Source organism: Cellulomonas sp. RIT-PI-Y, from assembly GCF_025642745.1.
In the GTDB taxonomy this organism is placed as follows: Bacteria; Actinomycetota; Actinomycetes; order Actinomycetales; family Cellulomonadaceae; genus Cellulomonas.
The window spans coordinates 1-56,255 of record NZ_JANZKP010000001.1 but is presented as its reverse complement, the minus strand read 5'-3'; the positions used below and the strand labels follow the sequence as shown (position 1 = coordinate 56,255).

General features: G+C 73.2%; 53 protein-coding genes and 1 tRNA gene (1 of these 54 running past the window's edge). 28 read left to right on the top strand and 26 right to left on the bottom strand.

Going from position 1 to position 56,255, the window contains the following annotated elements:
* From OGL89_RS00270 to OGL89_RS00250, 5 genes are all read right to left on the bottom strand, one after another.
* Positions 1–183, bottom strand: partial view of a resuscitation-promoting factor gene (locus OGL89_RS00270; protein WP_263117786.1) — the beginning only. The gene continues 1,053 nt to the left of window position 1, outside the view; only the first 183 of its 1,236 coding nucleotides appear in the window; it begins with the start codon at positions 181–183; the stop codon falls past the left edge of the window.
* A gap of 266 nt (positions 184–449) precedes the next feature.
* Positions 450–1,670 (bottom strand): ubiquitin-like domain-containing protein, encoded by a 1,221-nt coding sequence (locus OGL89_RS00265; RefSeq protein WP_263117785.1) that lies wholly within the window; start codon positions 1,668–1,670, stop codon positions 450–452.
* A gap of 127 nt (positions 1,671–1,797) precedes the next feature.
* Entirely contained in the window at positions 1,798–2,754 is a 957-nt protein-coding gene (locus tag OGL89_RS00260; protein ID WP_263117784.1) for a TatD family hydrolase, read from the bottom strand.
* Positions 2,754–4,547, bottom strand: coding sequence for a methionine--tRNA ligase (gene metG, locus OGL89_RS00255; protein WP_263117783.1), 1,794 nt, complete (start codon positions 4,545–4,547; stop codon positions 2,754–2,756). Before metG ends, OGL89_RS00260 begins: the two co-directional genes overlap by 1 nt.
* Before the next feature lie 83 nt (positions 4,548–4,630).
* A complete protein-coding gene (locus OGL89_RS00250; protein WP_263117782.1) occupies positions 4,631–5,506 on the bottom strand; it encodes an SDR family oxidoreductase in 876 nt (291 codons plus the stop codon).
* Between the two features lie 83 nt (positions 5,507–5,589).
* Here OGL89_RS00250 and OGL89_RS00245 point away from each other — a divergent pair, with 83 nt between their 5' ends.
* The 3 genes from OGL89_RS00245 to OGL89_RS00235 all read left to right on the top strand — a co-directional run bounded on the left by OGL89_RS00245 (position 5,590) and on the right by OGL89_RS00235 (position 6,938).
* Complete coding sequence (locus tag OGL89_RS00245; RefSeq protein ID WP_263117780.1) at positions 5,590–6,153, top strand: TetR/AcrR family transcriptional regulator; 564 nt, start codon at positions 5,590–5,592, stop codon at positions 6,151–6,153.
* A 144-nt stretch (positions 6,154–6,297) separates the two neighbouring features.
* Positions 6,298–6,468 carry a hypothetical protein gene (locus OGL89_RS00240; protein ID WP_263117779.1) on the top strand — a complete coding sequence of 57 codons (171 nt, stop codon included), beginning with the start codon at positions 6,298–6,300 and terminating at the stop codon, positions 6,466–6,468.
* Between the two features lie 140 nt (positions 6,469–6,608).
* On the top strand, positions 6,609–6,938 hold the full coding sequence (locus OGL89_RS00235) for a helix-turn-helix transcriptional regulator (RefSeq protein ID WP_263117778.1): 330 nt from the start codon (positions 6,609–6,611) through the stop codon (positions 6,936–6,938).
* Between the two features lie 4 nt (positions 6,939–6,942).
* Here OGL89_RS00235 and OGL89_RS00230 read toward each other — a convergent pair whose 3' ends face one another.
* The 5 genes from OGL89_RS00230 to OGL89_RS00210 form a co-directional block, all read right to left on the bottom strand.
* On the bottom strand, positions 6,943–7,530 hold the full coding sequence (locus OGL89_RS00230) for an ATP-dependent Clp protease proteolytic subunit (protein WP_263117777.1): 588 nt from the start codon (positions 7,528–7,530) through the stop codon (positions 6,943–6,945).
* Entirely contained in the window at positions 7,527–8,144 is a 618-nt protein-coding gene (locus OGL89_RS00225; protein WP_263117776.1) for an ATP-dependent Clp protease proteolytic subunit, read from the bottom strand. The genes OGL89_RS00230 and OGL89_RS00225 overlap by 4 nt, the downstream gene beginning before the upstream one ends.
* Positions 8,145–8,225: 81 nt before the next feature.
* Positions 8,226–9,986: an oleate hydratase gene (locus tag OGL89_RS00220; RefSeq protein ID WP_263117775.1), complete on the bottom strand. Its 1,761-nt coding sequence runs from the start codon at positions 9,984–9,986 to the stop codon at positions 8,226–8,228.
* 46 nt (positions 9,987–10,032) lie between these two features.
* Positions 10,033–10,650, bottom strand: coding sequence for a TetR/AcrR family transcriptional regulator (locus tag OGL89_RS00215; protein WP_263117774.1), 618 nt, complete (start codon positions 10,648–10,650; stop codon positions 10,033–10,035).
* Between the two features lie 78 nt (positions 10,651–10,728).
* Positions 10,729–12,498: an ABC-F family ATP-binding cassette domain-containing protein gene (locus tag OGL89_RS00210; protein WP_263117773.1), complete on the bottom strand. Its 1,770-nt coding sequence runs from the start codon at positions 12,496–12,498 to the stop codon at positions 10,729–10,731.
* 114 nt (positions 12,499–12,612) lie between these two features.
* On the opposite strand from OGL89_RS00210, the gene OGL89_RS00205 reads away from it, so the two are divergent.
* The 11 genes from OGL89_RS00205 (at position 12,613) to OGL89_RS00155 (ending at position 24,491) form a co-directional block, all read left to right on the top strand.
* Complete coding sequence (locus OGL89_RS00205; RefSeq protein ID WP_263117772.1) at positions 12,613–13,650, top strand: LacI family DNA-binding transcriptional regulator; 1,038 nt, start codon at positions 12,613–12,615, stop codon at positions 13,648–13,650.
* Positions 13,647–14,930 carry an extracellular solute-binding protein gene (locus OGL89_RS00200; protein WP_263117771.1) on the top strand — a complete coding sequence of 428 codons (1,284 nt, stop codon included), beginning with the start codon at positions 13,647–13,649 and terminating at the stop codon, positions 14,928–14,930. The genes OGL89_RS00205 and OGL89_RS00200 overlap by 4 nt, the downstream gene beginning before the upstream one ends.
* A gap of 1 nt (position 14,931) precedes the next feature.
* Positions 14,932–15,873 (top strand): sugar ABC transporter permease, encoded by a 942-nt coding sequence (locus tag OGL89_RS00195; protein ID WP_263117770.1) that lies wholly within the window; start codon positions 14,932–14,934, stop codon positions 15,871–15,873.
* Position 15,874: 1 nt separating this feature from the next.
* Positions 15,875–16,705: a carbohydrate ABC transporter permease gene (locus tag OGL89_RS00190; RefSeq protein WP_263117769.1), complete on the top strand. Its 831-nt coding sequence runs from the start codon at positions 15,875–15,877 to the stop codon at positions 16,703–16,705.
* Between the two features lie 3 nt (positions 16,706–16,708).
* The gene (locus OGL89_RS00185) at positions 16,709–17,695 is read left to right on the top strand and encodes a glycoside hydrolase family 130 protein (RefSeq protein ID WP_263117767.1); all 987 of its coding nucleotides are present in this window, start codon (positions 16,709–16,711) and stop codon (positions 17,693–17,695) included.
* Positions 17,696–17,740: 45 nt separating this feature from the next.
* The gene (locus OGL89_RS17045) at positions 17,741–18,964 is read left to right on the top strand and encodes a histidine kinase (RefSeq protein ID WP_263117764.1); all 1,224 of its coding nucleotides are present in this window, start codon (positions 17,741–17,743) and stop codon (positions 18,962–18,964) included.
* A 73-nt stretch (positions 18,965–19,037) separates the two neighbouring features.
* The gene (locus OGL89_RS00175) at positions 19,038–19,700 is read left to right on the top strand and encodes a response regulator transcription factor (RefSeq protein WP_263117763.1); all 663 of its coding nucleotides are present in this window, start codon (positions 19,038–19,040) and stop codon (positions 19,698–19,700) included.
* 114 nt (positions 19,701–19,814) lie between these two features.
* Entirely contained in the window at positions 19,815–20,558 is a 744-nt protein-coding gene (locus OGL89_RS00170) for an ABC transporter ATP-binding protein (protein WP_263117762.1), read from the top strand.
* Complete coding sequence (locus tag OGL89_RS00165) at positions 20,555–22,420, top strand: ABC transporter permease (protein ID WP_263117761.1); 1,866 nt, start codon at positions 20,555–20,557, stop codon at positions 22,418–22,420. The genes OGL89_RS00170 and OGL89_RS00165 overlap by 4 nt, the downstream gene beginning before the upstream one ends.
* A gap of 80 nt (positions 22,421–22,500) precedes the next feature.
* On the top strand, positions 22,501–23,826 hold the full coding sequence (locus OGL89_RS00160; RefSeq protein ID WP_263117760.1) for a histidine kinase: 1,326 nt from the start codon (positions 22,501–22,503) through the stop codon (positions 23,824–23,826).
* Positions 23,823–24,491: a response regulator transcription factor gene (locus OGL89_RS00155; protein ID WP_263117759.1), complete on the top strand. Its 669-nt coding sequence runs from the start codon at positions 23,823–23,825 to the stop codon at positions 24,489–24,491. Before OGL89_RS00160 ends, OGL89_RS00155 begins: the two co-directional genes overlap by 4 nt.
* Here OGL89_RS00155 and OGL89_RS00150 read toward each other — a convergent pair.
* Positions 24,488–24,841: a HigA family addiction module antitoxin gene (locus tag OGL89_RS00150; protein WP_263117959.1), complete on the bottom strand. Its 354-nt coding sequence runs from the start codon at positions 24,839–24,841 to the stop codon at positions 24,488–24,490. The two genes, OGL89_RS00155 and OGL89_RS00150, sit on opposite strands and share 4 nt — an antisense overlap.
* Positions 24,842–25,031: 190 nt before the next feature.
* Here OGL89_RS00150 and OGL89_RS00145 point away from each other — a divergent pair, with 190 nt between their 5' ends.
* A complete protein-coding gene (locus OGL89_RS00145; protein ID WP_263117758.1) occupies positions 25,032–25,946 on the top strand; it encodes an ATP-binding cassette domain-containing protein in 915 nt (304 codons plus the stop codon).
* Positions 25,943–27,064, top strand: a complete 1,122-nt coding sequence (locus OGL89_RS00140) for an ABC transporter permease (RefSeq protein ID WP_263117757.1) — start codon at positions 25,943–25,945, stop codon at positions 27,062–27,064. The genes OGL89_RS00145 and OGL89_RS00140 overlap by 4 nt, the downstream gene beginning before the upstream one ends.
* 61 nt (positions 27,065–27,125) lie before the next feature.
* Here the strand turns inward: OGL89_RS00140 and OGL89_RS00135 are convergent, their stop codons facing one another.
* Complete coding sequence (locus tag OGL89_RS00135) at positions 27,126–27,629, bottom strand: MarR family transcriptional regulator (protein WP_263117756.1); 504 nt, start codon at positions 27,627–27,629, stop codon at positions 27,126–27,128.
* A gap of 14 nt (positions 27,630–27,643) precedes the next feature.
* Complete coding sequence (locus tag OGL89_RS00130) at positions 27,644–28,264, bottom strand: TetR/AcrR family transcriptional regulator (RefSeq protein WP_263117958.1); 621 nt, start codon at positions 28,262–28,264, stop codon at positions 27,644–27,646.
* Positions 28,265–28,387: 123 nt separating this feature from the next.
* On the opposite strand from OGL89_RS00130, the gene OGL89_RS00125 reads away from it, so the two are divergent.
* Positions 28,388–28,459 (top strand) — tRNA-Gln (locus OGL89_RS00125).
* A 236-nt stretch (positions 28,460–28,695) separates the two neighbouring features.
* Here the strand turns inward: OGL89_RS00125 and OGL89_RS00120 are convergent.
* Together OGL89_RS00120 and OGL89_RS00115 are read right to left on the bottom strand one after the other, a co-directional pair.
* Positions 28,696–29,757 (bottom strand): iron chelate uptake ABC transporter family permease subunit, encoded by a 1,062-nt coding sequence (locus OGL89_RS00120; RefSeq protein WP_263117755.1) that lies wholly within the window; start codon positions 29,755–29,757, stop codon positions 28,696–28,698.
* Positions 29,754–30,734, bottom strand: coding sequence for an iron chelate uptake ABC transporter family permease subunit (locus OGL89_RS00115; protein WP_263117754.1), 981 nt, complete (start codon positions 30,732–30,734; stop codon positions 29,754–29,756). The genes OGL89_RS00120 and OGL89_RS00115 overlap by 4 nt, the downstream gene beginning before the upstream one ends.
* Before the next feature lie 81 nt (positions 30,735–30,815).
* Between OGL89_RS00115 and OGL89_RS00110 the strand changes: the two genes are divergently transcribed.
* The 3 genes from OGL89_RS00110 to OGL89_RS00100 are packed head-to-tail and all read left to right on the top strand — an operon-like array spanning position 30,816 to position 33,643.
* Positions 30,816–31,856: an iron-siderophore ABC transporter substrate-binding protein gene (locus tag OGL89_RS00110; protein WP_263117753.1), complete on the top strand. Its 1,041-nt coding sequence runs from the start codon at positions 30,816–30,818 to the stop codon at positions 31,854–31,856.
* 6 nt (positions 31,857–31,862) lie between these two features.
* Positions 31,863–32,705 carry an ABC transporter ATP-binding protein gene (locus OGL89_RS00105; RefSeq protein WP_263117752.1) on the top strand — a complete coding sequence of 281 codons (843 nt, stop codon included), beginning with the start codon at positions 31,863–31,865 and terminating at the stop codon, positions 32,703–32,705.
* The gene (locus tag OGL89_RS00100; RefSeq protein WP_263117751.1) at positions 32,702–33,643 is read left to right on the top strand and encodes an iron-siderophore ABC transporter substrate-binding protein; all 942 of its coding nucleotides are present in this window, start codon (positions 32,702–32,704) and stop codon (positions 33,641–33,643) included. Before OGL89_RS00105 ends, OGL89_RS00100 begins: the two co-directional genes overlap by 4 nt.
* A 252-nt stretch (positions 33,644–33,895) precedes the next feature.
* Here the strand turns inward: OGL89_RS00100 and OGL89_RS00095 are convergent, their stop codons facing one another.
* The 5 genes from OGL89_RS00095 to OGL89_RS00075 all read right to left on the bottom strand — a co-directional run bounded on the left by OGL89_RS00095 (position 33,896) and on the right by OGL89_RS00075 (position 37,999).
* On the bottom strand, positions 33,896–35,551 hold the full coding sequence (locus OGL89_RS00095) for a SulP family inorganic anion transporter (RefSeq protein WP_263117750.1): 1,656 nt from the start codon (positions 35,549–35,551) through the stop codon (positions 33,896–33,898).
* Positions 35,548–35,916 (bottom strand): metalloregulator ArsR/SmtB family transcription factor, encoded by a 369-nt coding sequence (locus tag OGL89_RS00090; protein WP_263117749.1) that lies wholly within the window; start codon positions 35,914–35,916, stop codon positions 35,548–35,550. Before OGL89_RS00090 ends, OGL89_RS00095 begins: the two co-directional genes overlap by 4 nt.
* 70 nt (positions 35,917–35,986) lie before the next feature.
* On the bottom strand, positions 35,987–36,886 hold the full coding sequence (locus OGL89_RS00085; RefSeq protein WP_276581765.1) for a methyl-accepting chemotaxis protein: 900 nt from the start codon (positions 36,884–36,886) through the stop codon (positions 35,987–35,989).
* Complete coding sequence (locus tag OGL89_RS00080; RefSeq protein WP_263117748.1) at positions 36,883–37,455, bottom strand: PAS domain-containing protein; 573 nt, start codon at positions 37,453–37,455, stop codon at positions 36,883–36,885. Before OGL89_RS00080 ends, OGL89_RS00085 begins: the two co-directional genes overlap by 4 nt.
* A gap of 127 nt (positions 37,456–37,582) precedes the next feature.
* Complete coding sequence (locus OGL89_RS00075; RefSeq protein WP_263117746.1) at positions 37,583–37,999, bottom strand: VOC family protein; 417 nt, start codon at positions 37,997–37,999, stop codon at positions 37,583–37,585.
* A gap of 205 nt (positions 38,000–38,204) precedes the next feature.
* On the opposite strand from OGL89_RS00075, the gene glmU reads away from it, so the two are divergent.
* The 8 genes from glmU (at position 38,205) to OGL89_RS00035 (ending at position 48,295) form a co-directional block, all read left to right on the top strand.
* Complete coding sequence (gene glmU, locus OGL89_RS00070; RefSeq protein ID WP_263117745.1) at positions 38,205–39,842, top strand: bifunctional UDP-N-acetylglucosamine diphosphorylase/glucosamine-1-phosphate N-acetyltransferase GlmU; 1,638 nt, start codon at positions 38,205–38,207, stop codon at positions 39,840–39,842.
* Positions 39,839–40,822 (top strand): ribose-phosphate diphosphokinase, encoded by a 984-nt coding sequence (locus OGL89_RS00065; RefSeq protein ID WP_263117744.1) that lies wholly within the window; start codon positions 39,839–39,841, stop codon positions 40,820–40,822. Before glmU ends, OGL89_RS00065 begins: the two co-directional genes overlap by 4 nt.
* A gap of 237 nt (positions 40,823–41,059) precedes the next feature.
* The gene (locus OGL89_RS00060) at positions 41,060–41,659 is read left to right on the top strand and encodes a 50S ribosomal protein L25/general stress protein Ctc (protein WP_263117743.1); all 600 of its coding nucleotides are present in this window, start codon (positions 41,060–41,062) and stop codon (positions 41,657–41,659) included.
* A gap of 101 nt (positions 41,660–41,760) precedes the next feature.
* Positions 41,761–42,384 (top strand): aminoacyl-tRNA hydrolase, encoded by a 624-nt coding sequence (pth, locus tag OGL89_RS00055; protein ID WP_263117742.1) that lies wholly within the window; start codon positions 41,761–41,763, stop codon positions 42,382–42,384.
* A 110-nt stretch (positions 42,385–42,494) separates the two neighbouring features.
* The gene (locus tag OGL89_RS00050; protein WP_263117741.1) at positions 42,495–44,087 is read left to right on the top strand and encodes a sugar transferase; all 1,593 of its coding nucleotides are present in this window, start codon (positions 42,495–42,497) and stop codon (positions 44,085–44,087) included.
* The gene (locus tag OGL89_RS00045; RefSeq protein WP_263117740.1) at positions 44,074–45,246 is read left to right on the top strand and encodes a glycosyltransferase; all 1,173 of its coding nucleotides are present in this window, start codon (positions 44,074–44,076) and stop codon (positions 45,244–45,246) included. Before OGL89_RS00050 ends, OGL89_RS00045 begins: the two co-directional genes overlap by 14 nt.
* A complete protein-coding gene (locus OGL89_RS00040) occupies positions 45,243–47,069 on the top strand; it encodes a Wzz/FepE/Etk N-terminal domain-containing protein (RefSeq protein WP_263117738.1) in 1,827 nt (608 codons plus the stop codon). Before OGL89_RS00045 ends, OGL89_RS00040 begins: the two co-directional genes overlap by 4 nt.
* Positions 47,066–48,295 (top strand): glycosyltransferase, encoded by a 1,230-nt coding sequence (locus OGL89_RS00035; RefSeq protein ID WP_263117737.1) that lies wholly within the window; start codon positions 47,066–47,068, stop codon positions 48,293–48,295. The genes OGL89_RS00040 and OGL89_RS00035 overlap by 4 nt, the downstream gene beginning before the upstream one ends.
* Here the strand turns inward: OGL89_RS00035 and OGL89_RS00030 are convergent.
* Genes OGL89_RS00030 through OGL89_RS00005 form a run of 6 tightly spaced genes read right to left on the bottom strand, consistent with a single transcriptional unit; the run spans position 48,183 to position 56,141 of the window.
* Positions 48,183–49,352 (bottom strand): glycosyltransferase, encoded by a 1,170-nt coding sequence (locus tag OGL89_RS00030; protein ID WP_263117736.1) that lies wholly within the window; start codon positions 49,350–49,352, stop codon positions 48,183–48,185. The genes OGL89_RS00035 and OGL89_RS00030 overlap by 113 nt on opposite strands.
* A complete protein-coding gene (locus OGL89_RS00025) occupies positions 49,349–50,362 on the bottom strand; it encodes a glycosyltransferase family 4 protein (RefSeq protein WP_263117735.1) in 1,014 nt (337 codons plus the stop codon). The genes OGL89_RS00030 and OGL89_RS00025 overlap by 4 nt, the downstream gene beginning before the upstream one ends.
* On the bottom strand, positions 50,359–51,783 hold the full coding sequence (locus tag OGL89_RS17040) for an O-antigen ligase family protein (RefSeq protein WP_263117734.1): 1,425 nt from the start codon (positions 51,781–51,783) through the stop codon (positions 50,359–50,361). The genes OGL89_RS00025 and OGL89_RS17040 overlap by 4 nt, the downstream gene beginning before the upstream one ends.
* Positions 51,780–54,041, bottom strand: coding sequence for a glycosyltransferase (locus OGL89_RS00015; protein ID WP_263117733.1), 2,262 nt, complete (start codon positions 54,039–54,041; stop codon positions 51,780–51,782). The genes OGL89_RS17040 and OGL89_RS00015 overlap by 4 nt, the downstream gene beginning before the upstream one ends.
* Positions 54,042–54,093: 52 nt before the next feature.
* Positions 54,094–55,251 carry a glycosyltransferase family 4 protein gene (locus tag OGL89_RS00010; protein ID WP_263117731.1) on the bottom strand — a complete coding sequence of 386 codons (1,158 nt, stop codon included), beginning with the start codon at positions 55,249–55,251 and terminating at the stop codon, positions 54,094–54,096.
* On the bottom strand, positions 55,248–56,141 hold the full coding sequence (locus tag OGL89_RS00005) for a glycosyltransferase family 2 protein (protein WP_263117730.1): 894 nt from the start codon (positions 56,139–56,141) through the stop codon (positions 55,248–55,250). Before OGL89_RS00005 ends, OGL89_RS00010 begins: the two co-directional genes overlap by 4 nt.
* Between the last annotated feature and the right edge of the window lie 114 nt (positions 56,142–56,255).

The following is a 56,255-nucleotide window of genomic DNA, read 5'->3' as shown; positions in this document are numbered from 1 at the left end:
GACTCCGCCGGAGGCCAGGACGACCACGGCGGTGGCGGCGGCGATCACCCGGCCACGGTGCCGGCGCGGGCGGATCTGCTCGGGATTCTCGGGATCGGCCTCGGAGGTGTTCTGGACGATCTTGTCGCGGAGGGAGGTGGTGGCGGCGCTCAGGCGCGCACCCATGCTGGGGGCAGAGGTCACGGGGGTCCAGACGACGACGGTCCCGGGCACGGGGTTCGAGTGCGACGGGATGCCCGCCGCCCCACGGCGTCGGGACCGGATCGGTCCTGACGGCGCCGGCAGCCGGAGGGTGCTGCCGATCCCATGGGTCCCGGATCCCCGATCCGGCTGTCCGGCTCCCGGTTCTGGAAGCCGATGTTCGCGGCGCAGCCACGAACGACGTGAAAACGTAACCTATTCGTGATGTGTTGCCAAGCCCGGATCTCAGCTCTGTGAGCTAGGGAACCTCAGTACCAGCCCTTGGACTGGAAGGACGACCAGGCGCCGCAGGGGGTCGAGTACCGCCCGGCGATGTAGTTCAGGCCCCAGGTGATCTGGGTCGCCGGGTTGGTCCGCCAGTCGGCGGCGATGCTGGCCATCTTCGAGCCGGGCAGGGCCTGCGGGATGCCGTAGGCGCCGGAGGAGGTGTTCTCCGCGTCGATCCGCCAGCCGCTCTCCTTGTTCCAGAGCTGGAGCAGGCAGGCGAACTGGTCGTCGCCCCAGCCACGCTCGGCGGCCATCGTCTTGCCGAGCTCCTGGGCGCTGCCCGGGGTGACGGTGACGTCCGCCGAGACCTCCATGGTCCCGACCTTGACGATCTGGGTCACCGGCTCGGTGGTCACCGCGGAGGCGACGACCTGACGCTCCACCACCGCGCCGCCGATCACGGCGGTGCTGTACGTGGTGGTGCGCACGCCGGCCTTGCCCGCGGTGTCGACCTTGCGGGTGCCGTTCGCGAGCGTGGGGTCCTCGACCTCCTGCTCCTCGAACGGGATCGCCTCGGTGACCGTCTCCCCGGAGGTGGCGGCGCGGGTGACCATGACGACCAGGCCGTCGGTGGCGGTCGCGTCCAGCGGCACCGAGACCCGGTCGTCCTCGTTCAGCACCAGGCCGATGTCGCGCAGGGCGTCCCGGACGGTCCCGGCACTGGTCACGCCGTCGATCACCTGACCGTCGACGGCCAGGTGGATGGTCTTCTGGGTGGACACCCGCAGCACCGCGTCCCGCTCCACTGCGGAGGACCGCGAGGCCGAGGTCAGGGTGTCGGAGTCGCGCAGCCCGAGCTCGTCGACCGCCTCGCCGACGGTCAGGGCGGTGGTCCACACGGTCTGCTGCTCGCCGTCCACCTCGACGTCGATCTGCCGCCCGTGCCGGACCACGATCTCCGCACCGTCCCGGACCTGCTCGCCGAGGGCCGGGGCGACGAGGTCGTGCTCGCCGACCGTGATGTCCCCGCTCGCGAGCACCTGGCCCACGGTGCGGCCGAAGGCGTTCACCTCGACCGGCTGTCCGTCGACCTCGACCGTGACCGTCTTGTGCAGGCCGACGAACGCGGTGGTCGTGCCCGCCGCCAGCAGGAGCACCGCCGCCTGCGCGCCCAGCCGCACCAGGCGGGAGGGGCGTTCGGTCCGGTGCGACGTCGCGGGACGGAGCCGGGCGTGTTCGGCGGACTCGGCGGGGGTGGCCACGCGCAGGGCTCCAAGGGGGTCGGGAAGGGTCGACTAGTCGACGACCGTAACCGATTCGTGACCGACGGGGAAGCCCGGTGGGCGCGGCGGGGTGACCCCGCTCGGGTGGAGGGTGCCGGTCACCTGGTCACCAGGTGCCGTAGACCCGCTCGGTGGTGCGGGCGAGGGTGCGGCACAGGGTGTCCAGATCCTGACCCAGCTCGTCCGCGATGCGGCGGACGGTCAACGGGACCAGGTACGGGGAGTTCGGTCGGCCGCGCAGCGGGTGCGGGGTCAGGTACGGCGCGTCGGTCTCCACCAGGACCCGGTCGAGGGGCAGCACCCGCAGGGCGGCCCGCAGGTCGTCGTTCGCGCCGAAGGTCACCGGCCCGGCGAAGGACGCGAACCAGCCCTCCGCGGCGCAGACCTCGGCCAGTGCCGGACCGCCGGAGAAGCAGTGGAAGACGGTGCGCTCCGGGGCGCCGTCCCGGCGCAGCAGGTCCACCACGTCGTCGTGCGCGTCCCGGTCGTGGATCTGCATCGCGAGTCCCAGCTCCTTGGCGAGCGCGATGTGGGCCCGGAACGCCTCCCGCTGCACCGCTCGGCCCCGGGGGCCGGCCCGGAAGTAGTCCAGACCGGTCTCCCCGATCGCCCGGACCCGGTCGTTGTCCCGAGCGGTGCGCTCGACCGTCGCGAGCGCGTCGTCCAGGGAGAGCTCGTGCGCCGGACCGGGGTCGGGGTCGAGCCCGTCCGGGGCGACCTCGTGCACACCGGCGTGCAGCACGGCCTCGTTCGGATGGATCGCGACGGCGCCGAGCAGCGCGCGACGCCCCGCGCGCATCGGCACCGGGGGCACGACGTCCGCACCGGCGTCGGCCCGCAGCACGGCGTCGGTCCAGGCGATCGCGTCCAGGTCGCAGCCGACCTGCACCATCCGGGCGACACCGACCGACGCGGCCAGGTCCAGGTGCTCGTCCAGGGACGCCGGACCGGGCTCCTCCCGGACCCCCAGCACCGACTCCAGGTGGGTGTGGTTGTCCGGGACGGGGCTCGGCAGCGGCTCCGGGGACGCGGGCCAGCCAGGTTCCCGGCGCTTGCGGGCCATCAGCCCTGGCGCAGGCGGTCGAGCTCGGCCTCGACCATGTCGTCGTCCAGCTTGGTGAACACCGGGCTCGGCTTCGCGACCGGGGTGCCGGGGACGACCGCGCGCGGCTCCCAGGCGGGGACCTCGCGGTAGTCGCCGGTGATCACCGGGTACCGGCGGCTCGGGTCGTCCAGGTCGGTGACCTCGTCGATCCGGGGCAGCGGGGAGATCGTGCCGGTGCCGCCCAGCGCCTCGTGCACCTGCTGGGCCGAGTGCGGGAGGAACGGCGACAGCAGGGTGTTCAGGTCGCTGACCGCCTGGGTGGTGGTGTGCAGCACCGTAGCCAGCCGGTCCGGGTCGGTCTTCAGCTTCCACGGCTCAGTCTCGGAGACGTACCGGTTGGCCTCCTGGACCATCCGCATCGCCTCGCCGATCGCGGCCTTGTGCCGGTGGCTGCCGATCAGCTCCCCGACCCGGCCGAACGCGGTGGTGGTCTGGGCCAGCAGCGCCTCGTCGACCGGCTCCCGGCGGCCGGGCTCGGGCACGGCGCCGAAGTTCTTGTGCACCATGCTCGCGGTCCGGTTCACCAGGTTGCCCCAGCCCGCGACCAGCTCGTCGTTGGTGCGGCGCTTGAAGTCCGCCCAGGTGAAGTCGGCGTCCTGGTTCTCCGGCCCGGCGCTGGAGATGTAGTAGCGCAGCGCGTCCGGCTGGTAGCGGGACAGCATGTCGCGGACGTAGATCACCACGCCGCGGCTGGAGCTGAACTGCTTGCCCTCCATGGTGAGGAACTCGCTGGAGACCACCTCGGTGGGCAGGTTCAGCTGTCCGTACGGACCCGGGGCACCGCCCTTCGCCCCGCCCCCGGTGTAGCCGAGCAGCTCGGCCGGCCAGATCTGGGAGTGGAAGGTGATGTTGTCCTTGCCCATGAAGTAGTACGACAGCGCCGCTTCGCCGTCACCGTCTGTCCAGAACTGGCGCCACGCGTCCGGGTCGCCGCTGCGCCGGGCCCACTCGATCGAGGCGGAGAGGTAGCCGATCACCGCGTCGAACCAGACGTACAGCCGCTTGGAGGGGTTCGACTCCCAGCCCTCCAGCGGCACCGGGATGCCCCAGTCGATGTCCCGGGTCATCGCGCGCGGCCGGACGTCGTCCAGCAGGTTCAGCGAGAACTTGAGGACGTTCGGTCGCCAGTTGGTCCGGCTGCGCAGCCAGTCGCCGAGCGCGTCGACGAACGCCGGCAGGTCCAGGAAGAAGTGGTTCGACTCGATGAACTTCGGCGTCTCGCCGTTGATCCGGCTCTTCGGGTTGATCAGGTCGATGGCGTCCAGCTGGTTGCCGCAGTTGTCGCACTGGTCGCCGCGCGCCCCGTCGTAGCCGCAGATCGGGCAGGTGCCCTCGATGTAGCGGTCCGGCAGGGTGCGGCCGGTCGACGGGCTGATCGCGCCCATCGTGGTCTGCTCGACCATGTATCCGTTCTTGTGCACGGTCCGGAACATCTCCTGCACCACGGCGTAGTGGTTGCGGGTGGTGGTCCGGGTGAACAGGTCGTAGGACAGGCCGAGCTGGGTGAGGTCCTCGACGATCACCCGGTTGTACCGGTCGGCGAGCTCCTGCGGGGTGACCCCCTCCTGCTCCGCCTGCACCAGGATCGGCGTCCCGTGCTCGTCGGTGCCGGACACCATCAGCACGTCGTGGCCCGACATCCGCATGTACCGGCTGAACACGTCGGAGGGAACGCCGAATCCGGCGACATGACCGATGTGACGCGGGCCGTTGGCGTAGGGCCAGGCGACAGCGCTGAGGATGTGGGACATGGGGCGATCCTAGTGACGTGCGCGACCGCGTTCGCCCGCCGCTCCACGGACGGACCGTCGCGGCCCGCCCGTGGAGGTGCCGGTCAGCGGTCGTAGTGCCCCGCGGCGATGTCGGCGAGCAGCCCCGGACCGGTCGGATGCCAGTCCAGCAGGGCCTCGGTGCCGGCCCCCGACGCGGGCTGGTCGACCGCCATCATCCCGCCGAGGAAGCCGATCTCCTCCGCGGAGCGAGTGCCGGACGGCAGGCCCAGTCGCTCGCCGAGCGCCGACGCGATCTCCCGGACCTCGATGCCCTGGTCGCCCACCGCGTGCAGCACCGTGCCGGGTGCGGCGACGTCGACGGCCAGCCGGAACAGGCGCGCCGCGTCGGTGACGTGCACCGCCGGCCAGCGTGCGCTGCCGTCGCCCGGGTAGCCGGAGAGTCCGGCCTGTTCGGCGATCTGGGCCAGCCAGGCGATGAACCCGTAGTCGCCCGCGCCGTGCACCGAGCGCGGCAACCGGACGACCACGCCGCGCACGTCCTGCTCGGCCAGGTCGACCACCGCGCGGGCGACCCGGCCGCGAGCGCCGGTGATGCCCTCGGTGACCCAGTCGGACTCGGTCGCCAGGGCACCCGGGACGGCCGGGGTGCCGGAGGCGATCACCAGCGGCTTGCCGGAGCCGGCCAGTGCCTCGCCGAAGGCGGTGACGGCGGCGGCGTCCTGGGCCATCGCCTCGGCGAACCGGCTGAAGTCGTGCCCGTAGGCCAGGTGGAGGACGCCGTCGGAGTCCGTCGCGGCGGTGCGGAGCAGATCGGTGTTGGACAGGTCGCCGGTGAGGGGCTCGACGCCCGCCGCGGTCAGGGCCTGCGCGGAGGCGGTGGAGCGGGCCAGGCCGACGACCTGGTGTCCGGCGGCGTGGAGCTCGGGGACGACGTGCCGGCCGATCCAGCCGGAGGCACCGGTGACGAGGAGACGCATGAGGGGCTTCTTCCACTGTGATGAGACTTGGTCCCATCACTGTAGACCCTGACGGGACCGAGTCGCATCACTAGGATGGCGGGATGGCCAGATGGGAACCCGGCGCGCGCGACCGGCTGCAACGAGCGGCGCTCGAGCTGTTCACCGAGCACGGGTACCCGGAGACCACCGCCGCGGAGATCGCCGAACGGGCCGGGCTGGCCAAGAGCACGTTCTTCCGGCACTTCGCCGACAAGCGCGAGGTGCTGTTCGACCCCCAGCAGACCCTGATCACGGTGGTCACCGCGGCGGTCGAGGCGGCGGAGCCTGCCGCGGCACCGCTGGACGCGGTCGAAGCCGGACTGCGAGCCGCGACCGAGCTGTTCAACCCCGAGCGGCACGGCTGGGCGGCGGCCCGGCAGCTCGTGATCGACGCCCATCCCGAACTCCGGGAGCGTGAGCTGCTCAAGCTGACCCATCTGGCCGAGGCGATCCAGACCGTGCTGCGCGGGCGGGGGGTGCCGGACCGGGCGGCGGCGCTGGCGGCGATGCTCGGCCACCTCGCGGTGCAGCGGGCGTTCCCGCGCTGGACGTCCACCGGTGGTGACTGGGGCGACACGGTCGCGGCCGAGCTGACCGCGCTGCGGGCCGGGATGTCAGGCCTGTGAGGGACTGATCGTGCCCCTCGGGTGACCGAGCACACCCGGGCCGACCCCGACCGCCGGACGCTCCGGTTGTCGGTGGTCCCACCCCGGCCCATGATGTCCAGGGGCTGCCGACGCACCTTCTCCATCGAAGAAGAGGGAGACGACATGTCCCGGGTGACCCTGTACTACGTCGCGGCCGTTGCTTTCGTCATCGCCGCGATCGCGTCCGCGATCGGCTCGCAATGGGTTCTGTGCGCTGCCTTCGCGGCGGTCGGGGCGGCCTTCGTGCCCATCGCGGTGCGCGAGCAGCGGAAGGCGGCTCCGCGCCGACCGTGACGCACCCGGCCCCGTGGCCGCGCCGAGGGCCACCACCGTCGCGGTCAGGGGGGCCGAGCGAGACGACGTCGGCCGGCGGGGACCGCTCTGCTCTGAGCAGAAGACGGCCTACCGCCGGTCGCCCCGGCCTACCGTGAGGCATGACCGTCGCCACCCCGCGTCCCGTGTCCCCGATCCGTCGCGGGCGCGAGCCCCTGTGGCGCGAGCTGCTCGGCCTGCGGCTGCGCCGGCTGCGGCACGAGCGGGGTGAGACGCTGGGCGAGACCGCCGAGCGGGCGGGTGTCTCGCCGCAGTACCTGTCCGAGATGGAGCGCGGGGTCAAGGACCCGTCCAGCGAGATGATCGCGGCGGTGGCCGGGGCGCTGGGCGTGACGCTGCTCGACCTCACGGTCGGGGTGTCCCAGGAGCTGACCGGGGGCGGCCGGCCCTCGGGCGCAGTGCTGTTCGCGCCGTTCGGGCTGGCCGCCTGACCGGTCACCGCCGGTCGATCACCTGGTCGATCAGCCCGTATTCCCGCGCGCCGGTGGCGGTGAACACCCGGTCGTGGTCGGTGTCGGCCCGCAGCCGCTCCACGCTCTGACCGGAGTGCTCGGCCAGGATGCCCTCCATCTCCGACCGGATCCGGACCACCTCGTCGGCGGCCAGGATCAGGTCCGGGATCGCACCTCGGCCCTGCGCGACAGGTTGGTGCAGCACCACCCGGGCGTGGGGGAGGGCGGCGCGCTTGCCCGGGGCGCCCGCGGCCAGCAGCACGGCGCCGACCGCCACCGCCTGGCCGACGCAGCTGGTCGCCACCTGCGGCCTGATGTACCGCATCGTGTCGTAGACCGCGAGCATCGCCGACGGGTCGCCGCCCTCGCAGTTGATGTAGAGCTGGATGTCCCGGTCCGGCGCGTCCGCCTCCAGGTGCAGCAGCTGCGCGATCAGCGCGTTCGCGACCCCGGCGTCCAGGGCGGTGCCCAGGTAGACGATCCGCTCGGTCAGCAGGTGGGAGTAGACGTCCATGATCCGGTCGCCGCGCGGGTGCTGGGCGACCACGCTCGGGATGGTGTAGGTGCTCATGCCACACCCCCGAACCCGGCCAGACCGCGCGGGCGCTGCGGGCGGATCGCCGCGAAGTCGTCCACGATCGTGTCGATGAAGCCGTAGTCGCGTGCCTCGGCGGCGGTGTACCAGCGGTCGTGCAGGCTGTCCTCGAACACCCGGTCACGTGGCTGCCCGGTGTCCTGGGCGATCAGGCCGAGCACGGTGTCCCGGGTGTGGCGCAGGTCGTCCGCCTGGAGCTCGACGTCGACCGCGGTGCCCCCGATCCCGGCGGATCCCTGGTGCATCAGGACCCGGGCGTGCGGCAGGGCGCGCCGCTTGCCGGGTGTGCCGGAGGACAGCAGGAACTGTCCGGCGCTGTACGCGATCCCGAGTGCCAGGGTGGAGACGTCGCAGGGCACCAGGTGCATCAGGTCCCGGATCGCGAGCATGGCCGGGACCGAGCCGCCGGGGGAGTGGATCCACAGGGCGATGTCGGCGGCCGGGTCGATCGCGGCCAGGGCCACCAGCTGACTGGCGAGCAGGGTGCCGTTGTCGTCGTCGAGCGGTCCGTCCAGGACCAGGACGCGCTGGTCGTAGAGGGAGCGGCGGGCGTCCGCGGTGAACCGCGGCGGGGCGGGGGTGTCGGTCATGGGTCCACCGTCGCCCGGGGTGGAGGCGGCGAGAAGGGGCTGCTGCCGGGGGCGGATCCGCTCTCGGCAGCAGCCCGGAGCTCACTGCAGGAGCCGGAACTCGTGCAGCAGCTCGCCGATCTGGTTGTCGTCGATCCGGTGGTCGACCAGGCGCCGGCCGAGACGTCCGCCGGGGACCGCGACCTCCGCGCCGTCCCGCAGGCGGCTGGTCGCCGCGAGCAGGGCACGGACGTCGTAGGTGGAGGCGAAGACCTCCGGGACGCCGCGCTCGATGTCGAGCAGGGTGTAGACCGCCTCCATCGGGGTGCGCACGGAGTACTCGGTGGTGAAGATGCAGTCCCGGCCGGTCTCGGCGAACTGGCCGATGAAGGCGAAGTTGACCGCGCCCTCGGGGACCACGTCCGGTCGGTCGCCGGCGTGACGGGGCATGAAGAACGAGGTGACGTAGGGCATCATCACCGGAACGGTCTTGGCCCCGGTCGCGGCCAGCTCGTCGATCTGGTCGATCGGGACACCGAGGTGGTAGAGCCACTCCCGGGTGATCTCCTCGCCGGTGCAGTCCCGCATCGGCTTGCGCACGTAGTCGCCGGGACGGTCGATGAACAGGCTGTAGACCCACACCACGCACTCGCCGGGCTTCTGCTGCTTGAAGTGCGGCTGGCGGTTGACCGTCCAGGACAGCAGCCAGGCCGAGTCCTTCGCGGTCACGATGCCGCCGGTGACGACCGTCCCGCTGAACGGGTCCCGCCGGGCGATCCTCTGGATATGGGCCGGGATGCGCGGGTCCACGGTGGTGACCGTCGCGGACTCCCAGGCGGTCTCCGGGATGTGCGAGCCGAAGACGTCCGGGCGGCCGAAGGACGGGTCCTTGGCGGCGATCCGGCGCCAGAGGTCCCAGGCGGGTGCGGGGCCGTCATCCAGTCGGGCCGGGGTGTGGTGGTCGCCGTTGTCCGAGTTCTCGGTCAACGAGCCGATGGTCAGGAACAGCAGGTTGTCCGGGCCGAGATCGGTCACGCCGTCCTGTCCGTCCCGGATCCAGTGCACCGCGGTCGCCTGCTTGCGGTCGGCGCTCAGGTCGAAGTCCACGTCGGTGACCTCGGTGCTGAACTCGAAGCGCACGCCCTGGTCGAGCAGCCAGGTGTACAGCGGCAGGACCAGGGACTCGTACTGGTTGTACCGGGTGAACTTCAGCGCGGAGAAGTCCGGGAGCCCGCCGATGTGGTGGATGAACCGGTGCAGGTAGAGCTTCATCTCCAGCGCGGAGTGCCACTCCTCGAACGCGAACATCGTGCGCCAGTACAGCCAGAAGTTGCTGTCCAGGAACTCGCGGCCGAACACCTCGTCGATGCGCTTGCCCTCCATCTCCTCCCGGGTGGCGAGGAAGACCCGGACGACGTCCTTCTGCGCCTTCTCGCTCAGGGTGAAGAGGCCGTCGGTGTGGGCGTCCCGACCGCGGTCCACCGTGGCGCGTTGCAGGGAGAAGTTCGGGTCGTCGCGGTTCAGCCAGTAGAACTCGTCCAGCACGCTGGCGTTCTCGACCTCCAGGGAGGGGATCGAGCGGAACAGGTCCCACAGGCACTCGAAGTGGTCCTCCATCTCCCGCCCGCCACGGATGACGAAGCCCTTCTTCGGCTCCTTGATCCCGTCGAGCGCGCCGCCGGGCAGGTCCAGTCGTTCCAGCACGGTGATCCGGTCGCCGGGCATCTGGCCGTCACGGATCAGGAACGCCGCGCCGGACAGGGACGCGAGTCCGGCTCCGACGAACAGTGCGGTCTTGTGCTCGACGCCGTCCGGCTTGCGTGGCCGGGCGAACGCCTCGTAGTTGCCGTTGGTGTGACGCATGACGTTCCTTCCCTGGTGATGATGGGGGTCCGTCCTCGTCGGTGGGTCAACCGGCGGGGTGTTCCGGGGTGGTGTGGCGATATCCGGCGACGACCTGGGCGACCTGGGCCCGGAGCTCACCGGCCGCGTCGTCGTCGGGGTGCAGGGAGTTGAACGGCTGGACCAGCAGCAGGTTGAGGACGGCGAACACCGTTCGCGCCGCCCGCCGGGCCGCTCGGGTGTCACCGGGGTGCCGGGCCAGCAGCAGCCGGGCGATCCGGTCCTCCAGATCGGCGACGATCGCCAGGCCCTCGGTCCGGTAGCGCTCGGTGGCGTCGCCGAACAACAGCTCGCGCTGGTAGTCGGCGGCGTCGTCCGTGCCGTGCGCCCAGACCAGGACCGGTTCCACCTGGGCGCACACCGCGGCGGTGAGGTCGGTCTCCTGGTCCGCGGCCTGCGATCCGGCCCGGACGGCAGCGGCGAGGCGCTGGTTGAACACCATGAGGAACAGCTCGCCCTTGCTGGCGGCGTAGCGGAACAGAGTGCCCGCGCCGATGTCCGCCTGTTCGGCGATCTGCTGGGTGGTGACCCGGTCGAAGCCGTGCGCGTCGAAGAGCTCGCTGGCGGCGGCGAAGATCCGGCTCTCCTTGTCGAGCCGTGCGCGTTCGCGTCGTCCCACCGTCATGCCCATCGCCTCCGACCGTTGCGGATCGTGCTCAAAAATGAGCGTACTCCGCTTTGCGTCGGACGCAAGGGGGCTCGGTCAGCCCTCGGCCGCCTCCGCCAGCTCAAGCCAGCGCAGCTCCTGCTCGGCCAGCTCGTCCTGCCGGGCCGCGCGGTCCCGGGTGAGCCGGGCCAGCCCCTCGTAGTCCGCGGGATCGTGGGCGTGCATCCGGGTGTCGAGATCCGCGATCTGGTCGTTCAGCTTGGACATCCGGCGCTCGACGGCGGACAGCTCCTTCTTCGCGGCCCGGGTGGCGGCGGCGTCGGAGGGCGCCTTGGCGGTCCGGTCCTGCGCGGCCGGGGCGGGGGCCGCCGACAGCAGGCGCAGGTACTCGTCCACCCCGCCCGGCACGTGCCGGAACCGGCCGTCCAGCACCGCGTACTGCTGGTCGGTGACCCGCTCCAGCAGGTACCGGTCGTGCGAGACGACCAGCAGGGTGCCGGGCCAGGTGTCCAGCAGATCCTCCATCGCGGCCAGCATGTCGGTGTCCAGGTCGTTGGAGGGCTCGTCCAGCACCAGCACGTTCGGCTCGTCCAGCAGGATGAGCAGCAGCTGGAGCCGACGGCGCTGACCACCGGAGAGGTCCTTGACCGGGGTCTGCAACTGGGTGGTGGTGAAGCCGAGCCGCTCCAGCAGCTGGCCGGGGGACATCTCCTTGCCGCCCGCGACGTAGGTGGTGCGGTAGCGGGCGATGACGTCGTTGACCCGCTGATCGGCGACGTCGGCCAGTTCGGCCAGCTCCTGGGTCAGGGTGGCGACCTTGACCGTCTTGCCGCGCTTGACCCGGCCCGTCGTGGGCCGCACCGCGCCGGTGACCAGCCCGAGCAGGGTGGACTTGCCCGCGCCGTTCACCCCCAGGACGCCGGTGCGCTCGCCGGGGGCGATCAGCCAGGTGACGTCGTCCAGCACCCGGTGGTCGCCGTAGCTGACGCTGACGCCCTCGATGTCGACCACGTCCTTGCCCAGGCGCGAGGTGGCCATCCGGGACAGCTCGACGGTGTTGCGGGGCGGGGGCTCGTTGGCGATCAGGGCGTTCGCGGCGTCGATCCGGAACTTCGGCTTGGCGGTCCGGGCCGGGGCGCCGCGCCGCAGCCAGGCCAGCTCCTTGCGCATCAGGTTCTGTCGCTTGGCCTCGGAGGCGGCCGCCATCCGGTCCCGTTCCACCCGCTGCAGGACGTAGGCGGCGTACCCGCCCTCGAACGGCTCGACGATGCCGTCGTGCACCTCCCAGGTGGCGGTGCAGACCTCGTCCAGGAACCAGCGGTCGTGGGTGACGACCAGCAGGCCGCCCGCGTTCGACGACCAGCGGCGGTTCAGGTGCCCGGCCAGCCAGGTCACCGCCTGCACGTCCAGGTGGTTGGTGGGCTCGTCCAGGAACAGCACGTCGTCGTCCCCGGCGAGCAGCGCGGCCAGGGCGGTCCGGCGGCGTTGACCACCGGAGAGCTCACCGATCTTCTTGTCCCAGGGCAGGTCGCCCGCCATGCCGGCGACCACGTCCCGGATCCGGGCGTCCCCGGCCCACTCGTGCTCGGCCCGGTCGCCGACGATCGCCTGGCCGACGGTCAGGGCCGGGTCCAGCGTGTCCTGCTGGTCGAGCACGCCGATCCGGGTGCCGCCGCGCACCGTGACCCGGCCGCCGTGCGGTTCCAGCCGGCCGGAGAGCAGGGCCAGCAGGGAGGACTTGCCGTCGCCGTTGCGGCCGACGATGCCGACCCGGTCGCCCTCGTTCAGGCCGACGGTGATCCCGTCGAAGACGGTCTTGGTCGGGAAGGACAGACGGAGGTTCTCGCCGCCGAGCAGGTGGGCCATTCGGACAAGGGTACGGGCCGGTCCCCGTGGCCCGGGATCGAGATCGTCAAACCGGTTGACCGGTTCGTCAAACCGGTTTTACGTTCGCGTCTCGTCCATCACGAGGGAGTGGTGATGACCCGTCCGACCATCTCCGACGTGGCCCGCGCGGCCGGCGTCACCAAGGCCACGGTCTCGCACGCCTACAGCGGGAACCGGCCGATCAGCGCCGCCACCCGGACCCGGGTGTTCGCGGCGGCGAAGGAGCTGCACTGGGTGCCGAGCTCCAGCGCCCGGGCGCTGGCGATCCGCCGGGCCAACGCGATCGGCATCGTGCTGCGCCGCGATCCGGCGATCCTGGCGTCCGACACGTTCTTCCCCGCGTTCATCGCCGGGGTCGAGCAGACGCTCGCCGAACGCGAGGTCGCGCTGGTGCTCCAGGTGGTCGGCAGCAGGGCCGCGGAGGAGCGGGCCTACCGGGCGATGGTCGCCGGCCGCGCGGACGGCGTGATCGTGCTCGACCTGCACCGTGAGGACTGGCGGGTGCCGTTCCTGAGCCAGCTCCGGCTGCCCGCGGTGCTGCTCGGCGCCTACGACGGGCCGTCCACGCTGTCCTGCGTCCGCACCGACGACGCCGAGCCGGTGCGCGACCTGGTCGAGTACCTGCGCGGCCGGGGGCACCGCCGGATCGCGCACATCGCCGGTCCGCTGGACTACGTGCACTCCTACGCCCGGGCGCGGGCGTACGTCCAGGCCGTCGGGTCCCGGGAGCTGCTGCGGGAGGGCGACTTCACCGCGGGCAGCGGACGCGCGGTGACCGCGGAGCTGCTGAGCCTGCCGGAGCCGCCGACCGCGATCCTGTACGCGAACGACACGATGGCGATCGCGGGATCGTCCTACGCGCAGAGCCGCGGGGTGCGCATCCCCGGCGAGCTCGCGGTGGCCGGCTTCGACGACGACCACCTGTCGGCCCACCTCAGCCCGCCGCTCACCACCGTCTCCACCGATCCGGCCCGTCGTGGCCGGGTCGCCACCTCACGGCTGCTCGCGGACATCGCGGGCGAGCCACCCACCTCCGTGACCGTCGACTGCACGGTCCTGCGACTGCGCGGGAGCACCGACGCCCCCGCGTCCGACCATCCCCGTTCTGAGCTCGAGGAGGAGTTCCGATGAGGTTCATCCGCAGTGCCGCCCTGGTCGCGGCCGTCGCCCTGGGAACCGTGGCCTGTTCCGGCGGCTCCGACGGCGCTGGTGGCGGCGATGCCGCTGCACACGACGCCACCGGCCCGATCACGGTCTGGCTGTCCAACAACGAGCAGGAGGTCGGCTGGGGTCAGGACGTGGTCGACGCCTGGAACGCCGACCACCCGGACGAGCAGGTCACCGCGCAGGAGATCCCGGCCGGTGCTTCCTCCGAGGAGGCGATCACCGCGGCGATCACCGCCGGGACCGCGCCCTGCCTGGTCTACAACATCTCCAGCGCGGCGGTGCCGGGCTGGGTGCGCCAGGGCGGCCTGGTCGACCTCGCCTCGTTCCCGGACGGCGCGGACTACCTGGCCGACCGTGGCGGGGACGGCGTCGACGTCTACCAGACGGACGGCGGCTCCTACCAGCTGCCGTGGAAGTCCAATCCGGTGATGGTGATGTACAACAAGGCGCTGTTCGCCCAGGCCGGACTGGACCCGGACGACCCGGGGATGGAGACCTACGACGCGTTCCTGGACGGCGCCCGGGCGATCGTCGACTCCGGCGCCGCCCCCAGCGCGATCTGGCCGTCGCCGACCAACGACTTCTACCAGCCCTGGTTCGACTTCTACCCGCTCTACCTGGCCGAGACCGACGGCACCCTGCTGGTCGAGGACGGGAAGGCCACCTTCGACGACGAGGCGGGTCACGCGGTGGCGGACTTCTGGGCGACCGTCTACTCCGAGGGGCTGGCACCGAAGGAGGAGTCGACGGACGACGCGATGGCCACCGGTCAGACCGCGATGCAGCTGGCCGGTCCGTGGGCGATCGCCTCCTACGGCGACACCATCGACGTCGGCTTCATGCCGGTCCCGACCTCCGACGGGCGGGCGGACGTGACCACCTTCGCGGACTCGAAGAACGTGTCGATGTTCACCGCCTGCGAGAACCAGGGCACGGCCTGGGAGTTCCTGAAGTTCTCCACCAATGAGGAGAACGACGGTGGTCTGCTGGAGGCCACCGGTCAGATGCCGCTGCGCCAGGACCTGGCCGGGACCTACCCGGACTACTTCGCCGCGAACCCGGCCTACGAGGTCTTCGCGGACCAGGCCGGCCGGACCGGGGACGTGCCGAGCATCCCGAACTCGATCGAGGCCTGGCAGGCGTTCCGGGAGGCGTACTCCTCCGCGGTGATCTTCGGCGGCACCTCGGTCGACGACTTCCTCTCGACTGCGGCCGACAAGGTCGACGCGCTGGTCGGTGGCTGAGATGACCGCCGTCACCACCGGGGCGCGGACGGGTCGCACCCACCCGTCCGCCCCGGCGGGCCGGACCCGGCGCCGGTGGTGGGGCGGGCAGCCGATCGGCACGCTGTTCGCCGCGCCCTACCTGGTGTTCGTGCTCGCGATCTTCGCCTATCCGCTCGGCTTCGCGGCCTACATCTCGGTGCACGACTACTTCTTCACCGCGCCCGGGGTCGAGGTCGACAAGCCGTTCGTGGGGCTGGACAACTTCGTCACGGTGCTCACCGATCCGCAGGTGCTGGCGTCGTTCCGCAACACCGCCGTGTTCCTGGTGATCAACGTGCCGTTGACGGTGGTGCTCGCACTGGTGCTGGCGTCGGCGTTGAACGCCGGTGTCCGCTGGGCCTCGGTCTACCGGGTGGCGTACTACGTGCCCTACCTGACCGCGAGCGTCTCCCTGGTCGGGGTGTGGATGCTGCTGTTCTCCTCCGGCGGTCTGGTCAACGCGGTGCTGGGGCCCCTGGCCCCCGACCCGTCCTGGCTGATCAACAAGGGCCTCGCCATGCCGACGATCGCGCTGTACGTGACCTGGAAGCAGCTCGGCTTCTACGTGCTGCTCTACCTCGCGGCGCTGCAGAACGTGCCCCGGGAGCTGTACGAATCGGCCGAGACCGACGGGGCGAACGGGTTCCAGCGGTTCCTCAACGTGACGGTGCCCGGGGTCCGGTCCGCCACCACGCTGGCGCTGATTCTCGCGATCATCACCGGCACCAACCTGTTCACCGAGCCCTATCTGCTCACCAACGGCGGCGGGCCCGACGGGGCGTCCACGACGCCGGTGCTGCTGATCTACCAGCGCGGCATCCAGCAGCAGAACCCGGACACCGCGGCGGCGATCGGGATGCTGCTCGTCATCGTGGTCGGCCTGCTGTCGCTGGCCGCCAACCGACTGAACCGGGAGAAGTGAGATGCGACGCTGGTCGGGCGCGCTGCGCCACGTGCTGCTCGGGCTGATGGCCCTGGTGTTCGCCTTCCCGTTCTTCTTCATGCTGGTCGGGGCCTTCCAGGAGAACCCGACGAACACCCCGGACCGGCTGCTGCCCACCTCCGGGTGGACCACGGAGAACTTCACCCGGATCGACTCCCGGATCGACCTGGCCGGTTCGCTGCTGAACTCGCTGGTCTTCACCGGGGGCGTGCTGCTCGGCACGGTGGTGTGCGGCACGCTCGCGGGGTACGCGGTCGCCCGGCTGGACTTCCTCGGCCGCCGGCTCACCTGGGTGTTGATGCTGCTGGTCCAGATGGTGCCGTTCCAGCTGCTGATGATCCCGCTGTACGTCCAGATCACCCGGGGTTACGGGCTGGGGGACACCTACCTCGGGATGATCCTGCCGTTCGCGATCAACACCACCGCGGTGTTCATCTTCACCCAGTTCTTCCGGGCGCTGCCCCGGGAGATGTTCGAGGCCGCGCGGATCGACGGGGCCGGTGAGCTGCGGATCCTCCGGTCGATCGCGCTGCCCCTGGTCCGGCCCGCCCTCGCCACCGTGGTGCTGGTGACGTTCATCGGGCCGTGGAACGAGTTCCTCTGGCCGTTCCTGATCACCAAGGACGCCACGATGCAGCCGCTCGCGGTGTCCCTGGCCAACTACATCTCCAACGTGGCCCAGTCCACGGCCAACCCCAACGGGGCGATCCTCGCCGGGGCGGCCGCGCTGGCCTTCCCGGTGGTCGTCCTGTTCTGCCTGTTCCAGCGGTACTTCACCGCGTCCGACCTCGGCTCCGCCGTGAAAGGTTGATCGATGTCCGCCACCAGCATCTTCACCGGAGCGGCCTTCCCGCTCGGCCCGTTCGTCCCCTACGAGCACAACCCCGTGCTGCGGCCGCGTGGCGGGAGCTGGGAGTCCGCCAACCTCTACAACCCGGCCGCGCTGGTCGTCGACGACCAGGTGGTCCTGCTCTACCGCGCGCACGCCGAGGACATCGTGTCGCACATCGGGCTGGCCCGGAGCGACGACGGCCTCACCTTCGAGCGCGAGGCCGAGCCGATCCTGTCGCCGGTCGAGGACTACGAGCGGTACGGCTGCGAGGACCCGCGCGTCGTCTGCATCGACGGCACGTACTACCTGACCTACACCGGCTGGGACCGGCACGCGGCCCGGCTCTGCCTGGCGACCTCGACCGACCTGCGGCACTGGACCCGGCACGGCCCGCTGTTCGACGGCTTCGACACCTTCGCGACCGTCGACCCCCGCGGGCACGACTGGTCCAAGGCCGGGGTGATCGTGCCGTTCCCGATGCAGGGACGCTGGTGGATGTACTTCGGCGAGGGAGCGCTGTACTGGGCGACCAGCGAGGACCTGATCCACTGGACGCCCGGCACCCCCGACACCGAGCCGATGTACGCGCCGACACCGGGGTCCTTCGACGCCGACCTGGTCGAGATCGGGACCTCGCCCGTCCTGACCGACAACGGCCTGCTGGTGATGCTGACCAACGGCGCCACCCGCACCGTCCACGACGACGGCCGGGTCGACGTGGACTACCGCTGCGGGCAGATCGCGATCGACCCGGACGAGCCCACCCGGGTGCTCGCGCGCCTGCAGGAGCCCTGGCTGCGGCCGCAGACCTTCGAGGACCGGAACGGTCTGGTGTCGAACGTGACCTTCGTCGAGGGGCTGGTGCAGTTCCGGGGCCGGTGGTTCGCCTACTACGGGCAGTCCGACACCACGCTGGCGGTGGCGGTGCACGACCCCGCCCGCTCGTGGGGCGCCTCGGTGCGGGGCTGACGCCCCGCGGTCCCCGGGCCTCCGCGGCGTGGCACGATGCCGACCGTGAGTCTCCACGCCGGCCCCGACCGCGCGGTCCCGGACCGCCGCGACGCGCTGGCCGCCGCGATCACCTGGCTCGCCGCGGTGGCCGGGCTGCTGGTCCTGCCCGCGGTGAGCGCGATGGACCCGGCCGAGCCGGTGGAGCTCCCCGCCCTCGGGTCCGGGAGCTGGTGGGCGGTGCTGCTGGCGCTGACCGTGCAGGCGGCACCGGTGCTGTGGGCGCGCACCCGGCCGGTGCCCGCCCTGCTGGTGGTCGCCGCCGTGCCGGTGCTGCTGGCCCTGGCGGGGCCTGCGGGCGCCGCCGGGCTGGTCACCCTGGCACCGGTGGTGGTGGTCTACCGGGCGACGGTCGGCGGGCGACGGATGTGGGGTGTGCTGGCCGCCGTGGTCGCGCTGCTGACGGCGGCCACGGCGCTGGACGCCGGGACGACGCCGCTCCTGCTGCTCGCCGCCGTCGGCCAGGCGTTGCTGCTGGTGGCGATCGGGCTCGTCCCGGCCCAGATCGTCGGATCGCGGCGGGCGGTGCGGGCGGCCCAGGCGGGTGAGCTGCGGGCCCTCGCCCGGGAGCGGGACGCCCTGGTCCGGACCGCGGTGGCGACCGAGCGCACCGCGATGGCCCGGGAGCTGCACGACATCGCCGCGCACCATCTGTCCGGGATCGCGCTGATGGCCTCGGCGATCGACCGGCAGCTCGACACCGATCCGGTGGCGGCGCGGGACGGCCTGCGGCAGGTGCGGGAGCAGAGCCGGGTGGTGCTCACCGATCTGCGTCGTCTGGTCGGGCTGCTCCGGGAGGACGATCCGGCGGAGCTGAGCGCCTGGAGCCTGGCCTCGGTGCCGGAGCTGGTCGGCACGGACGTGACGCTGCAGGTGCTGTCGTCACCGACCGGCGAGCCGCTGGGGTCCGGGATCGGCCCGCTCGGCCAGCTGGCCGCCTACCGGATGGTGCAGGAGTCGCTGTCGAACGCACGCGCGCACGCCCCGGGGTCGGAGCGCGAGGTGACGGTCGACGACCAGGACCCGGAGGTGCTGGTGATCACCGTGCGGAACGGACCGCCGACCGGTGTGCCCGCACCGGCCTCCGAGGGCGGACACGGGCTGCGGGGGATGGCCGAGCGGGCCGCCCTGGTCGGTGCGACGCTGCGGCACGGGGCCACGGTGGAGGGCGGCTGGCAGGTGCGGCTCGCCGTCCCGCGGGACCGGACCGATCCGGCCGGCGACCCGTGACCGGGCCGGCACCGGTCCGGGCGCACGCGCGGGCGACGACCGTCCACGACCACCGATGCCCTGGAGGTGCCCCGTGACCCGGGTGCTGATCGCCGACGACCAACCGCTGGTCCGTGCCGGACTGACCACCCTGCTGGGCGCCGAACCCGACCTGGAGGTGGTCGGTGCCGCCGCCGACGGCGACGAGGCGGTGCGCCTCGCCCGGGAGCGGGTGCCGGACGTGGTCTGCCTCGACGTCCGGATGCCGGGCCGGGACGGGATCAGCGTCGCCCGCGAGCTGGCCGGCGCCGACCCCGCCGTGCCGGTGCTGGTGCTGACCACCTTCGACCTCGACGACTACGTGTTCGGCGCCTTGGAGGCGGGTGCGGCCGGGTTCCTGCTCAAGGACGCCGAGCCGGAGACGATCGTGCACGCGGTCCGCCAGGTGGCCGCCGGCCGGGGCACGCTGGACCAGACGCTCACCCACCGGGTGCTGCGGGAGTTCGCCGAGCGCCGTCGGCTCCAGCCGGTCTCGCTCCAACGGGGGGCGGACCTGCTGACCGGGCGGGAGCGGGACATCCTGCTGCTGCTCGCCCAGGGCATGTCCAACGAGGAGATCGCCGCCCAGCTGGTGGTCGAGGTGTCCACCGTGAAGTCGCACCTGGCCCGGATGATGCCGAAGCTGGGGGTGCGCTCGCGGTTGCAGGCGGTGGTCTGGGCCTACCAGAACCGGGTCGTGACGGTGCCCGAGGACTGACCCCCTCCATCGAAGGATGCAGGTCCGGTAGTTCCGCCGGGGGCGGCTGGAGGGGGAGCACCGCGGATTCCTAGCGTCGAGGGACACGTTTCCCGCCGACCGGAGGAGTCCGCCATGACGACCACCACCCTCGTCGAACCCGCCGTCCGCCTGGTGCAGGTGCGCCGCAGCTACCCGAACGGCACCGGAAGCATCGAGGCGCTGGCCGGGGTCACCCTGAGCCTGGCCCCGGGCTCGTTCACCGCCGTGATGGGCCCCTCGGGCTCCGGCAAGTCCACCCTGCTGAACTGCGCCGCCGGGCTGGACACTCCGTCCAGCGGTCAGGTGCTGATCGGCGACGCCGATCTGGGCGCGCTGTCCCCGGACGCCGTGACCCGGTTGCGCCGGGAGCGGGTCGGCTTCGTGTTCCAGGCCTACAACCTGGTCGGTCACCTGACCGTGGCCGAGAACATCGCCCTGCCGCTGCTGCTCGGCGGCCGGGAGCCCGACCGGGAGCTGCGCGACTGGCTGATGGCCGCGGTCGGGCTGACCGGGATGGCGGACCGGCTGCCCGGCGAGCTGTCCGGCGGCCAGGCGCAGCGGGTGGCGATCGCCCGGGCGCTGATCACCCGGCCCGCGGTGGTGTTCGCGGACGAGCCGACCGGCGCGCTGGACTCGCACACCGGGGCGCAGGTGCTCGGCGTGCTGCGCGACACCGCGTCCGCGCTCCGGCAGACCCTGGTGCTGGTCACCCACGATCCGCAGGTCGCCTCCGCGGCCGACCGCGTGGTGTTCCTGGCGGACGGCCGGCTGGCCGGGCACCTGGACGCCCCCACCGCGGCCCAGGTGACCGCCCGGATGATGGAGCTGGCCCGATGAGCGCGGTGTGGACCTCGGCCCGGTCGGCGGTGCGCGTGCACCGGTCGTCGTTCGCGGGCAGCGCCGTGGTGGTCGCGCTGGCCGCCGCGCTGCTCACCGCGACCGGTGCCTGGCTGACCGGTGGCATCCGCGCGGGTGAGGCGGGATCGATGCTGGTCACCGTGGCCTCGTCCTTCGCCGGGACGGCCGTGCTGATCGCGCTGTTCGTGGTCGCCTCCACCATCGCGGCGGCGCTGCGGCCCCGGGCCCGGGAGTTCGCGCTGCTGCGCGCGGTCGGCGCCACCACCGCGCAGGTCCGCCAGATGGTGTCGGCCGAGGTGCTGCTGGTGTTCGCGGTCGCGGCGCCGCTCGGTGCGCTGTCCGGACTGGTCCTGGCGCCCCTGCTCGGCGGGCCGCTCGCCGGGGGCGGCGTGCTGCCGGAGGGCTTCCGCCTGGGGTTCTCCGGCTGGCCGGTGCTGGCGACGCTCGCGCTGCTGGTCCCGACCGCGGTCGGTGCCGCGCGACTGGCCGGGCGGGAGAGCGCCCGCCTGAGTCCTGCCGGAGCGGTCCGGTCCGCCGCGACCGAGCCGGCGGGGCTGTCCCGGGGCCGGACCGTCACGGCGGCGGTGCTCGCGTCGTCCGGCCTGGTGGTGGCGGCGGTGCCGTTCGTCCTGCCGGGGTTGCTCGGCAGCGCCGCGGCCACGGTGTCCGCGTTCCTGCTGATCATCGCGGCCGCACTGATCGGCCCGCTGCTGCTCGGCTGGGTGGCCCGGCGCGGTCTGCGCCTGCTCGGCGGCCGGTCCGGCGCGGTCGGCACCCTGGCGCTGACCAACGCCCGGGGGTTCTCCCGGCGGCTGACCGGGGCGGTCGTCCCGCTGATGCTGCTGCTCGCGCTGGGCGTGGTGCAGTCCGGGGTGAACGTCGCGGTGCTGGACGGGGCGGAGCGCCAGGTGCGGGAGGCGATCGACGCCGACCTCGTGGTGCGCGGGGACGACGACGTGCTGGACCGGTTGGCGGCCGGGACGGCGGGCACCGCCGGCAGCACGGCGCTGGTGACCGCCCAGGTGTGGACGGATCAGGACGACGAGGACCTGCCGTTCCTGGACGGACTGAACTGGGAGACCACCGCGCTGCGCACGGTGCCGACGGACACCGGCCTGATCGACCCGGACGTCCGCTCGGGCTCGCTGTCCGACCTGGCCTCGCCGGGCACCGTCGCGGTCAGCCGGGAGGCGGCGCTGGGCGGGATGGCCTCGGTCGGCGACGCGATCGGTGTCCGGCTGGACGGCGTCGAGAGCACGTTGACCGTGGTGGCGACCTACGAGCGGAGCCTCGGCCTCGGCGACTACCTGATCGGCGACGCCACGGGGGAGCAGCTCGGCGCGTCGCCCACCGATCGGGTGCTGCTGCTGCGCTCGGACTCCGGGGCGGCCGAGGCACGGGCGTCGGGGCTCACCGTGACCGACGTGGCGGGGTACGCCGCGCAGGTGCGCGCGGAGTCGGCGGGGCAGCAGCAGCTGTCGGCGGCGCTCCTGTTCGCGTTGCTGGCCTTCATCGCGGTGGCCGCGGCCAACACGCTGATGATGCTGGTCGGCTCGCGGCGGGCCGAGTTCGCCCTGCTGAGCCGGACCGGCGCGACCCGGCGTCAGCTGCTCGGGATGGTCACCGCCGAGTCGGCCCTGCTCACCGTGGTGGCGCTGCTGGCAGGGATGGCGTGCGTCCTGCCCGCGCTGCTGGGCGTCGGACAGGGGTTGACCGGGGTCCCGGTGCCGACGATCGACGGTGGCGCGCTGGCCGGGCTGACCGCGGTGGTGGTGCTGATCGGGCTGCCGCTGCCGGTGTGGGCGGCCTCCCGGGTGATCGGCGTGCACCCGCGCGGCTGACCCGGGGGCGCGGTCGCCGCGGTCCTCGTCCGGCGGGACCGCGGCACAGGCCCCGCTCAGGTGTCGCTACGGTGTCTGGCGTGCGTGCCCCCACCATGACGGACCCGCTGCCCGACGCGACGCCCGACGACCCGCGCTGGCGCCGGGCCGCCCCGACCCCGGACCAGCTCCGGGCCGACGTCCTGATCGCGATCGTGCTGTTCATCGGTGCGGTGCTCGATCTGGCGCTCTGGCAGGTGGTCGGCCTGTACGACGACCCGGCCTCCGGACCGGTGGCGGTGGCCTGCCTGGCGGCGACCGTGCTGCCGCTGGCCGTCCGCCGCCGCTGGCCGTCCTGGGTGGTGCTGGCCTGCGCCGCGATGTTCGTGGTCACCGCGACTCTCCAGGTCTCGGAGACGCTGTTCATCAACATCGCGCTGTTCATGGCGCTGTACACGGTCGGTGCCTGGGAACCCCGGCGGGCCCGCGCGTTCTGGGTCCGGGCCGTGGTGGTCGTCGGCATGTTCGCGTGGTTGCTGGTGACGATCTTCCAGTCCGTGACCGACCCGGAGGCGATCCCCGGGCTGTCCCGGGCCGGGGCCTTCTCCCCGATGGCCGCCTACCTGATGAGCCAGGTGCTGACCAACCTGCTCTACTTCGCCGGGGCCTGGTACTTCGGCGACCACGCGTGGAACGCGGCCCGGGACCGGGCGCGGACCGAGTGGCGCGGGGAGCAGCTGGTCGCCGAGCGGCGCGTGGTCGAGGAGCAGGCGGTCGCGCTGGAACGGTTGCGGCTGGCCCGGGAGCTGCACGACGCGGTGGCCCACCACGTCTCGCTGATGGGTGTGCAGGCCGGGGCCGCGCGGGTGCTGCTCGCCGCCGATCCGGCCGGGGCCGCCGCGTCGCTGGAGCAGGTGGAGGAGTCCGCACGGGAGGCGATCCGGGAGCTGCAGGGCGTGCTCGGCACGCTGCGCGAGGCCGGCGCTCCGGCGGCCTCCGCGCAGGCGGTCGCGTCCATGTCGGTGGAACAGCTGCCCGCCCTGACCGAGCAGTCCACCGAGGCGGGGGTGCGGGCGACCTTCCAGGTGATCGGCGCGGTCCGGCCGCTGCCGCCGCTGGTGTCGCTCAACCTGTACCGGATCGCGCAGGAGGCGCTGACCAACACCCGCAAGCACGCCGGGGAGGGCGCCCGGGCCGATGTCCGACTGCGCTACGCCGAGGACGCGGTGGAGCTGGAGGTCACCGACGACGGCGGCGGACTGAGCCGGCGGGCGAGGGTCGGCGGTGGCGGACTCGGCCAGGTCGGGATGCGAGAACGTGCGGCCGCCGACGGCGGATCGCTGGAGGCCGGGCCGCGCGGCCGCGGCGGGTACCTGGTGCGGGCGCGGGTGCCGCTCGCCACGATGCGGGAGCGGGACGACCGATGAGCGAGATCCGAGTCCTGCTGGCGGACGACCAGGCGCTGCTGCGTGCGGCGCTGGCCACCATCCTGGACGCGTCGCCGGACCTGACCGTGGTCGGTCAGGCCTCCACCGGTCGCGAGGCGGTCGACCTGGCCCGGGAGCTCCGGCCGGACGTGATCTGCATGGACGTGCAGATGCCCGAGCTGGACGGCATCGAGGCGACCCGGCAGATCCGGTCCGATCCGGCGCTGCACAGCGCGATCCTGGTGCTGACCACCTTCAACCGCGAGGACTACCTGGTCGAGGCGCTGACCGCCGGGGCCGCCGGGTTCCTGTTGAAGAACTCGCGCCCGGAACAGCTCGCCGACGCCGTCCGGGCGGTCGCCGCCGGGGACGCGCTGCTCTCCCCGGAGGTCACCCGCTCGGTGATCGCCCGCGCGATGGGCGGCCCGTCCGCCGACGAGCCCGGTCCGGAGCCGTGCCCGGTGGTGGTCGATCAGCTGACCGACCGCGAGACCGAGGTGCTGCGCCTGGTCGCCCGTGGCCTGAGCAACGACGAGATCGCCGCCGAGCTGGTCCTCGGACGGGCGACCGTCAAGACCCACGTGTCGAACCTGCTGACCAAACTCGGCCTGCGGGACCGGGTGCAGGCGGTGGTGTTCGCGTACCGGAACGGGCTGGGCAGCTAGGACGCCGGGGCCGGTCGGCCGACCAGCACCTCCACCTGTTCCAGACCGGAGGACGGCGACCCGCGCTCGCGGTCGATGTCGTAGCCGACCTGGACGTCCAGCCAGAACCGGTCCGGGAGCCCGAGCGCCTTCGACAGCCGCAGGGCCGCGCGGGTGCTCACCCCGCGTCGGCCGCGCAGGATCTGTCCGACGTGGGTGGGGGAGAGCCCGGTCGCACGCGCCAGACGGTAGGCGCTGATGCCCAGGGGATCCAGGAACTGCGCGCGCAGGACCGCGCCGGGGTGCGGGGCGGCGTTCATCTCTGTCCTTTCCGTCGTCGTCCGGCCTCCACTGTGGGCTCGTCGTCGCAGCGGGGTGGTGCTCGTGGCCGCGATGGAGTGCGGTCCGGGTCGGAGTTGAGTGCTCGGACCACCTCCCCCTCGGGACGGAGCTCCACCGCGAGGGTGACCACCGGGTTCACTCCTCAGCCTGAGGCGCAGCCCCTCCCCGGCCCCCTACCGTCGTCTCATCACCACTCATCCACGACGACAGGAGTTCAGCGTGCTCCAGCTGAGCGGCATCCACCGGTCCTTCGGTGACCGTCTGGTCCTCGACGACGTGGGCTTCACCGTGCAGCGCGGCAAGCTCACCGGATTCGTCGGCGGCAACGGCGCCGGCAAGACCACCACCATGCGGATCGTCCTCGGAGTGCTCGCCGCGGACTCGGGGACGATCACCCTGGACGGGCGGCCCCTGGGCGACGAGCAGCGCCGCGGCTTCGGCTACATGCCGGAGGAGCGCGGGCTGTACCCGAAGATGAAGATCGTCGAGCAGATCAGCTACCTGGCCCGGTTGCACGGCTACGACAAGCGCACCGCGGTCGGCAAGGCCACCGACCTGCTGACCCGGCTCGGGCTCGGGGAGCGGCTGAACGACCCGGTCGACGATCTCTCGCTCGGCAACCAGCAGCGCGCGCAGATCGCCGCCGCGCTGGTGCACGACCCCGAGGTGCTGATCCTGGACGAGCCGTTCTCCGGGCTGGACCCGATGGCGGTCGACGTGGTGCTCGGCGTGCTCAGCGAGTACGCCGCCCAGGGCGTCCCGGTGCTGTTCAGCTCGCACCAGCTCGACGTGGTCGAGCGGCTGTGCGACGACGTCGTGGTGATCGCCGGCGGTCAGATCCGGGCGGCCGGCGGCCGCGAGGAGCTGCGCGAGCGGTACGCCGAGCCCCGGTACGAGATCACCTCCGGCGGTGACATGGGCTGGCTGCGCACCCACTCCGGGGTGCGGGTCCAGGAGTTCGACGGCGGGTACGCGATGTTCGACGCCGACGAGGCCACCGCCCAGCAGGTCCTGCGGACCGCGTTGGACGCCGCGCCGGTCCAGTCCTTCAGCCCGGTGCGTCCGCGCCTGGCCGAGATCTTCCGCGACATCGTCACCGACGAGGTGCGTCACGACGAGGAGGCCGCCCGATGAGCACCCCCACCCCGAAGCAGCGCCCGGCGAACCCGTCGATGCTGCAGCACACCCTGCTGGTGGCCGAGCGCGAGGTCACCACCCAGGTCCGCAGCAAGGCGTTCATCATCTCGACCGTGGTCATGCTGGTCCTGATCCTGGCGGCGATCGTGGTGTCCAGCGTCTTCGGTGACCGGTTCGGCTCGGATCCGAAGGTGGCCGTCGTCCCGGCGACCGCCGAGCTGGTCGCCGGGTTGGACGGCATCGATCCGGTCGACGCGGCCGACGACGCCGCCGCCCGGCAGCTGGTCGAGGACGAGGAGGTGTCCGCGGCGCTGCTGCCCGACCCGGACGGCGACGACAACCCGCTCGGCGTCGTGGTGGTCGCCAAGGAGTCCGCCCCGGACACGGTCGTGTCGGCGCTCGCGGTCGCCCCGCCGGTCGAACTGCTCGACGAGCCCACCACCAGTGAGGGGCTGCGCTACGTGGTGGCGCTCGGCTTCGGTCTGGTGTTCATGTTCGCCTCGCTGACCTTCGGCAGCACCATCGCGCAGAACACCGTGCAGGAGAAGCAGTCCCGGATCGTGGAGATCCTGCTGTCCGCGGTGCCGCCGCGGGCGCTGCTGGCCGGGAAGGTGATCGGCAACAGCATCCTGGCCTTCGGGCAGACCGCCGCGATCGCCGCCGTCGCCGTGATCGGCCTGGTGGTGACCGGCCAGGACGACACCCTCGGTCTGATCGGCGCACCGGTGGCCTGGTTCGTGCTGTTCTTCGTGGTCGGATTCGTGCTGCTGGCCGCGATGTTCGCCGCCGCGGCGTCGCTGGTCTCCCGCACCGAGGACACCGGTGCGGTCCTCACCCCGGTGATGTACCTGGTGATGATCCCGTACTTCCTGGTGATCTTCTTCAACTCCAACGAGACGGTGCTCGCGGTGATGAGCTACGTGCCGTTCAGCGCCCCGGTCGGCATGCCGGTCCGGCTGTTCCTCGGCACCGCCGCCTGGTGGGAGCCGCTGCTCTCGCTGGTGATCCTGGCCCTGTCGGCCTGGGGCGTCACCGCGATCGGCGCCCGGATCTACGAGCGGTCGGTGCTGCGCACCGGTCGCCGGGTGAAGCTGCGTGAGGCGCTGAGGGGCTGAACGCGGAAGACGGCCGGTCGTCCCAGGAGGGTGGGGCGGCCGGCCGTCGGCATGGGTACGGTCAGGAGTCGAAGGGGAGCACGAGGGTGCGGAGCAGATCGGCCAGCCGCTCGCGCTCGTCCTCCGGCAGGTCGGCCAGCAGGTCCCGCTCGATGTCCAGCAGGCTCGTCATCGCCGCGTCGACCCGGGACAGTCCGTCCTCGGTGAGGCTGACCAGCACCCCGCGGCGGTCCTCCGGGGACGGCTGGCGCTCGACCAGCGAGCGTGCGGCCAGCCGGTCGATCCGGTTGGTCATCGTCCCGCTGGTCACCAGGGTCTGGGTCAGCAGCGCACCGGGCGACAGCCGGTAGGGCGCCCCGGCGCGACGCAGCGCGGACAGCACGTCGAACTCCCACGGCTCCAACCGGTGCAGGGCGAACGCGCGCCGCCGTGCCAGATCCAGGTGCCGGGACAGCCGGGTCACCCGCGACAGCACGGTCAGCGGGGTGACGTCCAGGTCCGGGCGCTCCCGTGCCCAGGCGTCGACGATCCGGTCGACCTCGTCCACCGGCAGCTCCTCGGGCATGTGGGGAGGCTACTTCAGCCCTGGTCCTGGGGGGCGGAGTGCTGCTCCGACAGTCGCGGCCGGCGCTCCAGGCCCGCCAGTCCGTTCCAGGCCAGGTTGACCAGGTTCGCCGCCACGTCCGCCTTCTTCAGCGACCGCGAGTCCAGCCAGTGCTGGCCGGTCAACGCCACCATGCCGACCAGCATCTGCGCGTAGATCGGCGCGGTCCGCGGGTCCAGGTGCTGCTTGGTGAACTGGTCCGCCAGCAGGTGCTCGACCTGGGTCGCCACGTCGCCGATCAGGCTGGAGAACGTCCCGGTGGCCTGCGCGACCGGCGAGTCGCGCACCAGGATCCGGAAGCCGTCCTCGTTGTCCTCGATGTAGCCCAGCAGCGCCAGGGCGGACCGTTCGACCAGCACCTTGGGGTGGTGGCCCTTCTCCAGTGCGCCGTTCAGCGCGTCGGTCAACGCCTGGATCTCGCGGTCGACCACCACCGCGTAGATGCCCTCCTTGCCGCCGAAGTGCTCGTAGACGACCGGCTTGGACACCTCCGCCCGTGCAGCGATCTCCTCCACCGAGGTCCCCTCGAAGCCCTTCTCGGCGAACAGCTTGCGACTGACGTCGAGCAGCTGCTGGCGACGCTCGGCGGCGGTCATCCGCGCCTTGGTCGCTCGGGTGCCCCGGCGGGTCTCTGTGGCCATCACGACATCTTGTCAGGCGTGGCAAGGCCGCGGGCCTGGCAGACTGGGGGCGCACATCGACACGGGTCGGCTGTGCGGTCCGCCCTGGTGTAATGGCAGCACACAGGCCTTTGGTGCCTTGAGGTCCGGGTTCGAATCCTGGGGGCGGAGCCTGGGTCCACGCCCGCTCGGGTGTGGGTGCGGTGACCGCGTCCTGGGCGGCGTACGTCGCGGCACGACCAGCACCGTGGCTCCACGCGATCGCGTGGACCGCCTCCGTGGTCCCGATGCCGGCCTCGCGGCGTACACCGACCTCACCGCCGCTCGGGTGCCGGACCCGTCGACCGCAGCCGGCACACAGTCCGAGCCACTCGGGGCCGTGCCGTCCGGTGCCGTTCTCACCTGCGTCATTCCCGGGAGAAGCCGAGCAACCACAGGAGGTACACCCCGCCCAGCGCCGCGCTGACGAGCCCGACCGGGATCTGGAACGGGCTGAGCAACCGCTGCGCGCCGAGGTCCGCGGCGACGAGCAGGAACGCGCCCATCGCGGCGGACGGGCCGAGGGCGATCCCCGGGCGTCCGGCGACGCGACGGGCGAGCTGTGGAGCGGCGAGGGCGAGGAACCCGATCGGCCCGGCGGCGGCGACCGCCACGGCCGCGAGGGCGACGCCGAGGGTCAGTGCGGTGACACGGACCCGCCGTACCGGGGTGCCGAGCGCGACGGCGGTCTCGTCGCCGAGCTCGAGCGTGTGGAGCTGTCGCCCGATCGTGAGCGTGGCGGGCGCGAGGACGGCCACCGCGGCCACCAGCGGAACGACCGGGGACCAGGTGATGGCGTTCAGCGAACCGAACTGCCACGCCTTCGCCGCTTCCGCCGACTCGATGGTCGCGCGCGCGATGAGGTAGTCGTTGAGCGAGCTGAGCATCGCACCCACGGCGATGCCGGCGAGGATCAGCCGCTCCCCTCCGACTCCACGCCGGACCGTGAGCAGGACGACGGCCGCGGCGGTCGCCAGGCCGCCGACGACGGTCGCGCCGGCGATGGAGAACGTCGTCGGACTCGCCGTCAGCAGAATCACGACCAGTCCGCCGGTCGAGGCGCCGGTGGTGAATCCGACGATGTCGGGACTGCCGAGCGGGTTGCGCGACATGCTCTGGAACACCGCGCCGGACAGGCCGAGCGCAGTGCCGACCGCCGCCGCGGCGACGACCCGTGGCACGCGCTGGTGCAGGACGATGAACCGGTCCGTCCCGGAACCGCCGCCGGTGAGCGTACGCAGGACACCGGCCAGGTCGAGATCGTAGGTCCCGGTGGTGACGGTGAGGACGGCGACGGCGAGCGTGACCGCGAGCAGGACGGCGGTCGCGAGGACGGTTCTGCGGTGCAGGGCCAGGAGGCGGCCGCCGGGAAGGGGGACGGCGGCCGTGCGTCGCCACGGTCCGGCCCCCCGCGCCTCGCGGGCGCTCACCGGACGTTCCTGCCCCGGACGACGAGCGCGAGGAGCAGTGGCGCCCCGACGAATGCCGTGACCACCCCGACCTCGATCTCGCCGGGGCGGTCGATGACGCGTCCGACGATGTCGGCGGCGAGGACGAGCGCGGGTCCGGCGACCAGCGAGCACGCGAGGACCCGACGCTGGTCGACCCCGACGAGCAGCCGCACGGCGTGCGGGACGACGAGACCGACGAACGAGATCGGGCCGGCCGCTGCGGTCGCGCCGCCGCACAGCAGGGTGATGGCGACGAAGGCGGCGGTGCGGGCCCGCGCGACGCGGGCGCCCAGAGCCGCTGCCTGCTCGTCGCCGAGGCTGAGGGCGTTGAGGGTGTGCGCGGACCCGAGTGCCAGGACCAGCCCGCCGAGCAGGAAGGGCGCGACCCAGGTCAGCACCCCGGCGTCGCGTCCGTCGAACGAGCCGATCACCCAGTACCGGTACGAGCTGAACGCCGACGTGCGGTACATGGTCACGACGCCGGTGACGGCGCTCAGGCTCGCCCCGAGCGCGACGCCGGCCAGCACCAGTCGCGTCGGGCCGGCGTGCACGTCCCGACGCTGCGCCATCGCGTAGACGAGCACGGCGGCACCCGCCGCACCGGCGAACGCGAACCAGAGATACCCCGAGACGCCGGTCACGCCGAACAGCGCGATCGCGAGGACGACCGCGAACGACGCCCCGGCGTTGACTCCGAGGATCCCGGGCTCGGCGAGCGGGTTGCGGGTGAGCGCCTGCATCACCACGCCGGCGACCGCCAGGGCGGCACCGACGACGACGGCCAGGACCGTCCGGGGCAGCCGCAGCTCGTGGACGATGATCGACGCCGCTGTCCCGTCGCGGTGGACGAGCCCTCGCCACGTCTCCGCGATGCCGAGGTCGCGCGACCCGATCGCCAAGCTGAGCACGGCCAGGCCAGCGACGACTGCGAGCCCGACAGTGACGACGAGCGCCATTCGTGCCGCCGACCTGCGGATTCGTCCAGGTGGCGAGACGGTTGCCTGAGTGCTCACTTAGGTTAGCCTAGGCTCAGTTACATGCGATTCTCCAACCGACCGGTCGTGAGCGGCCTCGGCCTCGTGCTCGCCACTCTCGCGCTGTCCGCCTGTTCCGGCGCCACCGCGGAGGACAGTCCGACCGCCACCGACGCGGCCACGGGCGCGACCCAGGACATCCGGTACACGACCCCGCGCACCATGCCCGAGGGCAAGGGCAGCGGCGAGGCCGACGGTGTGTTCCCGCGCACCGTCGTGCACTTCCAGGGCGAGACGACCCTCGATGCGGAGCCGCAGAAGATCGTCGTGATCTCCACCGGCCAGGCGGATGCGCTGCTCACGCTCGGCGTCGTGCCCACCGGCTCGACGTCCGGCGACGGCGCGGAGATGATTCCCGCCTACTTGTACGACGCGTTCCCCGACCTCGCGGACGAGCTCGACGCCGTCGTCGACGTCGGCTCCCGGTTCGCACCGGACGTCGAGACGATCGCGAACATCGCCCCGGACCTCATCGTCATGAACAACGCGGGCAAGGACGCCGAGGCGCTGTACTCCACCCTCGCGGCCGTCGCGCCGACGGTCGCGACGCAGGGGACCGGCCTGTACTGGAAGCAGGACTTCCTGCTTCTCGCCGACGCGCTCGGGCGCGCCGAGCAAGCGCAGGTCTGGCTCGACGAGTACCACGCCGACACGATCGCGTTCGGCGAGCGGGTCGAGGGCGACCCCACGGTCTCGTTCCTGCGCAAGAACGGCGATCGCACCCGGGTGTTCGGCATCGCCTCGTTCACCGGCTCGGTCGCCGAGGACGCAGGCCTGGCACGCCCGGAGAGCCAGTCCTTCTCCGACGACACCTCCGTCGACATCTCCGCGGAGCAGATCGACCAGGCGGACGCGGACTGGCTGTTCTACGCGGTGCAGGGCGGTCAGCTCTCCGAGCTCACCGACCTGCCGCTGTGGCCGACCCTCCGGGCCGTCGGGGACGAGCACGCCGTCGCCGTCGACGACGACGTCTTCTACCTCAACGTCGGCCCGACAGCGGCCCGCGGGGTCCTGGACGTCCTCGAGGACACGCTGGCGAGCTGAGGCCCCATGAGCACGGCGACGACCGGTCCTCGGCAGGGCCTCGAGGCGCGAGGGGCCACCTTGCGCTACCCGCACGGACCGACGATCACGGCGGATCTCGACCTCACCATCAGGCCGGGTGGGTTCACCGTGATCGTCGGGGCGAACGCGTGCGGGAAGTCCACCCTGCTCAAGGCGCTCGCCCGCGTCCTGGTGCCACAGGACGGGACCGTTCTTCTCGACGGAGTCGATGCCCACGCGCACCCGCCGAAGTCGTTCGCGACCCGCGTGGGGTACCTGCCACAATCCGCGATCGCCCCCGACGGCATCACCGTCGGCGAGCTCGTGGCACGCGGCAGGTACCCCCACCAGACGATGCTGCGGCAGTGGTCGGCAGCCGACCGGCGCGCGGTGGACGCGGCCCTGGACCGCACCCGGCTGGACGATCTCGTCGACCGACCGGTCGCCGCGCTGTCCGGCGGTCAGCGTCAGCGCGTGTGGATCGCGATGGCCCTCGCCCAGCAGACCGAGATCCTCCTGCTCGACGAGCCCACGACCTTCCTCGACCTCGCGCACCAGGTCGACGTGCTCGAGCTCTGCCACGAACTCAACACGGCCGGGGGGACGACGGTGGTCGCCGTGTTGCACGACCTGAACCAGGCGTGCCGGTACGCCGACGAGATCATCGTCATGAAGGGCGGTGCCGTCACGGCGATCGGCGCCCCCGACGAGGTCATCACCGCCGATGTCGTGCACGACGCGTTCGGTCTCGATGTCCGCGTCATCGAGGACCCCGTCACCGGCACCCCGCTCGTCCTGCCCCTCACCGGACCCCGCCGACGCACACCTACCGAACGGACCGCGCCGTGACCACCACCCACGCACCCGCAGCCCTCCCTGGCGGGTTCGGCTCCGACGCGCCCGACGGAGACTTCCCCCGCACCGTCACGCACTTCGGCGGCACCACCCGGCTCGATCGCTTGCCCTGGCGCGTCGCCGTGATCTCCACTGGCAACCTCGACAGCCTGGTCAGCCTCGGCATGGTCCCGACCGCCTCGACGCACAACAACAGTGGCGAGCACGTCCCCGCGTACCTGGCGACGTCCCGGCGGATCGATGACGACGCCCGGGATCAGCTGAGCAGGATGGCCGACATCGGCCTGCGGACCGCGCCCGACCTCGAGCTGTTAGCCGGGCTGGAACCCGACCTCATCATCGGCAGCTACCGGGGTGCCGGTCTGCGTCTGTACGACGAGCTGTCCGCGATCGCCCCGACGATCCTTCCCGAGGGCAAGGGCTTCAACTGGAAGCAGGACTTCCTCCTCGTCGCCGCGGCCGTCGGTCGAACCGAGCGCGCGCGCGACGTGCTCGCCGAGTACGACCGCCAGGTCCGGGCGCTACGAGCGCGGTCGGCGGCGCTCGGCGGACCTCGCGTGTCCGTCGTGCGGTTCGGGCCCGCCGGGCTCGAGACGCACGGCACGTGGTCGTTCTGCGGGTCGGTCCTCACCGACATCGGGGCGCACCGTCCGCCGTCGCAGTCCCGGCACGACAACGGCACCGTGCTGGACCTCGCCGCCCCCGACGCCGACCTGCGTGGCACCGTGGACGCGGAGCTGCTGTTCTTCACCCGGGTTCGGGTCGAGCCGGCCGAGCAGGCGTGGGCTGCTGCCGCGCAGTGCGGATGGGGGGCGCTCGACGCCGTGCGCCACGGAGCCGCACGTCAGGTCGATGCCGGGCACTGGCACGGCAACGCCGGGCCGTCGGCCGCTCTCGCCGTGCTCGATGACGTCGAGGCCGCCCTGCGCTGAGCGTGACCCGTGGCGGCAGCGGTGTGTCGGCCCGCACACCATCGCGGGCACCCTGCCCGACACCGCGCCCACGGGCGGCGTCGGAGGCGGTCATCTTGGCGAGTTCGAACACGCCGGTGCCCGCCGCGAGGAGGGCGACGACTCCGAGCACGGTCCCCTCGTGATCCACCGCGACCAGGACCGCACCACCGGTTCGACGATCGCCTCGTGCGGGTGCGAGAGCACCCGGTCGTCCTCCGGGGCGTCCGCGGCTCAGTGCGCCGCGGGCACCTCGGGCAGACCTTCCCGGTGCACCAGCTCGCGCGCCCGGCCGATCGCCGGGTCGAGCTCGTCGAACAGGTGCCCCTCCTCCTGCAGGGCCGCGATCACCCCCACCCGCCGGGTGAGCGGCAGCTGCGCGGGCCGGATGCCCTTGACCAGCACGGTGACCCCGCGCCGTTCCAGGCCGGTGACCAGCTCGGTCAGCGCCTGGGCGCCGGTGGCGTCGAGGTGGTGGACCTGGGACAGGCGCAGCACCACGACCGAGACGTCCTGGATCGAGGCCACCCGCTCCAGGACGCGTTCGGCCGCGCCGAAGAACAGCGCGCCCTCGATCCGGAACAGGGCGATCCGGGCGTCACCCGCCTGGGCCGGTGCCGGGAGCTCCTCGCGATGCACCCCGGCCGCCCGGGCCAGGGCGCGCAGGCTGAGGACCGCCGCCACGGCGATGCCGATCCCCACCGCGTAGATCAGGTCGACCGCGACGGTGATCACAGCGGTGAGCACGAACAGCAGGGCGGCCGAGCGGGTCGACCCCAGCACCGACCGCGCGGTGCGGACCGACACCATCCGGACCGCCGTGACCATCAGGACGCCCGCGAGCGCGGCGAGCGGGATGCGGGAGACGACCGACCCGGCGATCCCCATCACGGCGAGCAGGACCACGGCGTGCACGATCGCCGCCAGCCGGGTCCGGGCGCCCGAGCGGAGGTTCACCGCGGTGCGGGCGATCGCCCCGGTGGCAGGCATCCCGCCGAACAGGCCGGAGGCGATCGAGGCGAGCCCCTGGCCCACCAGCTCCCGGTCCGGGTCGAAGCCCCTCCCGGTCTGGGCGGCCGCCACACGCGCGGAGAGCAGGGACTCGATCGCCGCGAGAGCGGCCACCGTGGCCGCCGGGACCGCGAGGTCGCCCAGCACCCCGAGATCCACGGCCGGAAGGCTGGGGGCGGGCAGTCCGTGCGGCAGGGCGCCGATGGTCGCCAGGGGGAGACCCGCCAGCACGGACACGACGGTGACGACCACGATCGCGACGATCGAGCCGGGCAGACCGCGGTGGACACGCGGCGCGAGCACCATGATCGCCGCGACGGCGAGCACGGCGGCGATCGGCCACGCGGCGTCGCCCGGGCGCAGGTCGGCCAGCGCCCGGCCCGCCACCACCGCGGCGTTGCCGCCGGAGCCGGTGTCCGCGGACCCGATCGCGGTCGGGACCTGCTGCAGGAAGATGATGGTGGCGATGCCGAGGGTGAAGCCCTCGATCACCGGCCACGGGATCATCCCGACCGCACGGCCGAGCCGGAGTGCGCCCGCGAGGACGACCAGCACGCCCGCGATCAGGCACACCAGGCCCAGTGCCGCGGCGCCGGAGCGCGCGACGATCGGGGCGAGGACGACGACCATGGCGCCGGTCGGTCCGGACACCTGGACGTGCGAACCGCCGAACACGGCGGCGACCAGACCGGCGACGACCGCGGTGACCAGCCCCGCAGCGGCGCCTGCTCCCGAGCTGACCCCGAAGGCCAGGGCGAGCGGCAGCGCGACGACGCCCACGGTCACCCCGGCGAGCAGATCATGCCGCCACGACCTGCGCACCTCGGCGTAGTCGGCGGCGGAGGGCAGGAGGGAGCGCAGCCGCCCGGCGGCGCTCACCGCCGCACCGCGCTGGACGGATCGCTGGGCAGGTCGGACCGGGAGGCCGCCGTCAGGTGGTCGTGCGTGTCCTGGAGCAGGGCGGTGAGCAGGTCGCGGGCGACGCTCAGCAGATCGGCCACCTGGGGGTACCGGAGCCGGTAGAGGACGGTGCTGCCCCGTCGTTCGGACTCGACCAGCTGGTAGCGGCGCAGGACGCTCAGATGCTGCGAGAGGTGGGACGCCTCCAGACCGGTCTCCTCGATCAGGGTGGACACCGGCACCTGGTCGTCGGCGGCGAGCAGTTCCAGCACCCGGATCCGGACCGGATGCGACAGCCCCTTGAACAGGTTCGCCTTGGTCTCGTTCAGCGGGCGCTGATCCACCGGACCTCCAGATGATGAATTGATGAACTCATCATATCGTGGAGCGGGTGGCCCCGGACCGGGACCCGGGTCAGGGCAGAGCGGCGAACCGGGCGATCTCGCCACGCAGACGCTCGGCCATCTCGGCCAGTCCGGCCCCGTCCCGGCCGCCGGCCGACGCGGTCACCGCGCTCACCTGATCGTTCATCCCCGCCACCAGGGCACCGATCTGCTCGATCGTGCGTCCCGCGTCGGCGGCGGCGCCCAGGGCGGCGGTCACCTGCGCGGCGATGTCGTCCGACCGGGCAGCGGACTCGTCCGCCAGGGTCCGCACCTCGTCCGCGACCACGGCGAATCCCCGCCCGGCGTCCCCTGCCCGTGCCGCCTCGATGGCGGCGTTGAGGGCGAGCAGGCGGGTGCGGCCCGCAATCGTCTTCACCAGACCGACCGCGTCCTGGATCTGGGCCGACGTCGCCTCCAGCGATCGCACCGTGGAACGCGACCCGTCGGCGGCGTCCGCGGCGGCCCCCGCGGAGGCGGAGAGCGACGCGGCGGAGACGGCCAGCGCCTGAGCGGCCTCGGCGACCCCCGCCGCCACCAGCACCAGGCGCTCGGCGAGCTCGGTCCGCTCGGACTGCTCCCGCGCATCGCGGGTGGCGGCGTCCTCCAGTGCGGCGCGGGCGGCGTCGATGCGTGCGGCCCCGGAGCGGAACGCCCCCGGCATCCCACGGCGCAGGAACCGGCGGTGGAACCGGCCCTCACCGGCGGCGACCAGGGTCGCCTGGGACTCGCGGACATACGCGTCGACCAGATCGGCCACCCGGTTCAGGCCGGCCCGGGCGCGCGCCACCTCGGGCGGACCCGGCAGGGCGGGCAGCCGTCCCTCCAGGTCCCCGTCGGCGATCCGGGCGCAGAAGTCGGCGATCGTCGTCAGCGCGGCGCGTGTCTCCCGATCCGGGTCGAGGGTCTCCGAGGGCGCGGACCGTCTCATCGGGTGGCTCCGGCCCGCTCGTCGGCGGCCGCCAGCGACCAGACCAGCTCGTCGTACCCGGTGCCCCGTCGTTCCAACTCCACCGCGAGCGCCGCGGTCCCGGCGGCCACCGCGTCCTTGGTCCCGGCCACCGCCGCCTCCGCCGCCCTGATCCCGCGGTACAGGTCGGCCACGGTGCGGCGGGTGGCGGGCGGCACCCAGCGCCGGTTGGAGTGGAAGCCGACGATCCGTCCGTCGGTGGCCCGGGTGGGGGTGACGTGGGCGAGCACCCAGTAGTGCCCGCCGTCCGCCGCCAGGTTGACCACGTAGGCGAACAGCTCGCTCCCGGACCCGATCACGTCCCACATCAGCTGGAACACCGCCCGGGGCATGTCCGGATGCCGGATCAGGTTGTGCGGGCTGCCGAGGATCCGGTCCTCGGGGTAGCCCGCGACGCGGACGAAGACCTCGTTCGCGTAGGTGATGACTCCGCGCCGGTCGGTCTTGGAGACGATGATCTCCTCCGGCCCGAAGTCGCGTTCGACCCCGGTGGGGACGATGCCGCGCGGGCCGCGCTGGGGTGACGACATGCCAGGGAGCATCGGCGCTGGTCACCGTGACGATGAGCCGATCCGCGCCGCTCGATCCGGCCGAGGGGGCGGAGGGCGGGTGCTGGCACCTGTGCCCGCCCCGGACGAGAGGTCGAAGGTCCCGTTCTCACCCGACGAACAGGCAGAACGGGTGGCCGGCCGGATCGGCGTAGACCCGGAGCGCCTCCTGCGGGTCGTCCGAGCGGTCGAGGAGCAGCCGGGCGCCCAGGTCGATCGCGCGCTGCCCGTGCCGATCCAGCTCGTCGGCATCCGTGACGGTGATGTCCAGATGCAGCTGCTGGGGCACGTCGGTGCCGGGCCAGGTGGTGGCCGGGAGCTCCGGCACGTACTGGAACGCGAGCGGGAAGGCGCCGGTCAGCACCAGCCAGTCCGCGCCGTGCGGATCCGGCTGCCCGGCGGCGGGGGGCTCGTCGCCGGGGCGGTAGTCCAGGCCGAGCAGCTCCCGGTAGAACTCGGCCAGGGCGCGCGGGTCGGTGGTGTCCAGGACGGTCTGCACCACGGTGGGATACGTCGATTCGGCCATGACCAGGCTCTCCGCTCGGGACCCCGTCCGCGGCGGACGGGGCCTGGACGCCCATGGTCGCGCGGATGCACCCGGCGGGCGCGGCGAAGCCCGGGACCATTCCGCGCGGAGCGCATCCGCAGCGGCGGTAGAGTGCATGAACGCACGCCATCCCCTCCCGTTCGCCGCACCGGCGCGCGGGCAGAACCGACGGGAGCACCCACAGGTGACCACCCCCCGCCCCGCTGCGGTCGTGGTCCTCGCCGCAGGCGAGGGCACAAGGATGAAGTCGTCCACCCCCAAGGTCCTGCACACCCTCGCGGGCCGGAGCATGCTCGGGCACGCGCTGGTCGCGGCCGGGTCGCTGGAGCCGGTCCGCACCGCGGTCGTGGTCCGGCACGAGCGTGACCGGGTCGCGGAGCACGCCCGCTCGCTGGACTCCGCGGTCCTGATCGCCGACCAGGACGAGATCCCGGGCACCGGTCGCGCCGTGCAGTGCGCGCTCTCCGTGCTGGACTCCGCGGCCCAGGCCGACGCCGCCTCCCGCGAGGACGGTCCGGGCGAGCCCGGGTCGGCCGCCGGGGTGCTGGTCGAGGGGCCGGTCGTGGTCCTCGCCGGCGACATCCCGCTGCTGGACGGCGAGACCCTGGCCGAGCTGCTGGCCGCGCACGCCGCGGACGGCAACGCGGTCACGGTGCTCACCACGGAGGTGCCGGAGCCGACCGGGTACGGCCGGATCATCCGCGGCGCCGACGGTGACGTCGAGTCGATCGTGGAGGAGAAGGACGCCTCGGCCGAACAGCGTGCCGTGCAGGAGATCAACTCCTCGGTGTACGTCTTCGACGCGGCCGTGCTGCGGGGCGCCTTCGGCCGACTGGGCCGGGACAACGCGCAGGGCGAGGTCTACCTGACCGACGTGATCGCGATCGCGCGCACCGACGGCGGCCGGGTCCGCGCGCTGCGCACCGACGACCCGGTGCTGGTCGAGGGCGTGAACGACCGTGCCCAGCTGGCGGTGCTCCGCGCCGAGCTGAACCGGCGCATCCTGGACGACTGGATGCGCGCGGGCGTGACGATCGTCGACCCGTCGACCACCTGGATCGACGTGGACGTGGAGCTGGCGCGGGACGTCACCCTGCTGCCGGGCACCCAGCTGCACGGCGCGACCAGCGTCGGCGAGGGATCCACCATCGGGCCGGACACCACGCTGACCGACGTCGAGGTGCACGACCGGGCGACGATCATCCGGACCCACGGATCGCTGGCCGTGATCGGCGAGGACGCCCTGGTCGGCCCGTTCGCCTATCTGCGTCCGGGCACCGTGCTCGGTGAGCGCGGCAAGATCGGCACGTTCGTCGAGACCAAGAACGCCGAGATCGGTGCCGGGTCCAAGGTGCCGCACCTGTCCTACGTCGGGGACGCCACGATCGGTGTGGAGACGAACATCGGCGCGGCCAGCGTGTTCGTGAACTACGACGGCGTGCGCAAGCACCGAACGACCATCGGCTCCTACGCCCGGACCGGCTCGGACAACATGTTCGTCGCTCCGGTCACGGTCGGCGACGGCGCCTACACCGGTGCGGGGTCGGTCATCCGGCACGACGTGCCCTCCGGCGCCCTCGCGGTCAGCGCGGGCTCGCAGCGCAACATCGAGGGCTGGGTGGTGCGCAACCGTGCGGGCACCCCGGCCGCCGACGCCGCCGCGGCAGCGGTCGACCCGGACGCCGGTCTGTCCCCGCAGGCGCGCGCCGAACGTGAGCGCGCCGGTCAGGCCGCCGGCACCCAGGCGCCGACGCCACCGCCGGATCTGCCGCAGCACAGCCCGAAGCAGCACGACACCGCCACGGAGGACAACGCACGATGACTGGGTCGATCGAGCAGGCCGAGGAGAAGCGCCTCGTCCTGGTCTCCGGGCGGGCACACCCCGACCTGGCCACCGCCGTCGCGGAGAGCCTCGACACCGAGCTGCTCCCCACCACCGCCTACGACTTCGCCAACGGCGAGATCTACGTGCGGTTCGCCGAGTCGGTGCGTGGCGCGGACGTGTTCGCGCTGCAGAGCCACGCCGCGTCGATCAACCAGTGGGTGATGGAGCACCTGTTGATGGTGGACGCGCTCAAGCGGGCGTCGGCCAAGACCATCACGGTGATCGCGCCGTTCTACGGCTACGCCCGGCAGGACAAGAAGCACCGCGGCCGCGAGCCGATCTCGGCCCGGCTGATGGCGGACCTGTTCAAGACCGCCGGTGCCGACCGTCTGATGAGCGTCGACCTGCACGCCGCGCAGATCCAGGGCTTCTTCGACGGCCCGGTGGACCACCTGTGGGCGATGCCGATCCTCACCGACTACGTGCGGAGCCGGGTCGACGTGCAGAACGTCACCGTGGTGTCCCCGGACGCCGGCCGGATCCGGGTGGCGGAGCTCTGGGCGCAGAAGCTCGGCGGCGGGCCGCTGGCCTTCGTGCACAAGTCGCGCGACATCAACCAGCCGAACAAGACCGTGGCGAACCGTGTGGTCGGCGACGTCGAGGGCCGCACCTGCGTGCTGGTCGACGACCTGATCGACACCGCGGGCACCATCACCGGCGCGGTCCGGGTGCTGCTGGACGCGGGTGCCAAGGACGTCATCGTCGCGGCGACCCACGGTGTGCTCTCCGACCCCGCCGCCGACCGCCTGCAGCAGTGCGGTGCTCGGGAGGTCATCGTCACCGACACGCTGCCGATCCCGGAGGAGCACCGGTTCCCGAAGCTGACGGTGCTGTCGATCGCCCCGCTGCTCGGGCGGGCGATCCGGGAGGTCTTCGACGACGGGTCGGTGACCTCGCTGTTCGACGGCCGCGCCTGAGCGGACTCCCCGGCGCCCCGTCCTCCGTGCGGAGGGCGGGGCGTCGTCGGTTTCCGCACCGGGGGTCCGAGCGGGTAAGATCGGCAAGTTGCCTCGGCGAGGGACGTCGGACGGGAACGGTCTTCGGGCCCGACCTGCCGCTCCGTGATCGACAGGGTGGATGCCTCCGCGTGCCCGTCTGTCGTGCCGCGTCGAGGCCACGTCGCCTTCGCCACCCCCGTACGCACAGGAGTCACCATGTCTGAGGTCAAGCTCGTCGCCACCACCCGTACCGAGTTCGGCAAGGGCGCCGCCCGTCGCCTGCGCCGGGCCAACCAGATCCCCGCGGTGCTCTACGGCCACGGGACCGACCCGGTGCACGTGTCCCTGCCGGGCCACGCCACCATGATGTCGCTGAAGCAGGCCAACGCCCTGTTCACCATCGAGCTCGACGGCAAGGACACCCTGGCCATCGCCAAGGACGTGCAGCGCGACCCGGTCCGCCAGGTCATCGAGCACGTCGACCTGCTGATCGTCCGCAAGGGTGAGAAGGTCTCGGTCGAGGTCCCGGTCACCATCGTCGGTGAGTCCGCCCCCGGCACGATCCACATCGTGGAGACCCAGAACGTCGAACTCGAGGCCGAGGCGACCCACCTGCCGCAGCACGTGGAGGTCGACATCGAGGGACTGGAGGCCGGTGCCGCGATCACCGCCGCCCAGCTGACCCTGCCCCAGGGCACCGCGCTGCTGACCGACGGCGAGATCGTCATGGTCGCCATCGCCGTGCCGCGTGCGACCGCCGCCGACGAGGAGGCCGACGCCGCTGCTGCCGAGGCTGCCGAGGCCGCCGCGGAGTGACCTCCACCGGCGTGCGCTGAGCGCGCCGACCACGCCGAGACGCCCGGTACCGTGCAGGTGCCGGGCGTCCGGCATGTCCGGACCCACCCAGAAGGAGAACGATGAGCGAGGGCCGTTGGCTGGTGGTCGGGCTGGGCAACCCCGGACCGCAGTACGCCGGGAACCGGCACAACGTCGGGCAGATGGTGCTGGACGAGCTGGCGCGGCGCGCGTCGACCCCGTTCTCCACCCGGGGCGGCGGGCTGCTGTCCCGTCGACCGCAGGCGGCCACCGCGGAGGTCCGGATCGGCACGCTGCCGGGTGGGGCGCCCGGGCCGCGGGCGGTGCTGGCGAAGCCGGGCACCTACATGAACACCTCGGGCGGTCCGGTCTCCGGGCTGGCGCAGTACTACGACATCCCCGCGGAGCGGGTGGTCATGGTCCACGACGAGCTGGACATCCCGTTCGGTGCGGTGCGGCTCAAGCGGGGTGGCGGTGAGGGTGGGCACAACGGTCTGCGGGACACCACCAAGGCGCTGGGCACCAAGGACTACCTGCGGGTGCGGGTCGGGGTGGGGCGGCCGCCGGGGCGTCAGGACGCGGCTGACTTCGTGCTGAAGGACTTCGGCGGGAGCGAGCGCAAGGAGCTGCCGTTCCTGCTCGACGACGCGGCGGACGCGGTCGAACTCCTGATCACCGAAGGGCTGGAGAAGGCCCAGCTGCGTTTCCACACCAAGGGCGTCTGACACCGACTCACCCATACGGGTGCGAACGGGGTGAAAACGGACAGATAGGGCGGACTAGGACAAACCCACTGATATAGCCTCACGAGCGTCACCGAGGCACAGGGGGACCCATGAGTCTGCTCGACGATCAGGACGTACCGCGCACCGAGCGCGGCGCCGCTGACCCCTCCGCCCGGTTCACCGCGGTGGAGACCCCGCCGGAGGGCGTCACGGTCCACGCCGACGACGCCGCGGAGCGTCGCCGCTCCACCCGCGGACCGCGTCTGTCCTGGGCGTCCGACAAGCCGTTCCACACGCCGTTGCCCGGCACCGAGGCCTCCGACTGGCGCAGCCAGCACGCGAGCTACCAGGCCGAGACGCTGGCCCGCGATCTGGTGCTGGCGACCGGCATCCCCACCCTGCTGCTGTTCCTCCTGCACGGGGTGAGCCTGCTCCAGCTCAGCTGGGGCCTGATGATCGGCGTGCTGTTCGTCGCGATGACCGCCGTCGAGCGCGGGTACGAGCGTCAGGTGATCGGCGACGGCCATCTGGAGTTCGAGGCCGTGATCCGCGGCGGTGTGCTGAGCGCCGCCGGTCTGGCCCTGCTCGCGGTCGGCGCCGACGTCGAGGTGCCGCGCACCATCGTGTTCGCCGCGCTGCCGCTGGTGGTGGTGGTGCTGATCGCGGCGCGGCACGTGGCACGCCGATCCCTGCACAAGCGCCGGGCGGCGGGCGAGTCGATGCGGCGGACCCTCGTGGTCGGCGACGCGTCCTCGATCACCGGTGTGGTGCAGGACCTGCGGGGCCTGCCGCAGCACGGGTACCAGATCGCCGGGGTCTGCGTGCCGTCCTTCGACGGCCCGATGCCGGGACTCGGTGTCCCGGTCCTGGGCACGGTGTCCGACGTGGTGCAGGTGGCGGTCGACGGCCGGTTCGACGTGGTGATCGTGACCGGTTCCGAGCTGTCCGGGCAGGCGCTGCGCCGACTGTCCTGGGCGCTGCAGCGGACCCGGACCGAGCTCGTCGTCGCGCCGGGGATCGTGGAGGTCTTCGGACCGCGGGTCAGCCTGGAGCCGACCGCCGGGCTGTCGCTGATCCACGTGAACGCCGCGGAGTCCCGCCGGTCCCGGATCGTCTACAAGCGTGTCTTCGACACCACGGCGGCGGTGGGGGGTCTGCTCGTGCTCGCCCCGGTGCTGGCCGTGGTCGCGCTCGCGGTGAAGGTCACCAGCCCCGGACCGGTGCTGTTCAAGCAGACCCGGGTCGGCAAGGAGGGCCGGGAGTTCTCCATGCTGAAGTTCCGCAGCATGGTGGTCGACGCGGAGAAGAGACTGGCCGAGCTCCAGGACGCGAACCAGGCGGACGGCCCGCTGTTCAAGCTGGACCACGACCCGCGGATCACCCGGATCGGGCACTTCCTGCGGCGGCACTCGCTGGACGAACTGCCCCAGCTGTTCAACGTGGTGCGCGGCGACATGGCGCTGGTCGGCCCGCGTCCGCCGCTCCCGCACGAGGTGGTGCAGTACCGCGAGTCCGCCCGTCGTCGGCTGCTGGTGAAGCCGGGACTGACCGGGCTGTGGCAGATCAGCGGCCGTGCCGACCTCCCCTGGGAGGAGGCGGTGAAACTGGACCTGCGCTACGTGGAGAACTGGTCGATCGCCTTCGACCTGATGATCCTGTGGCGGACCCTCGGTGTGGTGGTGGGCGGACATGGCGGCCGCTGAGATCGCGCTCGCCCATGACTACGCCACCCAGCGGGGTGGCGCCGAGCGGGTGGCGCTGATGATGGCCGAGGCCTTCCCCGGTGCGCCGATGTACACCACGCTGCACCACCCGGCGGGCACCTTCCCGGAGTTCGGCGCGCTGGACCTGCGGACCTCCCGGCTGAACCGGATCGGCCCGCTGCGCCGCTCGCACCGACTGGCGCTGCCGCTGCTGGCCGGCGCGGTGGCCCGCACCCCGATCGACGCCGAGCTGGTGCTGGCCTCCTCCACCGGCTGGGCGCACGGTTTTCCGGTGACCGGTCGCAAGGTGGTCTACTGCCACGCTCCGGCCCGGTGGCTGTACCAGGGTGACCGGTACCTCGGGCGGGACGGCGGGCTCACGCGGTGGGCGACGGCTCGCGTCCTCGGTGCGCTGACCCCGCGACTGCGGGCCTGGGACCAGCGGGCGGCGCACACCGCCGACCGGTACCTGGCGAACTCCACGGTGACCGCCCGCGCGGTCCGGGAGGTGTACGGCATCGACGCCGAGGTGGTGCCGCCGCCGCCGGCCATGCTGCCCGACGGTCCGGAGCTGCCGGTCGAGGGCGTCGAGCCGGGGTTCCTGCTCTGCGTCGCCCGACTGCTGCCGTACAAGAACGTCGACGTGATCGTCGAGGCGGTGCGCCGCAGCCCGGGTCTGCGCCTGGTGGTCGTCGGTGACGGACCGGAGCGCGCCGCGTTGGCGCAGCGGGTCGGCGACCTGCCCCGGGTGGTGCTGGCCGGCCGGGTCGACGACGCCCGGCTGCGCTGGCTGTACCGGCACTGCACCGCGCTGGTCGCCGCCTCCTACGAGGACTACGGCCTGTCACCGCTGGAGGCCGCCGCCTTCGGCCGCCCGTCGGTGGTGCTGCACGACGGTGGCTACCTGGACACGGTCCGGGGCGGGCTCACCGGTGAGTTCTTCGACGCGCCGGCCGCCGAGGACGTCGCCGCCGCGATCGACCGCGCCCTGGCCCGCGCCTGGGACGCCGACCTGCTCCGCGCCCATGCCGAGTCCTTCGGCCTGCCCCGGTTCGTCGCCCGGCTGCGCGCCGTGGCCGACGCCGAGCTCGGCCGTACCCCCTCCGTCCCCGCCGTCGTCGCGTCGTCGGCCCCCGTTCCCACCGAGGAGACCCGATGACCCTGCAGGAGATGCTCCGGACCGTGTGGTTCGGCAAGTGGTTGGTCCTGGTGTCGTTGGTGGCCGCGGTCGCCGGCGCCTGGTTCTACGTCTCCGGCCAGGAGCCGCAGTACGCGGCCGAGGCCACCGTCCAGATCGTCGACGCCGAGACGCTGGCCGCCGCCGGGGTCCGGATCGAGTCCGACCCCAGCCTGGTGACCTCCGACGACGTCGCGGCCGCGGCCGCCGAGGAGCTCGGTGCGGGCGTGACCGCCGATGCGCTGGCCGGGGGGACGAGCGCGCAGTACGTCGCCGACAACCCGAACAACGTCGTGGTCGACGTCACCGGCACCGACCCGGAGGCGACCGTCGCCGCCGCCAACGCGATGGCGAGTGCCTACGTGGCCGCGTTGCAGGGACAGTTCGACGACGACCTGACCGGGATCAAGCAGCGACTGGACGCGCTGGCCGCGACCATCGACGAGCAGCAGAAGGCGATCACCAGCGCCCGGGCCGCGAGCGCCGCCGCCTCGGGCACCTCGGGCAACGACCCGGTGGACGGTCTGCTGGAGGCGCAGTACTCGGCGAGCATGGAGCAGTACCAGACGCTGGCCGCCCAGCAGGCGCAGGCCACCGTGCTGGCGAACCCGGCAGGTGTGCTGCAGAACGCGGTCAGCGCCCAGCTGGTCAGCCTGCCGGTCTCCCTGGTCTACGCGATCGCCGTGCTGGCCGGTCTGCTGGTCGGCATCGCGCTGGCCGTGCTGCGCCGCGGTCTGGACACCCGGGTGCGCACCGCCGGTGCCGCCCGGCGGGCCGCCTCCGCGCCGGTGCTGGCCCGCCTGTCCGGCACCACCGACGCGCTGAAGACCTGGGAGTCCGAGTCGGTGCTGCCGGTCGCCACCCGCGAGGCCACCGCCTACACCCGTTCGGTCCGTGAGCTGCGGACCGCGCTGCAGGCGGCGGTGGAGAACGAGTCCGGCAGTGCTGTGATCGTGGTGACCTCCGCCGACCTGGAGACCCCGAGGTCCTTCGTCGCGGCGAACCTGGCGGCGTCCTGGGCGCTGTCCGGCCGCAGCGTCGTGGTGCTCTCCGGCGATCTGCGCCAGCCCCGGCTGAACGCGCTGCTGCCGGTCTCCGAGGAGGGCACGGTCTCCGAGGCGGTCGCCGCGGCCGGCGCCGAGGCCACCGCCACCCCGCACCTGGCCGTGCACCCCGCCCTGCGCACCGAGCTCGATCCGGCCGACTTCCTGGCCAGCGACCAGGTGCGCAGCTTGATCTCCCGGCTCCGTGCCGCCGCCGACGTGGTGATCATCGACGCCCCGCCGATGCTGGTCGCCGCGGACGCCACCATCCTGGGCGGGCACGCGGACGGGGTGCTGCTGGCCGCGACCATCGGCCACACCCGGATCGGCTCGGTCGAGGAGTCCTCGGACCGGCTGCGCGCGGCCAACGCCCGGCTGCTCGGTCTGAGCCTGGACGGCGCCGCCGGTCGGGAGATCGGGTACGAGGCCAGCTACGCCTTCGCCGGTGCGGAGAGCGCGGACACCGATCCGGCACGGGACCCGGACTCGACCTCGGAGGACGCGGGGGACGCGGAGTCCGCCGCGCCGGCCGACCGGGTCGCCACCACCGCGGAGTCCACCGCCTCCGCGACCACCGCGGGCCAGTCCCAGCGTGCGCAGGACGTCAAGCACGCCGGGCACGCCAAGCCCGAGTCCGACGACTCCGAGGACGAGGAGCCGTCGTCCGAGGCGGAGGAGACCACCGAGTCCGCCGAGCCCGTGCCCGCCGGTCCCCGTGGCGGTCGCGGCCGTCCGGCGAGCTACTTCGCCGCCCGGTCGTGACCCCGGTCCGGGTGGTGGTGCTGGACCACACCGCCCAGACCGGCGGGGCCGAGCTGGCCCTGCTGCGCACGGTCGCGGCGTTGGACCCGGCTCTGGTGGATGTGACGGTCCTGCTGTTCGCGGACGGCCCGCTGGTCGACCGGCTGCGGTCGGTGGGCGCGCGGGTGCAGGTGCTGACGCTGGACCCGCGGGTCGCGGGCACGGACCGGCACTCGCTCGGACGGCTGAGCGCGCTGCGCACGGTGCCGTTCGTGGCCCGGCTGGCCCGGGAGCTGCGCGCCCTGGCGCCGGACGTCGTGCACACGACGTCGCTCAAGGCGGATCTGATCGGCCTGCTCGCCGGGCGGCTGGTACGCCGACCGGTGGTCTGGCACGTGCACGACCGGATCGCGACGGACTACCTGCCCGGCCCGGTGGCGCGGGTGATCCGGCTGCTGGCGCGGCACGCGGCGGCCGAGGTGGTGGTGAACTCCCGGGCGACCGCGGACACCCTGCTGCCGCTGCCGCGGTGGACCCTGGCGCACCCCGGTCTGGCGCCGGAGCAGATCGGGCCGGACCCGATCGACCGGGTCCGGCCGCCGGAGCCCGTGGTCGGGATCGTCGGACGGATCAGTCCCACCAAGGGCCAGCTGGAGTTCCTCGCGGCGGCCGAGCTGCTGGCGGACCGGTTCCCCGCGCTGCGGTTCCGGGTGATCGGGGACGCGCTGTTCGCCGAGCAGGAGTACGCCGACCGGGTCCGGTCCGCCGCCGCGCGGCCCGCGCTGTCCGGCCGGGTGGAGTTCACCGGCTGGGTGGCCGATCCCGGTGCCGAGCTGGACCGGCTGACCGTGATGGTGCACGCCTCACCGACCCCGGAGCCGTTCGGGCAGGTGGTGGCGGAGGCGATGGCCCGTGGTGTGCCGGTGGTGGCCACGGCGGGCGGCGGCGTGGACGAGATCGTGCGCCCGGTGGGCGAGGAGCCCCGGGGCGAGCTGGTGGCGGCCGGGGACGTCGCCGGTCTCACCGAGGCGATCGCCCGGGCGCTGACCGACCCGGACACCGCCGCCTCCCGTGCCCGGCAGGCCTGGTTCGGGGTGCGGCGGGACTACCCGGTCGAGCGGACCGCCGCGATCCTCACCGCGGTGTGGCAGCGGCACGCACGCGGGTCAGCACCTGCTGCATCTGCCGCACCCGGTCCGACCAGGTGGGCACCTCGGCCGGTGTCCCCGGGGCCGGCGGAGCGCTGAGCACCCGGAGCACCGCCTCCGGCAGCTGCTGCGGGGACGCCGTCACCACCCGGTCGGCGGGCTGGTCGCGGAAGCCGGCCACCGGTGTGCTCACGATCGGCCGGTTCACCGCCAGGTACTCGTAGAGCTTGATCGGGTCCAGCGAGTCGGTGAAGTCGTCCACCCGGTGCGGCACCACCAGGGCGGCGGCGTGCTGCAGATACGCGGGCACCACCGCGGCCGGACGGGCGCCCAGCACCACGGCGCCGGCCGCCTCCAGGCGGGTCAGGTCCAGGGGGTCGAGCAGCGGCGGACCGACCAGCACCAGGTGCGCCCCGGCCCCGCGCAGCGCGGTGGCCAGTCGCAGGCAGGCGTCCACGTCCAAGCGGTCCGGGTGCAGGGTGCCGACGTAGAGCGCGTAGTCCCCGGTGGGCAGGTCTCCGGGCCGGACCGCGGGGGTGCGGTAGGCGGGGACGTCGACCGCGTTGGTCACCAGGGTGACGGCGCGGCCGATGTCGCTGCCCTTGCTGCGGGCCAGCGCGGGAGAGCAGACCACCACCTCGTCGCAGTCGGCGAGCAGCAGGTCCTCGTTCTCCCGGGTCCGCCGATGCTCGGCCGGTTCCCGCTCGGCGCGCAGCCAGTCGTCGGTGATGTCGTAGAGCGACCGCCAACCGGTGGCGCGCAGCACCCCGGCGCCGTCCGGGTCGTTCACCCAGAGCACCGGGTCGGGCATGCCCAGCCGGCGGGCCACCCGGGCCACGCGTGCGGCCCGGCGACGGTCGGCGCCGGGCGCGAGCCGGCGGGGCAGCCACTTGGTCGGGCGGTAGGCCCAGGCCCGGCCCGCGGGAGCACCGTCGTGCTCGGTGAGGGCACGCAGCCGCCGGGCGAGGGTCAGGGGTGCGCCGCGCCGTAGGTCGTGCACGTGGTCCACCGGGGGCTCGACGAACAGCACGTGCAGTCCGGGGTCGTCCCGCAGCAGACCGGCGATCAGGTGCTGGTTCCGGCGCCAGACCTCGTCCCACGGTTCCAGCGACATCACCACCAGGTCCTGGCGCACCGGCGTGGTCAGCAGGCTCATCGACGGACCTCCGCGTACACCGCGGCCACCGCGTCGGCGTGGCCGGAGAGGTCGAAGCGCTCCTGCTGCGCGGCCCGCAGGGCGGCTCCGTAGGCCGCGCGCCGGGCCGGATCGTCGGCGAGGGCGGCCAGCATCCGGCCGGCCGTGGCCAGGTCGTCCGCGGGCACCAGGACGGCGCCGGGCACGCTGCCGACCGTCTCAGTGTGACCGCCGCCGGACCCCGCCACCACCGGCACGCCGTGCGCCATCGCCTCGACCACGGACAGGCCGTAGGGCTCGTCCGGACGGGGAGCGAACAGGATCCCGGCCCGGCTCAACAGGGCGCCGACGTCGGAGCGGGCGCCCAGGAACCGCACGCTGTCCCCGACGCCCAGTCGACGGGCCATCGTCTCCAGCTCGGGGCGCAGGGCGCCGGTCCCGGCGATCTGCAGCGTCCAGCCGCGCGAGCCCAGCCCGGACGCGGCCCAGATCCGCAGCCCGAGGTCAGTGCGCTTCTCCGCCTCCAGCCGCTGGGCGATCAGCACGACCTGCTCCCGGGCGACGCCCGACTCCGGGACGGCGGGCACCCCGGGGTGCGCGACCACGCTCGCCCCCTCGACCCGCTCGGCCACGAAGGAGCTGATCGCCACCTGCGCGGCGATCCGGGCGGTCAGGAACCGGCCGACCGTGCGGGCGGGCAGCGAGGAGCCGCGACGCTCCGCGAAGTGCCGGGTCGCGACGACGGGCGCCCGACCGGCCAGCACGGCGGCCAGTTCCGCGGCGGTCATGTGGGCGTGCACCACCCCGGGCGTGAGCCCGCGCAGACCGCTCCGGGCCTGCCGCCAGGTCGCCGCGGGATGCCAGCCCACCCCGGTCCCGGCCAGCTCGGCCGGCATCCGGGCCGGGTCCCCGCCGAACACCAGCACCCGGGCGCCGCGCTGGTCCTGCACCCGGGCCAGGGTGCTGACATAGCGCTCGACGCCGGCGAACTCCTCGGTGCACACCACGTGCACCACATCGGGGGCGGTCATGGGTCGATCCTCGGGGTCAGGGCGAAGCCGCGATGGTCGTGGTCGTCCTCGTCCAGACGGCGCAGCCGGACGTGCTCCTGCGCTCCCAGGCAGATCCCGGCGAGCACGAACGGGATGGACACCTGCGCGGCCACCCAGAACAGGTCGAACTGCCCCTGGACGAATCGCATCAGCACCAGGACGAACGCCAGCGTGCCGAACCGGGAGTCCACCCGCCACAGGATCACCAGCATGACCAGGAACATCAGCAGGAAGCCGATCAGGCCCACCAGTCCGCCGGAGGACAGCATCTCGAACTCGGCGTTCGGCGGCTGGAACTGCTCGGAGAACCGGTCGGTGTACCACCAGCGCAGCCCGGCGCCGAACACCGGGTACTGCTCCCAGATCCGCAGCGACTGCCCGAACCAGATCAGCCTCTGGTAGGCCGAGTTGTACTGGTCGCCGGACTCCAGCTGGTCCTGCACCAGGAAGGCCACCACGACGGCGGCGGCGGCCACGGCGAGCAGGACCACCTTGGACCGGCGGCGGCTCGGGTCCGGCCGCAGCGCGATCACGGTCACCGCCACCGCCAGGCCGATCAGCGCCTGCCGGGACTGGGAGACCAGGATCCCGGACAGGAAGAACGCGAACAGGCCCAGGCAGAGCAGGTTGTTCATCCGCAGCCAGCGCGGCCGGGCGTAGACCACCACCGCCGCGAAGGCGAGCACGCAGCCGATGAAGTTCTTGTGCATCAGGAACGGCTCGTTCAGGTAGACCGCGCCGGTGTTGCCGGCGGCGAGGTTCATCGCGAACTGGGCCAGCGCGGCCACCGTCACCACGGCGCTGCCGGCCAGGTAGAGCGCCACCGCCGTCCGGGCCCGGCCCGCGGCGCCGATCGCCCAGCCGACCAGCAGCGCGCCGCCGACCAGCAGCCAGGAGTGCAGCCACTCCACCGCGTTGGCGACGTACGGGTTCGCGATCACGGTGAACAGCACGGTGGCCTGGTAGAACGCGTTGACCCAGAGCAGGTTGCGCATCGGCCGGCTGAGCGGGCGACGGGCGAACAGCAGGGCGGGCCAGAACGCCGCGAACAGCACGAAGTCCGAGACCGACAGCGTGCCGCCGACCCGGTTGACCAGCAGCAGCGCGGGCATGGCCAGCACCGGCAAAGCGATCGGCTCCCGCAGGGTCAGGGCGACCACCAGCAGCGCAGCACCCAGCCCCAGGGTGTACCAGGGCGTGATCGAGGTGGTGAGGACCAGGATGACGCCGATCATCGCCAGTCCCACGGCCAGGGCGATCCGCATCGGGACGGTGGGCTGGGGGAGGCGGTCGCGGCGCGGACGCGGGGCGGTCCCGTCGGGCGCGGCGGTCTCGACGGGAGTGGCGGCGTGGTCGGACACCGGGGTCGTCGTGGCGTCGGAGGGGCGGGCGGGGCTCACGCGGCGTCCTCCCGGTCCGGGCCGGTGTCGTCACGGTCGGGCCGTGCTCCCTCACGGTCGGGTCGCGCGCCTTCGCGGTCGGGTCGTGCTCCCTCGCGCTGGGGTCCTGCTCCCTCGTGCTCGGGCGTGGAATCCGTGTGGTCGGGACCGCGGCCGTGCCGGTCCCCGGGACTCCGGAGCGGGCCGGGCGGCAGCGGGGGCAACGTCGACGACCGGGGTGCTCGCGGGTCGCCCAGTGCCGCCTCGGCCCGCAACGGCCCGCGCAGGTACAGCCGCAGCCGCACCCGCGCCGACCGACCGGTCTCGCCGGGGAAGGGCGCCCGGGCCAGCGCGCCCGCCAGCACGCCGATCCGGGCGAGCTGCCAGCCGACCGCGCCGTGATGGGCGCGCAGGTAGCGCTCCTGGGCGCCGTGGAAGAAGGTCTCCCGGCGCAGCGGGTCGGTGCTGGTGCCGGCGCCGGTGTGCTGGGCGGGTGCGCCGTCGGACACCGCCACCGACCAGCCCGCGTCGTGCGCGCGGCGCTGCCAGTCGGTCTCCTCCGAGTAGAGGAAGAAGGACTCGTCGAACCCGCCGACCTCGGCCAGGGCCGCCGCGCGCAGCAGCAGCACCGACCCGATCACGAACCCGTCGTCGGTGTCCGGCAGGCCCAGGCCCACCGCCTGCCGCCACACGCCGCCCGGGGTCGGGAACGGCCAGCGCACCCGGGACGGATCGCCGTGGTCGTCCACCTGCTCCGGTCCCACCGCGCCGATCCGGGGCCCGGCGTGCAGGCGGGCGGTCAGCGCGCGGACGCCGGCCAGATCGATCCGGGCGTCCGGGTTGAGCAGCAGGATGTCGGCGCCCAGGCGCAGCCGGTCGGCCAGGGCGCGGTTGATCGCGGTGCCGAAGCCGAGGTTCGCGCCGGGGTCGAGGTAGCGGACCCCGGCGTCCCGGGCGACGGCGCGGACGGCCGGGTCGCCGGAGTTGTCCACCACCGTGATCGGGAGGTGCCCGGCCAGCGGGGCCAGCGCGTCGGCGAGCGGGCCGGGGGAGCCGTAGGCCACCACGACCACCTCGGGGTCGAGGACCCGGTCGGGTGCGGGCGTCGACGCGGCGAGGGCCGGAACGTTCCCCCGCGCCAGCGCGTACAGCTCCCGGTACTCCTCGGCGATCGCCGCCCAGGTGTACCGCCGCGCGCGTTCCCGGCCGTCGGCCGTCAGCCGAGCCGCCAGCCCGTCCTCGTCCCGGACCCGGCGCAGCGCACGGGTCAGTGCCGGCATGTCGCCCGGGGGCACGACCAGCCCGGCGTCGCCGACCACCTCGGGCAGTGCGCCGCTGTCGGAGACCACCACCGGCACGCCGAGCGCCATCGCCTCCACCGCGACCCGGCCGAACTGCTCCAGCCAACCCGGTGCGGCGACCGACGGCACGGCCAAGACGTCCAGCGAGCGGTAGAACGCGTTCAGGTCGTCGCCGGACAGCGAGCCCCGGAACGCGACCCGGCCCGCGAGGTCCGGCCGGTCGGCGCGCATGCGGAGCTCGGCGGCCTGCGGGCCGTCACCGGCGAGGACGAGGTCGAGCCCCGGGTCGGCGGCCACCGCGTCCATCAGGGTGGCGATGCCCTTGTGCGGGGCCAGGAACCGGCCCGCGTAGCCGACCCGGAATCTGCCGGACGTGGTCGGAGCTGCCGGCGTCCCGGCTCCCGGCGTTCCGGCTTCGGGCGTGACAGTTCCGGGCGTCCCGGTGCCGGACTCCTCGGTCCCGGGCAGCTCGACCCCCAGGCCGATCACCCGCGCCGGAGCCGTCAGGCCCTTGCCGCGCAGGATCCGGGCCGCCTCGGCGTTGCACACGCTGACCGCCCCGGCGCCTCGCAGGGCCCGGCGCTCCCACCAGCGGAACGGCACCGGGTACCGCTTGGCCAGGTTCTGCGCGGAGTAGAGCACGTAGGGGGTGCGGACCCGGCGCAGCGCGCGCAGCAGCAGCACCTCGGCGGTGGCCAGGGCGGAGGGCTCCTCGTGCAGGTCGATCACGTCCCACGATCGCCCGAGGGCGCGCCAGATCGGCCGGGGGTCGTAGAGGAACAGCTGCGGGTGGGTGCCCAGCGTGCGCACGCCGATCACGTCCTCGCCGGGCTCCGGCTCCAGGTCGACCGGGCGGCCGCCCTCGGGCCAGCGCCGGGCGCTGAGCAGTTGCACGGTGCTGCCGTCCGCGCGCAGGGCGTGCTCCCGCCGTCGCCACGCCGTGACGACCGCGCTGTGGGAGATCCGCAGGACGCGCATGGAGGACATCGTGCCGGGCAAACCCCTCATCCAGGACAAAACGGACAGCCGTTCACCCGACCGGCGCGGGTGAAACCGCCCGATCGAGTCGTTCTCTGGCCCTGCGCCAGTCGCCGGCCTCCGCGCGGGTCCGGCCCTCGGCGCCGACCCGCTGCCGATAGCCCTCGTCGTCGGCCAGCGCGGCCAGCGCGTCGGCCAGTGCGCCCGCATCGCCGGGAGGGACCGGCACCCCGGCACCGCCCATCGCCTCGGGGATGCCGCCGACCGCCGAGGCCACCACGGGCACCCCGCTGGCCATCCCCTCCAGCACGGTGAGCGCGAACGGCTCCGCCCACCGGGACGGCACGACCAGCACGTCGGCCGCGCGGAACACCTCGGCCACCTCGGCCCGGGGGGTGAACGGCAGCAGCCGGACCCGGCCGCCCAGCACCGCGGCCCGGCGGGAGACCTCCCGCTCGTAGGCGCCGGGTTCGGCCCCCGCGTCGAAGTTCGCACTGCCGACGACCGTCAGCTCCACGTCCTCGCGGCCGAGCCGGGTGACCGCGTCGACCAGCACGTCGGCCCCCTTGTCCGGGATCATCCGGCCGACGAACAGCACCCGCAGCCGTGCACCGCGAGCCGGGTCCGCGCGGGGACGGAACCGCCGGGTGTCCACCCCGTTCGGCACCACGCGCAGCCGGTCGTGCAGTCCGGTGGGCAGGTGCTCGGCGGTCTGCTCGGCCAGGGCGGCGCTGACGCAGACGATCGCCGCGGCCCGGTCCAGCACCCGGCCGGCCTCGGACCGGGTGTAGCTGCGCAGCAGCAGGTTGTGCGCGTAGAGCACCGGGGTGTGCCGCGGGTCGACCAGCGGCACGGCCTGCGGGGCGTTGTGCAGCAGCACCACCGCGTCGTCCAGGCGGTCCTGGGTGCTCAGGGCGGCTCGCAGCCCCCGCCGGACCCCCGGCCGGGGGAGTCCGAGCCGTCCCGCGGCGGCGTCCAGGTACCGGTCCGTGCGCCCGGCGGCCGGCAGGTCGTACTCCAGCGGGACGGCGCTCGGATAGCGGTCCGGGTAGGTGCCCCGGGCGACGGCCACCCGGGGGCGCTCGGCGGCGGGCAGGTCGAGCGCGGCGCACAGTCCGTCGACCACGGTCGGGATCGCGGAGCCGGTGCGCGGGGAGAAGTGGTCGCCGGGGGTGAGCAGGTGCAGCTCGGGCCGGCGGGGCGTCGTCACGTGGCCGCCCGCTGGTGCCGGGGCCGGAGGCCCAGCGCGGCCCAGACGTCCGCCGCGGGGCCCCGCCAGCGCGGGACGGTCCAGGCCGTCGGCACGGTGGCCAGCGACCGCAGCCGCTCACCCGGCGGCAGGTCGGAGCTCGCGACGCCGCGCAGCAGTTCCACGCTCACCTTGGTGTGCGGGAAGGCGAATCGTACCGATGCCCGGGGTGCGTGCCAGGCCACCTGCGCCTGGCCCTGCGCGGAGAACTGCTCCGCGTGCCGCCGCTGCCAGAACAGCTGCTCCGGCACCAGGGCGAAGGGCCCACGGCAGGCGAGCTCGGCCAGCAGCACCATGTCGTTGCCGACCACCGGCCGGATGCCCCGGGTGCTGCGCAGCACCTCGGTCCGGTGCAGTCCGTAGAAGATGTGCGCCGCCTGTGCGGTGAGGAAGTGCCGCATCCGCTGGTGCGGGGTGGGCTCGTCGCAAGCCAGGTCGGCGTCGTTCAGGTCCTCGGTGATCCGGCCCTCGGCGTCGATGATCCGGGTCCGGGGGTAGACCAGCACGGTCGACGGGTCGGAGGCGGCGAACACCTCCAGGCAGCGCCGGACGAACTCCGGTCGTCGGATGTCGTCGGCGGCGGCCCAGGTGAAGTACGGGGTGCTCGCCAGCTCGACCAGGTGGTTGAAGTTCCACGCCCCGCCCCGGTTGACCCCCTGGCGGTGGTAGCGGATCCGGGGGTCCTCGGCGGCGGCCGCCCGGCAGATCGCCTCGGTCCCGTCGGTGGAGGCGTTGTCCGAGATGACGATCTCGATGTCCGGCTCGTCCTGCTCACGCACGGAGGCCAGAGCGGCGGGCAGGTACTTCTCCCCGTTGTAGACGGGGATGCCCACGGTGGCACGGGGGCTCATCGGCGGGTCCTTCCTCGGGTGCGGCGGGTGCGGTCGGTGCGGCGGCGGTGCGGGCGGCGATGCTGCGGTGACTTCGGTACATCGGCGTCGAGGTCGGTCGCCCTGGTACCGACG

Coding starts and splice junctions, on each gene's coding strand:
- OGL89_RS00135 (WP_263117756.1), bottom strand. CDS start 27,629: ATGCCCGAGGAGCTGCCGGTGGACGAGGTCGACCGGATCGTCGACGCC.
- OGL89_RS00115 (WP_263117754.1), bottom strand. CDS start 30,734: ATGGCGCTCGTCGTCACTGTCGGGCTCGCAGTCGTCGCTGGCCTGGCC.
- OGL89_RS00225 (WP_263117776.1), bottom strand. CDS start 8,144: ATGACCGACACCCCCGCCCCGCCGCGGTTCACCGCGGACGCCCGCCGC.
- OGL89_RS00015 (WP_263117733.1), bottom strand. CDS start 54,041: ATGCGCGTCCTGCGGATCTCCCACAGCGCGGTCGTCACGGCGTGGCGA.
- OGL89_RS00200 (WP_263117771.1), top strand. CDS start 13,647: ATGAGGTTCATCCGCAGTGCCGCCCTGGTCGCGGCCGTCGCCCTGGGA.
- OGL89_RS00040 (WP_263117738.1), top strand. CDS start 45,243: ATGACCCTGCAGGAGATGCTCCGGACCGTGTGGTTCGGCAAGTGGTTG.
- OGL89_RS00030 (WP_263117736.1), bottom strand. CDS start 49,352: ATGAGCCTGCTGACCACGCCGGTGCGCCAGGACCTGGTGGTGATGTCG.
- OGL89_RS00195 (WP_263117770.1), top strand. CDS start 14,932: ATGACCGCCGTCACCACCGGGGCGCGGACGGGTCGCACCCACCCGTCC.
- OGL89_RS00210 (WP_263117773.1), bottom strand. CDS start 12,498: ATGGCCCACCTGCTCGGCGGCGAGAACCTCCGTCTGTCCTTCCCGACC.
- OGL89_RS00165 (WP_263117761.1), top strand. CDS start 20,555: ATGAGCGCGGTGTGGACCTCGGCCCGGTCGGCGGTGCGCGTGCACCGG.
- OGL89_RS00105 (WP_263117752.1), top strand. CDS start 31,863: ATGAGCACGGCGACGACCGGTCCTCGGCAGGGCCTCGAGGCGCGAGGG.
- OGL89_RS00230 (WP_263117777.1), bottom strand. CDS start 7,530: ATGAGCACCTACACCATCCCGAGCGTGGTCGCCCAGCACCCGCGCGGC.
- OGL89_RS00060 (WP_263117743.1), top strand. CDS start 41,060: ATGTCTGAGGTCAAGCTCGTCGCCACCACCCGTACCGAGTTCGGCAAG.
- OGL89_RS00170 (WP_263117762.1), top strand. CDS start 19,815: ATGACGACCACCACCCTCGTCGAACCCGCCGTCCGCCTGGTGCAGGTG.
- pth (WP_263117742.1), top strand. CDS start 41,761: ATGAGCGAGGGCCGTTGGCTGGTGGTCGGGCTGGGCAACCCCGGACCG.
- OGL89_RS00245 (WP_263117780.1), top strand. CDS start 5,590: ATGGCCAGATGGGAACCCGGCGCGCGCGACCGGCTGCAACGAGCGGCG.
- OGL89_RS00025 (WP_263117735.1), bottom strand. CDS start 50,362: ATGACCGCCCCCGATGTGGTGCACGTGGTGTGCACCGAGGAGTTCGCC.
- OGL89_RS00110 (WP_263117753.1), top strand. CDS start 30,816: ATGCGATTCTCCAACCGACCGGTCGTGAGCGGCCTCGGCCTCGTGCTC.
- OGL89_RS00140 (WP_263117757.1), top strand. CDS start 25,943: ATGAGCACCCCCACCCCGAAGCAGCGCCCGGCGAACCCGTCGATGCTG.
- OGL89_RS00045 (WP_263117740.1), top strand. CDS start 44,074: ATGGCGGCCGCTGAGATCGCGCTCGCCCATGACTACGCCACCCAGCGG.
- OGL89_RS00075 (WP_263117746.1), bottom strand. CDS start 37,999: ATGGCCGAATCGACGTATCCCACCGTGGTGCAGACCGTCCTGGACACC.
- OGL89_RS00220 (WP_263117775.1), bottom strand. CDS start 9,986: ATGCGTCACACCAACGGCAACTACGAGGCGTTCGCCCGGCCACGCAAG.
- OGL89_RS00205 (WP_263117772.1), top strand. CDS start 12,613: ATGACCCGTCCGACCATCTCCGACGTGGCCCGCGCGGCCGGCGTCACC.
- OGL89_RS00240 (WP_263117779.1), top strand. CDS start 6,298: ATGTCCCGGGTGACCCTGTACTACGTCGCGGCCGTTGCTTTCGTCATC.
- OGL89_RS00250 (WP_263117782.1), bottom strand. CDS start 5,506: ATGCGTCTCCTCGTCACCGGTGCCTCCGGCTGGATCGGCCGGCACGTC.
- OGL89_RS00065 (WP_263117744.1), top strand. CDS start 39,839: ATGACTGGGTCGATCGAGCAGGCCGAGGAGAAGCGCCTCGTCCTGGTC.
- OGL89_RS00080 (WP_263117748.1), bottom strand. CDS start 37,455: ATGTCGTCACCCCAGCGCGGCCCGCGCGGCATCGTCCCCACCGGGGTC.
- metG (WP_263117783.1), bottom strand. CDS start 4,547: ATGTCCCACATCCTCAGCGCTGTCGCCTGGCCCTACGCCAACGGCCCG.
- OGL89_RS00215 (WP_263117774.1), bottom strand. CDS start 10,650: ATGACGGTGGGACGACGCGAACGCGCACGGCTCGACAAGGAGAGCCGG.
- OGL89_RS00190 (WP_263117769.1), top strand. CDS start 15,875: ATGCGACGCTGGTCGGGCGCGCTGCGCCACGTGCTGCTCGGGCTGATG.
- OGL89_RS00050 (WP_263117741.1), top strand. CDS start 42,495: ATGAGTCTGCTCGACGATCAGGACGTACCGCGCACCGAGCGCGGCGCC.
- OGL89_RS00235 (WP_263117778.1), top strand. CDS start 6,609: ATGACCGTCGCCACCCCGCGTCCCGTGTCCCCGATCCGTCGCGGGCGC.
- OGL89_RS00185 (WP_263117767.1), top strand. CDS start 16,709: ATGTCCGCCACCAGCATCTTCACCGGAGCGGCCTTCCCGCTCGGCCCG.
- OGL89_RS00155 (WP_263117759.1), top strand. CDS start 23,823: ATGAGCGAGATCCGAGTCCTGCTGGCGGACGACCAGGCGCTGCTGCGT.
- OGL89_RS00005 (WP_263117730.1), bottom strand. CDS start 56,141: ATGAGCCCCCGTGCCACCGTGGGCATCCCCGTCTACAACGGGGAGAAG.
- OGL89_RS00130 (WP_263117958.1), bottom strand. CDS start 28,264: ATGACCGCCGCCGAGCGTCGCCAGCAGCTGCTCGACGTCAGTCGCAAG.
- OGL89_RS00085 (WP_276581765.1), bottom strand. CDS start 36,886: ATGAGACGGTCCGCGCCCTCGGAGACCCTCGACCCGGATCGGGAGACA.
- OGL89_RS00260 (WP_263117784.1), bottom strand. CDS start 2,754: ATGGCCCGCAAGCGCCGGGAACCTGGCTGGCCCGCGTCCCCGGAGCCG.